Origin of the sequence: Nonomuraea sp. NPDC050202 (assembly GCF_040656115.1) — a bacterium.
Taxonomy (GTDB): Bacteria; Actinomycetota; Actinomycetes; order Streptosporangiales; family Streptosporangiaceae; genus Nonomuraea.
On record NZ_JBFALF010000011.1, the window covers coordinates 111533 to 167399 of the forward strand.

At 73.9% G+C, this 55867-nt stretch carries 53 protein-coding genes (2 of these 53 cut by a window edge); 21 read left to right on the top strand and 32 right to left on the bottom strand.

Features of this window, described 5'->3' with window-relative positions; all coding sequences use genetic code 11:
- Positions 1-534 carry the start of a nucleotide disphospho-sugar-binding domain-containing protein gene (locus tag AB0I79_RS28065; RefSeq protein ID WP_357878560.1) on the bottom strand. The gene continues 687 nt to the left of window position 1, outside the view, so 534 of the gene's 1221 nt are visible here — the first part of the coding sequence; the start codon lies at positions 532-534; the stop codon falls past the left edge of the window.
- 148 nt (positions 535-682) lie between these two features.
- Between AB0I79_RS28065 and AB0I79_RS28070 the strand changes: the two genes are divergently transcribed.
- The 5 genes from AB0I79_RS28070 to AB0I79_RS28090 all read left to right on the top strand — a co-directional run bounded on the left by AB0I79_RS28070 (position 683) and on the right by AB0I79_RS28090 (position 5953).
- Positions 683-1366 (top strand): SDR family NAD(P)-dependent oxidoreductase, encoded by a 684-nt coding sequence (locus AB0I79_RS28070; RefSeq protein ID WP_357878562.1) that lies wholly within the window; start codon positions 683-685, stop codon positions 1364-1366.
- A gap of 88 nt (positions 1367-1454) precedes the next feature.
- Positions 1455-1793, top strand: coding sequence for a TcmI family type II polyketide cyclase (locus tag AB0I79_RS28075; RefSeq protein WP_357878565.1), 339 nt, complete (start codon positions 1455-1457; stop codon positions 1791-1793).
- Positions 1790-2242 (top strand): cupin domain-containing protein, encoded by a 453-nt coding sequence (locus AB0I79_RS28080; protein WP_357878568.1) that lies wholly within the window; start codon positions 1790-1792, stop codon positions 2240-2242. The genes AB0I79_RS28075 and AB0I79_RS28080 overlap by 4 nt, the downstream gene beginning before the upstream one ends.
- A complete protein-coding gene (locus AB0I79_RS28085) occupies positions 2239-3495 on the top strand; it encodes a beta-ketoacyl-[acyl-carrier-protein] synthase family protein (RefSeq protein WP_357878571.1) in 1257 nt (418 codons plus the stop codon). The genes AB0I79_RS28080 and AB0I79_RS28085 overlap by 4 nt, the downstream gene beginning before the upstream one ends.
- A 541-nt stretch (positions 3496-4036) precedes the next feature.
- On the top strand, positions 4037-5953 hold the full coding sequence (locus AB0I79_RS28090; protein ID WP_357878574.1) for a BTAD domain-containing putative transcriptional regulator: 1917 nt from the start codon (positions 4037-4039) through the stop codon (positions 5951-5953).
- A 2-nt stretch (positions 5954-5955) separates the two neighbouring features.
- On the opposite strand, the gene AB0I79_RS28095 is transcribed toward AB0I79_RS28090, so the two are convergent.
- The 14 genes from AB0I79_RS28095 to AB0I79_RS28160 form a co-directional block, all read right to left on the bottom strand.
- Entirely contained in the window at positions 5956-7389 is a 1434-nt protein-coding gene (locus AB0I79_RS28095) for an acetyl-CoA carboxylase biotin carboxylase subunit (protein WP_357878577.1), read from the bottom strand.
- Complete coding sequence (locus tag AB0I79_RS28100) at positions 7386-7922, bottom strand: biotin/lipoyl-containing protein (protein WP_357878580.1); 537 nt, start codon at positions 7920-7922, stop codon at positions 7386-7388. The genes AB0I79_RS28095 and AB0I79_RS28100 overlap by 4 nt, the downstream gene beginning before the upstream one ends.
- Complete coding sequence (locus AB0I79_RS28105; RefSeq protein WP_357878584.1) at positions 7919-9610, bottom strand: acetyl-CoA carboxylase carboxyltransferase subunit alpha/beta; 1692 nt, start codon at positions 9608-9610, stop codon at positions 7919-7921. Before AB0I79_RS28105 ends, AB0I79_RS28100 begins: the two co-directional genes overlap by 4 nt.
- 14 nt (positions 9611-9624) lie before the next feature.
- Complete coding sequence (locus tag AB0I79_RS28110; RefSeq protein ID WP_357878587.1) at positions 9625-9930, bottom strand: antibiotic biosynthesis monooxygenase; 306 nt, start codon at positions 9928-9930, stop codon at positions 9625-9627.
- On the bottom strand, positions 9927-10289 hold the full coding sequence (locus AB0I79_RS28115) for an antibiotic biosynthesis monooxygenase family protein (RefSeq protein WP_357878590.1): 363 nt from the start codon (positions 10287-10289) through the stop codon (positions 9927-9929). Before AB0I79_RS28115 ends, AB0I79_RS28110 begins: the two co-directional genes overlap by 4 nt.
- The gene (locus AB0I79_RS28120) at positions 10286-11041 is read right to left on the bottom strand and encodes an SDR family oxidoreductase (protein ID WP_357878593.1); all 756 of its coding nucleotides are present in this window, start codon (positions 11039-11041) and stop codon (positions 10286-10288) included. Before AB0I79_RS28120 ends, AB0I79_RS28115 begins: the two co-directional genes overlap by 4 nt.
- A 29-nt stretch (positions 11042-11070) precedes the next feature.
- Entirely contained in the window at positions 11071-12288 is a 1218-nt protein-coding gene (locus AB0I79_RS28125) for a ketosynthase chain-length factor (protein ID WP_357878596.1), read from the bottom strand.
- Positions 12285-13793 (bottom strand): oligopeptide:H+ symporter, encoded by a 1509-nt coding sequence (locus AB0I79_RS28130; RefSeq protein WP_357878599.1) that lies wholly within the window; start codon positions 13791-13793, stop codon positions 12285-12287. The genes AB0I79_RS28125 and AB0I79_RS28130 overlap by 4 nt, the downstream gene beginning before the upstream one ends.
- Before the next feature lie 359 nt (positions 13794-14152).
- Positions 14153-14752 carry a VOC family protein gene (locus AB0I79_RS28135; RefSeq protein ID WP_357878602.1) on the bottom strand — a complete coding sequence of 200 codons (600 nt, stop codon included), beginning with the start codon at positions 14750-14752 and terminating at the stop codon, positions 14153-14155.
- Positions 14753-14912: 160 nt separating this feature from the next.
- On the bottom strand, positions 14913-15944 hold the full coding sequence (locus AB0I79_RS28140) for an ABC transporter ATP-binding protein (protein ID WP_357878605.1): 1032 nt from the start codon (positions 15942-15944) through the stop codon (positions 14913-14915).
- Positions 15941-16774 carry an ABC transporter permease gene (locus AB0I79_RS28145; RefSeq protein WP_357878608.1) on the bottom strand — a complete coding sequence of 278 codons (834 nt, stop codon included), beginning with the start codon at positions 16772-16774 and terminating at the stop codon, positions 15941-15943. The genes AB0I79_RS28140 and AB0I79_RS28145 overlap by 4 nt, the downstream gene beginning before the upstream one ends.
- A 4-nt stretch (positions 16775-16778) precedes the next feature.
- The gene (modA, locus tag AB0I79_RS28150) at positions 16779-17600 is read right to left on the bottom strand and encodes a molybdate ABC transporter substrate-binding protein (protein WP_357878611.1); all 822 of its coding nucleotides are present in this window, start codon (positions 17598-17600) and stop codon (positions 16779-16781) included.
- Positions 17601-17614: 14 nt separating this feature from the next.
- Complete coding sequence (locus AB0I79_RS28155; protein WP_357878614.1) at positions 17615-18028, bottom strand: helix-turn-helix transcriptional regulator; 414 nt, start codon at positions 18026-18028, stop codon at positions 17615-17617.
- Between the two features lie 423 nt (positions 18029-18451).
- On the bottom strand, positions 18452-22057 hold the full coding sequence (locus tag AB0I79_RS28160) for a hypothetical protein (protein WP_357878617.1): 3606 nt from the start codon (positions 22055-22057) through the stop codon (positions 18452-18454).
- A 135-nt stretch (positions 22058-22192) separates the two neighbouring features.
- Here AB0I79_RS28160 and AB0I79_RS28165 point away from each other — a divergent pair, with 135 nt between their 5' ends.
- Positions 22193-22846 carry a hypothetical protein gene (locus AB0I79_RS28165; protein WP_357878619.1) on the top strand — a complete coding sequence of 218 codons (654 nt, stop codon included), beginning with the start codon at positions 22193-22195 and terminating at the stop codon, positions 22844-22846.
- A gap of 4 nt (positions 22847-22850) precedes the next feature.
- Here AB0I79_RS28165 and AB0I79_RS28170 read toward each other — a convergent pair whose 3' ends face one another.
- Both AB0I79_RS28170 and AB0I79_RS28175 read right to left on the bottom strand, forming a co-directional pair.
- Complete coding sequence (locus tag AB0I79_RS28170; RefSeq protein WP_357878622.1) at positions 22851-23528, bottom strand: response regulator transcription factor; 678 nt, start codon at positions 23526-23528, stop codon at positions 22851-22853.
- The gene (locus tag AB0I79_RS28175; RefSeq protein WP_357878626.1) at positions 23525-24382 is read right to left on the bottom strand and encodes a histidine kinase; all 858 of its coding nucleotides are present in this window, start codon (positions 24380-24382) and stop codon (positions 23525-23527) included. The genes AB0I79_RS28170 and AB0I79_RS28175 overlap by 4 nt, the downstream gene beginning before the upstream one ends.
- A 128-nt stretch (positions 24383-24510) precedes the next feature.
- Here AB0I79_RS28175 and AB0I79_RS28180 point away from each other — a divergent pair, with 128 nt between their 5' ends.
- From AB0I79_RS28180 to AB0I79_RS28190, 3 genes are all read left to right on the top strand, one after another.
- The gene (locus tag AB0I79_RS28180) at positions 24511-25206 is read left to right on the top strand and encodes an ABC transporter ATP-binding protein (protein ID WP_357878629.1); all 696 of its coding nucleotides are present in this window, start codon (positions 24511-24513) and stop codon (positions 25204-25206) included.
- A complete protein-coding gene (locus AB0I79_RS28185; RefSeq protein ID WP_357878632.1) occupies positions 25203-27548 on the top strand; it encodes an FtsX-like permease family protein in 2346 nt (781 codons plus the stop codon). The genes AB0I79_RS28180 and AB0I79_RS28185 overlap by 4 nt, the downstream gene beginning before the upstream one ends.
- Positions 27549-27647: 99 nt before the next feature.
- On the top strand, positions 27648-28769 hold the full coding sequence (locus AB0I79_RS28190) for a cobalamin-independent methionine synthase II family protein (protein ID WP_357878635.1): 1122 nt from the start codon (positions 27648-27650) through the stop codon (positions 28767-28769).
- A 52-nt stretch (positions 28770-28821) separates the two neighbouring features.
- Here AB0I79_RS28190 and AB0I79_RS28195 read toward each other — a convergent pair whose 3' ends face one another.
- Positions 28822-31164 carry a WD40 repeat domain-containing protein gene (locus AB0I79_RS28195; protein WP_357878638.1) on the bottom strand — a complete coding sequence of 781 codons (2343 nt, stop codon included), beginning with the start codon at positions 31162-31164 and terminating at the stop codon, positions 28822-28824.
- 107 nt (positions 31165-31271) lie between these two features.
- On the opposite strand from AB0I79_RS28195, the gene AB0I79_RS28200 reads away from it, so the two are divergent.
- Positions 31272-32168, top strand: a complete 897-nt coding sequence (locus AB0I79_RS28200; RefSeq protein WP_357878641.1) for a hypothetical protein — start codon at positions 31272-31274, stop codon at positions 32166-32168.
- A gap of 9 nt (positions 32169-32177) precedes the next feature.
- Here AB0I79_RS28200 and AB0I79_RS28205 read toward each other — a convergent pair whose 3' ends face one another.
- The 5 genes from AB0I79_RS28205 to AB0I79_RS28225 are packed head-to-tail and all read right to left on the bottom strand — an operon-like array spanning position 32178 to position 37401.
- Complete coding sequence (locus tag AB0I79_RS28205; protein ID WP_357878643.1) at positions 32178-32390, bottom strand: hypothetical protein; 213 nt, start codon at positions 32388-32390, stop codon at positions 32178-32180.
- A 14-nt stretch (positions 32391-32404) separates the two neighbouring features.
- Positions 32405-34039, bottom strand: a complete 1635-nt coding sequence (locus AB0I79_RS28210; RefSeq protein ID WP_357878646.1) for an alpha-L-arabinofuranosidase C-terminal domain-containing protein — start codon at positions 34037-34039, stop codon at positions 32405-32407.
- Positions 34036-34878 carry a carbohydrate ABC transporter permease gene (locus AB0I79_RS28215; RefSeq protein ID WP_357878650.1) on the bottom strand — a complete coding sequence of 281 codons (843 nt, stop codon included), beginning with the start codon at positions 34876-34878 and terminating at the stop codon, positions 34036-34038. Before AB0I79_RS28215 ends, AB0I79_RS28210 begins: the two co-directional genes overlap by 4 nt.
- The gene (locus tag AB0I79_RS28220) at positions 34875-35837 is read right to left on the bottom strand and encodes a sugar ABC transporter permease (protein WP_357878653.1); all 963 of its coding nucleotides are present in this window, start codon (positions 35835-35837) and stop codon (positions 34875-34877) included. Before AB0I79_RS28220 ends, AB0I79_RS28215 begins: the two co-directional genes overlap by 4 nt.
- 1 nt (position 35838) lies before the next feature.
- Positions 35839-37401 (bottom strand): extracellular solute-binding protein, encoded by a 1563-nt coding sequence (locus AB0I79_RS28225; protein ID WP_357878655.1) that lies wholly within the window; start codon positions 37399-37401, stop codon positions 35839-35841.
- A 299-nt stretch (positions 37402-37700) separates the two neighbouring features.
- Here AB0I79_RS28225 and AB0I79_RS28230 point away from each other — a divergent pair, with 299 nt between their 5' ends.
- Together AB0I79_RS28230 and AB0I79_RS28235 are read left to right on the top strand one after the other, a co-directional pair.
- Positions 37701-38705: a LacI family DNA-binding transcriptional regulator gene (locus AB0I79_RS28230; protein WP_357878658.1), complete on the top strand. Its 1005-nt coding sequence runs from the start codon at positions 37701-37703 to the stop codon at positions 38703-38705.
- Positions 38706-38914: 209 nt separating this feature from the next.
- Positions 38915-39997 carry a hypothetical protein gene (locus AB0I79_RS28235; RefSeq protein ID WP_357878661.1) on the top strand — a complete coding sequence of 361 codons (1083 nt, stop codon included), beginning with the start codon at positions 38915-38917 and terminating at the stop codon, positions 39995-39997.
- Here the strand turns inward: AB0I79_RS28235 and AB0I79_RS28240 are convergent.
- Positions 39992-41335, bottom strand: a complete 1344-nt coding sequence (locus tag AB0I79_RS28240; protein ID WP_357878664.1) for a VCBS repeat-containing protein — start codon at positions 41333-41335, stop codon at positions 39992-39994. The genes AB0I79_RS28235 and AB0I79_RS28240 overlap by 6 nt on opposite strands.
- A gap of 97 nt (positions 41336-41432) precedes the next feature.
- On the opposite strand from AB0I79_RS28240, the gene AB0I79_RS28245 reads away from it, so the two are divergent.
- From AB0I79_RS28245 to AB0I79_RS28255, 3 genes are all read left to right on the top strand, one after another.
- The gene (locus AB0I79_RS28245) at positions 41433-42422 is read left to right on the top strand and encodes an endonuclease/exonuclease/phosphatase family protein (protein WP_357878667.1); all 990 of its coding nucleotides are present in this window, start codon (positions 41433-41435) and stop codon (positions 42420-42422) included.
- Positions 42423-42655: 233 nt separating this feature from the next.
- A complete protein-coding gene (locus AB0I79_RS28250; protein ID WP_357878670.1) occupies positions 42656-44635 on the top strand; it encodes an MMPL family transporter in 1980 nt (659 codons plus the stop codon).
- A gap of 139 nt (positions 44636-44774) precedes the next feature.
- Entirely contained in the window at positions 44775-45620 is an 846-nt protein-coding gene (locus tag AB0I79_RS28255; RefSeq protein ID WP_357878673.1) for a phosphatase PAP2 family protein, read from the top strand.
- On the opposite strand, the gene AB0I79_RS28260 is transcribed toward AB0I79_RS28255, so the two are convergent.
- The 3 genes from AB0I79_RS28260 to AB0I79_RS28270 are packed head-to-tail and all read right to left on the bottom strand — an operon-like array spanning position 45571 to position 48111.
- Positions 45571-46692: an NAD-dependent epimerase/dehydratase family protein gene (locus AB0I79_RS28260; RefSeq protein ID WP_357878676.1), complete on the bottom strand. Its 1122-nt coding sequence runs from the start codon at positions 46690-46692 to the stop codon at positions 45571-45573. The genes AB0I79_RS28255 and AB0I79_RS28260 overlap by 50 nt on opposite strands.
- Complete coding sequence (locus AB0I79_RS28265) at positions 46689-47834, bottom strand: hypothetical protein (protein WP_357878679.1); 1146 nt, start codon at positions 47832-47834, stop codon at positions 46689-46691. Before AB0I79_RS28265 ends, AB0I79_RS28260 begins: the two co-directional genes overlap by 4 nt.
- 28 nt (positions 47835-47862) lie before the next feature.
- Positions 47863-48111 (bottom strand): phosphopantetheine-binding protein, encoded by a 249-nt coding sequence (locus AB0I79_RS28270; protein WP_357878682.1) that lies wholly within the window; start codon positions 48109-48111, stop codon positions 47863-47865.
- A 168-nt stretch (positions 48112-48279) separates the two neighbouring features.
- Here AB0I79_RS28270 and AB0I79_RS28275 point away from each other — a divergent pair, with 168 nt between their 5' ends.
- From AB0I79_RS28275 to AB0I79_RS28285, 3 genes are all read left to right on the top strand, one after another.
- Positions 48280-49470 (top strand): aminotransferase class I/II-fold pyridoxal phosphate-dependent enzyme, encoded by a 1191-nt coding sequence (locus tag AB0I79_RS28275; protein WP_357878685.1) that lies wholly within the window; start codon positions 48280-48282, stop codon positions 49468-49470.
- 193 nt (positions 49471-49663) lie between these two features.
- On the top strand, positions 49664-50824 hold the full coding sequence (locus AB0I79_RS28280) for an ROK family transcriptional regulator (protein ID WP_357878687.1): 1161 nt from the start codon (positions 49664-49666) through the stop codon (positions 50822-50824).
- Between the two features lie 14 nt (positions 50825-50838).
- On the top strand, positions 50839-51798 hold the full coding sequence (locus AB0I79_RS28285; RefSeq protein WP_357878690.1) for a hypothetical protein: 960 nt from the start codon (positions 50839-50841) through the stop codon (positions 51796-51798).
- 21 nt (positions 51799-51819) lie between these two features.
- On the opposite strand, the gene AB0I79_RS28290 is transcribed toward AB0I79_RS28285, so the two are convergent.
- Positions 51820-52407, bottom strand: a complete 588-nt coding sequence (locus AB0I79_RS28290; RefSeq protein ID WP_357878693.1) for a CGNR zinc finger domain-containing protein — start codon at positions 52405-52407, stop codon at positions 51820-51822.
- 34 nt (positions 52408-52441) lie between these two features.
- Here AB0I79_RS28290 and AB0I79_RS28295 point away from each other — a divergent pair, with 34 nt between their 5' ends.
- Positions 52442-53326: a hypothetical protein gene (locus AB0I79_RS28295; RefSeq protein ID WP_357878696.1), complete on the top strand. Its 885-nt coding sequence runs from the start codon at positions 52442-52444 to the stop codon at positions 53324-53326.
- Positions 53327-53438: 112 nt separating this feature from the next.
- On the opposite strand, the gene AB0I79_RS28300 is transcribed toward AB0I79_RS28295, so the two are convergent.
- Entirely contained in the window at positions 53439-53786 is a 348-nt protein-coding gene (locus AB0I79_RS28300) for a VOC family protein (protein WP_357878700.1), read from the bottom strand.
- Between the two features lie 88 nt (positions 53787-53874).
- On the opposite strand from AB0I79_RS28300, the gene AB0I79_RS28305 reads away from it, so the two are divergent.
- Together AB0I79_RS28305 and AB0I79_RS28310 are read left to right on the top strand one after the other, a co-directional pair.
- The gene (locus tag AB0I79_RS28305) at positions 53875-54177 is read left to right on the top strand and encodes a metalloregulator ArsR/SmtB family transcription factor (protein ID WP_276084069.1); all 303 of its coding nucleotides are present in this window, start codon (positions 53875-53877) and stop codon (positions 54175-54177) included.
- Positions 54174-54593 carry an SRPBCC domain-containing protein gene (locus AB0I79_RS28310; protein WP_357878703.1) on the top strand — a complete coding sequence of 140 codons (420 nt, stop codon included), beginning with the start codon at positions 54174-54176 and terminating at the stop codon, positions 54591-54593. The genes AB0I79_RS28305 and AB0I79_RS28310 overlap by 4 nt, the downstream gene beginning before the upstream one ends.
- On the opposite strand, the gene AB0I79_RS28315 is transcribed toward AB0I79_RS28310, so the two are convergent.
- From AB0I79_RS28315 to AB0I79_RS28325, 3 genes are all read right to left on the bottom strand, one after another.
- Positions 54590-54802 (bottom strand): hypothetical protein, encoded by a 213-nt coding sequence (locus AB0I79_RS28315; RefSeq protein ID WP_080040151.1) that lies wholly within the window; start codon positions 54800-54802, stop codon positions 54590-54592. The two genes, AB0I79_RS28310 and AB0I79_RS28315, sit on opposite strands and share 4 nt — an antisense overlap.
- 87 nt (positions 54803-54889) lie before the next feature.
- On the bottom strand, positions 54890-55504 hold the full coding sequence (locus AB0I79_RS28320) for a LysE family translocator (RefSeq protein WP_357878706.1): 615 nt from the start codon (positions 55502-55504) through the stop codon (positions 54890-54892).
- 65 nt (positions 55505-55569) lie between these two features.
- Positions 55570-55867 carry the 3' end of a YafY family protein gene (locus AB0I79_RS28325; RefSeq protein WP_357878709.1) on the bottom strand. The gene runs 671 nt beyond the window's last position, so only the last 298 of its 969 coding nucleotides appear in the window; the start codon falls outside the window, past its right edge; it ends in the stop codon at positions 55570-55572.

The following is a 55867-nucleotide window of genomic DNA, read 5'->3' on the forward strand; positions in this document are numbered from 1 at the left end:
CGCCGGCACCGGGTCCACGGTCGCCGCGCCGAACGGGTCCACCGGCCCGGCGCCGAACCGCTCGGCCAGCGGCGCCAGCGCGTCCGGCAGCACCCCCCGGGCGCGTTGCAGCAGGTCGAAGCCGTACAGCTGGCGTACGGCCGGGACCCCCGTGGCCGCGGCGGCGATCGGGCCCGCCAGCGTCACCTGGTCGTACACCACGAGATCGGCCCGCCAGTCCCTGATCAGCCGGATGAGGTCGCCGGTCATCGACTCGGCGTGCGCCGTCAGCATCCGCAGCACCCGCGGCCCCTTCCCCTCGCGCCGGGGCGCGGGCCCGCCGGGCAGGGGCAGCAGGTACTCGTGCACCATGCCGGCCGTGTCGACGTCCGTCCCGAGGACGGCCGCCGGCAGGTCGGCCCGCAGGACGTCGCGGGTGAGGCCGGGCTCGCTGGCGAAGACCACCTCGTGACCGGCGGCACGGCAGGCCCGCGCCAGCGGGACCAGCGCGTACAGATGCGAGGGCCAGGCCCAGGTCGTGAACACCACCCGCATGGGGCATCTCCTCCTCGGCTGTTCGCGGGCGCGGCCGGAGCCGTTCGCCGGCGGCGCGCCTTCCTGCGCCGACGATGGCACCGGACCCTGGAGGCTGGCTGGAGCGCGGCACCGTCGAGCGTCGAGCGGGCCCGGTCATGGTGACGGGGTGAGCGAACCACGTACCGCCCTGATCACCGGGGCCAACCGAGGGCTGGGCCACGCGACCGCCGCCGAGCTGCACCGGCGGGGTCTGCGGGTCGTCGTGACCGCACGGGACGCGGGCGAGGCCGCCGAGGCGGCCGCGCGCATCGGCCCGGACGTCCGCTCCCATCCGCTCGACGTCACCGATCCCGCCGGCGTCGAGCGGGCGGCGGCCCTGCTCGGGCCCGTGGACGTGCTCGTGTGCAACGCGGGCGTGCTGCTCGACGCGGGCGACGACCCGCTGTCGGTGCCGCTGGAACGGGTGGAGCGGACGCTGGCGGTCAACCTCCTGGGCGGGTGGCGGGTGGCCCAGGCGTTCGTGCCGGGGATGGTGTCCAGGGGCTGGGGGCGGGTGGTGTTCGTCTCCAGCGGCACCGGGTCGTTCAGCGTCGGGCTGTGGACGGGGGCGCCGGCGTACTCGGTGTCCAAGACCGCCGTCAACGGGCTCACCACCATGCTCGCCACCTGCACCAAGGGGACGGGCGTGCTGGTGAACGCGGTCAACCCCGGGCAGACGAGGACCCGGATGGTGCCCACGGCCGAGCGCACGCCGCAGGAGGCCGCCGCCGACATCGCCGACGCGGCCACCCTTCCCGACGACGGGCCGACGGGCGTGTTCCTCCGCGGCGACCGGCAGGTCGGCTGGTAGCCGCGCTGGAGCTGACTTCGAGCACCCTTCCACTGCCCGGGACAACCATCGAGGCAGCCTTTCGATCACCTTCTCAGGAGGCGAGAACGTGCACCGGACCCTGATCGTGGCCAAGCTGAGGAGCGCCGACAACACCCGGCCGATCGCCGACACCTTCGGCGAGTCCGACGCGACCGACCTGCCCCACATGGTGGGCGTGAACCGCCGGACCCTCTTCCACTTCCACGACCTCTACTTCCACCTCGTCGAGGCGGACCAGGACATCTCTCCCAACCTGTACAAGGCGCGCAGCCACCCGCTGTACGAGGACATCAACGCACGGCTGGCCAAGCTGGTCGCGCCGTACGACCCGAACTGGAAGGAGCCCAAGGACGCGATGGCAACTCCGTTCTACGTGTGGACGTCCGAGCAGGGGAGGATCCAGTGACCGCAGCAGAGACGAGCGCCGCCAAGACCGTGAGGCCGGCCGTGGTGAAGGCGGCGGACGTGGCGCCGAACCGCCGCCGCGGCGGTGACATCCGGGTCACGCTCAGCCCGAAGACGACCGGCTGCACCTCCGGGTTCGGGGGTGTGCTGTATCTCGGGCCTGGCGAGCACGTGGCCGAGCACTACCACCCGTACTCGGAGGAGTTCCTGCACGTGATCGCCGGCGAGCTGGAGATGTCCCTGGACGGTGAGCCGGTCCGGCTCGCGCCGGGTGCCTCGCTGCTGGTGCCGATCAACATGCGCCACCGCCTGGTGAACGTCGGGGAGGGCGAGGCGCACGTGGTCTTCCACCTGTCGCCGCTGGCTCCCCGCCCGGACCTCGGGCACGTGGACACCGAGGAGCTGCCGGCGCCGCAGGAGCCCGGCCCGCAGGTCGGGGGGCCGCGTTGAGCAGACAGGCGGTGATCACCGGGATCGGCGTCATCGCGCCCAGCGGCATCGGGCGGGAGGCGTTCTGGCGCCTGCTGACCGACGGGCGCACCGCCACCCGGCGGATCACGCTGTTCGACCCGAGCGCGTTCCGGTCGCAGATCGCGGCCGAGGTGGACTTCGACCCGAAGGCGGCTGGGCTGTCGGCGCAGCAGATCCGGCGCATGGACAGGGCCGCGCAGTTCGCCACGGTGTGCACGAGGGAGGCGGTCGCCGACAGCGGTCTCGATCTGGCGGGCGTGGAGCCCGACCGGGTCGGCGTCTCGCTCGGCAGCGCCGTGGGCTGCACGATGGGGCTGGAGGAGGAGTACACCGTCCTGGCCGACGAGGGCCGCCGCTGGCTGGTCGACCACACCTACGGGGTACCGCACCTGTACGGCTACATGGTGCCCAGCACGCTGGCCGTGGAGGTGGCCTGGGAGGCGGGTGCGGAGGGTCCGGCGGCGCTGATCTCCACCGGCTGCACGTCGGGCCTCGACGCGGTCGGACACGGGGCGATGCTCATCGAGGAGAACTCGGCGGACGTCGTGATCGCGGGCGCGACGGACGCGCCGCTGTCGCCCATCACGTCGGCGTGTTTCGACGCGATCCGGGCGACCTCGCCGAACAACGACGACCCCGAGCACGCCTCGCGGCCCTTCGACGCCAAGCGGGACGGGTTCGTGCTCGGCGAGGGCGCCGCCGTGATGGTGCTGGAGGAGGCCGAGGCCGCGCGGCGGCGCGGCGCGCGGGTGTACGCCCGCGTCGCCGGGTTCGCCAGCCGCAGCAACGCCTTCCACATGACCGGGCTCAAGCCCGACGGACGGGAGATGGCCGAGGCCATCCGGGTGGCGCTGGACCAGGCCAGGCTGGACCCGGCGGACATCGACTACATCAACGCGCACGGCTCGGGCACGCGGCAGAACGACCGGCACGAGACGGCGGCGTTCAAGCGCAGTCTCGGCCATCGGGCCTACGAGATCCCGGCCAGCTCAATCAAGTCGATGGTCGGCCACTCGCTCGGCGCGATCGGGTCCCTGGAGGTGGCGGCGTGCGCGCTGGCGCTGGATCGGCAGGTCGTGCCGCCGACGGCCAATCTGCGAAATCGCGATCCGGAATGCGATCTGGACTATGTGCCCATCACCGCCAGGGAGCACGAGATGGACGCCGTACTGAGCGTCGGAAGCGGTTTCGGCGGTTTCCAGAGCGCAATGGTGCTCGCCCGTCCCGCTTAGTGGCCCCGTTCCTGAGTCACGACTCAGGAATGGGTCATTCCTCAATATAAGAGTTGCAGAACATTGTCAAGATCACTGAAGGGGAGATCCTTGAAACCAGGGTCTCCCCTCTCCGTTCCCGGCTCGACCGGAGCCCGCCCGGAGCGGCATTCCCCCAGGCCAGCACAGAGATCGATTAGGAAGCCTTTCTTTCTGATGTATGATTTGACCATTAGTCAGGCCGGTGTCAATTAAGGGATTGATTCAGGGTTTTCCCTGAGGCGCTTTACCCGGCGTGAGCGATACTGTCAGTCAAGCATCCGTCATACTCCGTGGGCTCAGCGATCTTCGAGTCATTTTCAAGATCGAATTACCCGCGTCTGCTAAGTTCTCTTACGAAGAGATCGTCCAACGTGGCCGCAGGCGACGGCGGGGGCAACTCTCGTCGCAGCGGATGTCCACGTTCTCGGGCAAGCAGACGCGTGGCTGACGTCGTCCATGACGCGTGAGCCTATGGATGCAGGGGACGGTGCGTGTGGTGGAAATCAATCTGCTCGGTCCGATGGAAGTGCTCCGGCACGGCGTCGCCCTGACGCCGTCGGCCCCCAAACTGCGCACTGTGCTCAGTTTGCTGGCCGTGCAGGCGAGCATCGTCGTCCGAACCGACAAAATCATCGAAGAGCTCTGGGAGGACAACCCGCCGGCGAGCGTCACCACCACCTTGCAGACCTACATCTACCAATTAAGGAAACTGCTGCGTCTCGGCACCCCGCCGAACATGGCGGGCGCCGGGGACACGCCCGCCGATGCCGCCCTGCGTACCTCTCCTTATGGATACGCGCTGATCCTCGACCCGGACATGCTCGACACCATGCGGTTCGAGCGGCTGTCCGACCAGGGCAGGAGAGAGCTGGAGGCGGGCGACATGAACGCCGCCGCCGAGACCCTCTCCCACGCCCTGCGGCTGTGGCGGGGGCCCGCGCTGGTCGACGTCGGTCACGGGCCGGTGCTGCGCGCCGAGGGCCTGCGGCTGGAGGAGATGTACAAGAACGCGCTGGAACGCCGGATCGAGGCGGATCTGCATCTGGGCCGACATCATGAGCTGCTCGGCGAGCTCACCCGGCTGGCCGCCGAGCAGTCGACGCACGAAGGGTTCCAGGCCAAGCTGATGCTGGCGCTGCACCGCGCGGGCCGCCGCTCCGAGGCCCTGAAGATCTACCAGCGCACGCGCAGCGCCCTGGCCACGGAGCTGGGCCTCGACCCGTCCAGCGAGCTGGAGCAGTTGCACCGCGCCGTGCTGGCCGCCGACGAGAGCCTCGCCCTGCCGCGGCCCCGTACACCGGTGCGGATCAGCCGCACCCGCCCGCCGCGTCAGCTCCCTCCCGAGGGAACCGCGCTCGTGGGCCGGCAACCGCAGGTCAGCGCCCTGCTCGCGGCCCTGTCCGCGCGGCAGCACCACGCGCCGCCGGTCGTCGTCATCACCGGCCCGCCCGGCTCCGGCAAGTCGGCGCTGTGCAAGAAGGTCGGGCACCGCGCCAACGGCCCCTACACCGACGCCCAGCTCTACGCGCGCCTGGTGGACGCCCACGGCCGCCCGGCCGACCCCCGCGACGTGCTCGCCGCCTTCCTGCGCGCCCTCGACGTGCCAGAAGATCGCATCCCGGCCACGCTGAGCGAGCGCACCCACCTCTTTCGCACCTGGACGGCCGACCGGCACGTGCTGGTGACGCTCGACGACGTGGTCAGGACCGACCAGCTGCTGCCGCTGGTGCCGGCGAGCCCCGACTGCGGGGTGCTGGTCACGGCCCGCCGGCAGCTCTCCGCGCCCGAGGTCACGGCGACCGTCGAGGTGGGCCCGCTGAACGCCGAGGAGGGACTGCGGCTGCTGACCAACGTGCTCGGCGACCATCGCATCGCCCAGGACGAGGCGACCGCCCGCGAGCTCGTCCGCCTGTGCGACGGCCTGCCCGCCGCGCTCCAGGCGGCCGCCGCGCGGCTCCAGCTCAGGCCGCACTGGCCGATCAGCAAGCTGATCAAGGTGCTGCGCGGGGAGACGATGGGCCCGCGCCCGACCGGCAACCACGACCTTGTCCTCTATCCCAGCGTGGAGCTGAGCTACCGGCTCATGCCGCCGGCCGTCCAGTCCGCCTTCCGCGTGCTCACCCGGCTCGACGTGAGCGCGTTCACCCCGCGACGGGCCGCCCGGCTGCTGCGCATCTCCGAGCCGCAGACCGAGGCGCTGCTGGACGAGCTCGTGGAGTTCCAGCTCATGACGGCCGAGCCGGGCGACGGGGAGCCCGACCCGCTGCAGTACCGGTTCCTGCCCAGCGTGCGGGCGGCCGGACGCCGGCTGCCCGCCGACGAGCGCGACGCCCTGCTGAGCCCGGTCTACCAGACCGTGCCGGCCACGCGCTCCGCGCTGGACGACGGATGTGTCGGCGGGCCGGCCGTGGCGAAGCGCGCGCCGGTGTCCTCCTGAGCTCACGGACGGGGTGCCGCAGAGCGCGGCACCCCGTCCCCGGCCCCGTTTCCGGCCCCGTTTCCGGCCAGGTCTTCGGCTAGCAGTGACGTGGTGTGCGTGCCCTCGCGGAAGGCAGGCTCGGCCAGCACGGCCCGCAGCAGCTCCTTGGTCGTACGGATGCCACGCCCCTCGATGCGGAACTCCGACAGCGCCCGCTCCATCCTGGCGATGGCCTGCTCGCGATCCGGCCCCCAGGCGATGACCTTGGCCAGCAGCGAGTCGTAGTCGGGCGGCACCCGGTAGCCCGTGTAGGCGTGGGTGTCCACACGCACGAACGGCCCGCCGGGCGGCACGAACTCCGCCAGCTCCCCCGCGCACGGCACGAAGTCGCGCTCCGGGTCCTCGGCGTTGATCCGGCACTCCACGGCCACCCCGCGCGGGTGCACGTCCTCCTGGCGGAAGGACAGCGGCCGGCCGGCGGCGACCCAGAGCTGCTCGCGCACGAGGTCGATCCCGGTCACCGCCTCCGTCACCGGATGCTCCACCTGGATGCGCGAGTTCACCTCGATGAAGGCGAACTCCTCGCCGCTCACCAGGAACTCGAATGTCCCCGCGCCGGTGAAGCCGGCCGCCTTGGCCCCGGCGACCGCCGCCTCGGCGAGCCGGTCGGCCAGCCCCGGCGACACGCCGGGGGCGGGCGTCTCCTCGATCAGCTTCTGGTGCCGCCGCTGCACCGAGCAGTCCCGGTTGCCCAGGGCCACGACCGTGCCGTGCTCGTCGGCGAGCACCTGCACCTCGACGTGCTTGGCCCGCTCCATGAACCGCTCCAGGTAGACGCGGCCGTCGCCGAACACCGCCCGCGCGGCCGCGCTGGTGGCGCGGAACGTGGCCGCCAGGTCCTCCATCCGGCGCACCACCGCCATGCCGCGCCCGCCGCCGCCCGCCGACGCCTTGATGATCAGCGGAAAGCCGATCCGCTCCCCCGCCGCGAGCACGTCGGCGGCGTTGCTCACCGGCTCGGGCGTGCCCGGCAGCACCGGCAGGCCGGCGTCCGCCATCATGCTCCTGGCCAGCGCCTTGTCACCGAGCCTGGCCATGACCTCGGGCCGGGCGCCGACGAAGACCAGTCCGTTGGCCGCGCAGATCTCCGCGAAGTCGGGATCCTCCGACAGGAACCCGTACCCGGGGTGCACGGCCTGCGCGCCCGTACGCAACGCGGCCTCGATGATCGCCGGCGGGTAGAGGTAGCTGCGCTTGGCCGGGCCGGGGCCGATCCGTATCGCGACGTCCGCGGCCCGCACGGCGGCCGAGTCGCCGTCCACCGAGGAGTGGACGACGACGGTCCTGATGCCCATCTCGCGGCAGGTTCGCACGATCCGCAGCGCGATCTCGCCGCGGTTGGCGACCAGCACGGTGTCGAACGGCCGTGACGGCCGGTGCGTGCCGCCGCTCATGCGTCCACGTCCGGCTCGATCACGATCAGCGGCTGGTCGTACTCGACGCCCTCGGCGTCGCCGGCCAGGATCTGCGTCACCCGGCCGCCGACGTCCGCGACGACCGGGTTCATCAGCTTCATCGCCTCCACGATGGCCACCTGCTGGTCCGGCTCGACGAGGTCGCCGACCTCCACGAACGGCTTCGCGCCCGGCTCGGGCTGCCGGTAGAACGTGCCCACCAGCTCCGCCCGCACCACGTGACCCGACGGCTCGGCGGCGGGCTCCTCCACGGGCGGCTCGTGAACCGCCTCGGCCGCCACGGGCGTCCATTCGACCTCGATGCTCGCGCCGCCCAGCCGTACGCATGCCCTGCTCGGCGACCGCGGCGAGGCCTGGACCGCGTCGGCCAGCCCCTTGCAGAGGATCGCCACCGCGTCCCGCACGCCGATCTCGGCCAGTGCCCCGTCCCATGCGCTGGAGCCCGGCGCCCCGTCCCAGGTGCCCGGGTCCAGCGCACCGTTCCCCGCGCTCGATTGCCGCGCGTCCGTCATACCGACACCCTCTCCCTGTACGTGCCGAACCAGCGAAGCCGCCGCCGCCGGGCCTCCCGCAGCGCGGCACCGTCCTGCTCGCGCAGCTCACGCAGCGCGCACACCACCGCGTCGCGCACCAGCTCGCTCGCCACCGCCGGGTCGCGGTGCGCGCCGCCAGCAGGCTCCGGAACCACCCCGTCCACGATGCCGTTCGACAGCAGCGTGGCCGCGTCGACGCCGAGCGCGGCGGCCGCCGCGGGCGCGGCCTCCCCGCTGCGCCACAGGATCGCCGCGCAGCCCTCCGGGCTGATCACGGAGAAGATCGCGTTCTCGCACAGCAGGAGGCGGTCGGCCACCGCCAGGGCCAGCGCCCCGCCGCTGCCGCCCTCGCCCGTGATCACGCTGACCACGGGGACGTCGAGGGAGCCCATCACCCGCAGGCACTCGGCGATCGCGTGCGCCTGGCCGTGCCGCTCGGCCTCCAGCCCCGGGTGCGCGCCGGGGGTGTCGATGAGCGTGACGACCGGCACCCGCAGCTTCGCGGCCAGCCGCATCAGGCGCACCGCCTTGCGGTAGCCCGCCGGCGACGGCATGCCGAAGTCGCGCCGTACCAGCTCCTGGGTGGTGTGACCCTTCTGGTGGCCGATGACCATCACCGGCAGGCCCTCCAGGTCGGCCAGCCCGCCCACCACGGCGGGGCAGTCGGCACCGGCCCGGTCGCCGCGCAGCTCGACGAACTCCGAGCCCCACGCGGCGACGTGGTCCAGGGTGGTGGGCCGGCCCAGGTCGCGGGCCAGGCCGACCACCTGCCCGACCGGCCGGCCCGGCAGCAGCTCCGGGTGGCGGATCACCGGGTCCGTCACCTCCGGCCCCCACTCCGGGTCCGGCGGCGCGCCCAGCGCGAGCAGCGACTCCAGCACCTGCGGCAGCTCACCGCGCGGCACGACCTCGTCGAGCAGGCCGTGATCGAGCAGGAACTCCGCGGTCTGGAAGCCCTCGGGCAGCCGCTGCCGGATGGTCTGCTCGATCACCCGCGGCCCCGCGAACCCCATTCTGGCGCCGGGCTCGGCGAGGATCACGTCCGAGAGCGTCGAGAACGACGCCGCCACCCCGCCGTAGGTGGGGTCGGTCACCAGGGTGATCGTCAGCAGGCCCGCCTCGTCGAGTGCCGCCATCGCGTTGCTCGTCCTGGCCATCTGCAGCAGGGAGAAGGCGCCCTCCTGCATGCGGGCGCCGCCCGACGCGGTGATGAGCAGCAGCGGCAGCCGGTGCTTCAGCGCCTCCTCGGCCGCGGTCACGATCGCCTCGCCCTCGGCGGCGCCCATGCTGCCGCCGAGGAAGCGGAAGTCCATGACCGCCACCACCACCCCGCGGCCCCGTACGGTGCCGCGCACCACGCGCACCGCGCAGTCCATCCCGGTGCGGGAGCGCGCCGAGTCCAGCCGGCCGGCGTACGGGACGAGGTCCTCGAACGCGAGCGGATCGTGCACCGACGGGCCGGGCTCGACCGGCGTGCCCGAGCCCGCGTCGAGCACCCGCTCCAGCCGCTGCTCGGCGGTGAGCTGCCCGTGCCGGCCGCAGTCGGGGCACACCATGGACATGCGGTCGAACCGCTTGCGGTAGACCAGCATCCCGCACCCCGTGCAGGACAGCCAGTCCGTCAGATCCATCGTGGTCTTCATGGTCCCGTTGGGAACGGATTTCACGGCCGATCTCCTGGCTAGTAGGAGGCTGTTACCTGATAGACGGCGAACGGCCTGCTCATCCGGCCGTCACGGAACGGGCGCAACGGCGCCGTCTGCCACTTGTGGTCCGGCCCCCGCTCCCATTCCTGGAAGTCCGCCAGGCTCCGCCACATGCTCACCACCACGAAGCCGCCGTCATCGGTGACCGACCGCAGCAGCTCGTTGGAGAGCAGGCCGGGCACCCCGGCCAGCCTGTTGCTGGCCTCGTGGTAGGCCTTCTCGATGGCGGCGACGTCGGTCGCGGTGTGATAGAGCAGCACCCGGACTCCGGCGTCCGTCATCGAGCCGCCTCCCACGCCTGGTGCGTGGCCGCCTCTCCGGGCTCGGCGCCGGCCCCCGGCAGGTGGGCGACGATGTGCATCGTGCTCATGGACCCGCCGGAGCGGTACGGGTGCAGCTTCTGGCGGTGGTCCAGGTGACGGTCACTGGTCTCGAACTCGCGGAAGCGCGGCTCGTCCACCCAGTCGCTCATGATGTAGTAGATCCCCTTCTCCTCGCCGTCGCGGGCGAGCCACTGGCCGAGGTTGGCCGGGTGCGTGGTGACGGAGTCACCGACCTCCAGCCACACACGCTCGAACTCGCTCTCCATGCCCGGCTTGATCTGCAGGCGGAGCATGACCCGGAAGACGGTCCCGCTCATGAGATCCCCCCGTCCACGGAGACCACGGAGCCGGTGACGTACCGCGACAGGTCGCCGGCCAGCCACAGCACGGCGCCCGCGACCTCGTCGGGGGTGCCCAGGCGGCCCAGGCAGGTCTTGCCCGAGTACCGCTCGACCATCTGCGTGCGCTGCTCCTCCGGCATCTGGTCGAACGCCTCGGTGTGGATCATCCCGAGTGACAGCACGTTGAACCGGATGCCCTTCGGGCCGAACTCCCTGGCCAGGGTGCGGGTCAGCCCGTGCAGCGCGGCCTTGGTGGCGGTGTAGTGGGCGCGCAGCGGGATGCCGACCTCGATCGACTTCGAGCTGATGCCGATGACCGAGGAGCCCTCGCCCAGCAGGGGCAGCGCGTGCTGGATCACCAGGTGCACGGCGGTGAGGTTGGTGTCGACGATGCGCTGCCACTCCGCGAGGTCGAGCTGCGCGTAGGGGACGTGGCTGATCGCGGCGGCGTTGTTCACCACCAGGTCCAGCCGGCCGTCGAACCGGTCGCGGCACTGCTCCAGCAGGCCGGCGATCTGCTGCGGGTCGGTGAGGTCGGCACGCAGGACGGCGTGCCTGCCGCCGAGCTGCTTCAGTTCGTGCTCCAGCGAGACGACGTGCTCGCCCTCCTGCCGGTAGCAGGTGATGACGTCCACGCCCGCACGCGCGAGCGCGAGGACGATGCCGCGGCCCACGCCGCGGGTTCCGCCGGTGACGAGCGCTCGCTTGCCGCTCAAGCCGAGATCCATCGCGTTCCTTCCTTCCACTGCCTGGGGAATCACTTCTTGAGTACGAGCGCGGCGGTGAACCCTCCGTGCCCGCGGGCCAGTACGAGCGCGGTCCGCAGCCCGCGGTCGCGGGGCTGGCCGAGGACCAGGTCGATGTCGCATCCCGGGGCGAGCCTGGCCGGGCCCGCGGTGGCCGGGATGACGCCGTCGCGCAGCGCCAGCAGCGCCGTCGCCACGTCGAGTGCGGCGCCGCCGCCGTAGAGGCGGCCCGTCAGCGTCTTGGGCGCGGTGACGGGGACGCCCCGCGGGCCGAACACCGCGGTGATGGCCCGCGCCTCGGCCAGGTCGTCGTCCGGCGTGCCCGAGGCGTCCGCGAACACCACGTCCACCTCCGACGGCTCCACCGCGGCGTCGGCCAGGGCGCGCTCGATCGTGCGGCGCAGGGCGGGCGGCCGGCCCGAGCCCGGCGCCGGGTCGAAGCCCGCCGCGTACCCGGCGACCGAGCCGTAGACGGTGGCGTCGCGGGCCAGGGCGCTCTCGGCGTCCTCCACGATGAGCATGGCGCCGCCCTCCCCCGGCACGTAGCCGGTGGCCTCCGCGTCGAACGGCACGTACGCCCGCTCGGGGTCGTCCACGCCGGACAGCCTGCCGCTGGAGAGCTGCGCGACGAGGCCGTAGGGGCACAGCGAGGCGTCGGTGCCGCCGGTCACCACGATGCGGGACCCGCGTCTGATCAGCCTGCGTGACTGCCCGACCGCGTCCAGGCCGCCGGCCTGCTCGCAGCAGATCACCCCGCACGGGCCGCGCATGCCGTGCCTGATCGACACCTGACCGGTGGTGGCGGCGTAGAACCAGGCGATCGACTGGTACGCGCCCACCCACGAGGGCCCGTTGAGGTAGAGCCGCTCCATCTCGTGCTGGCCGAACTCGGTGCCGCCGGACGAGCTGGCGGTCACCACCGCCATCTCGTACTCGGGCAGCTCGGCGGGGACCACGCCGGCGTCCGCGAGCGCGGCCTCGGCCGCTGCCAGGCCCATGTGCGTCCAGTGGTCGGTCTCCCGGATCAGCCTGCTGGGGAGCTGCTCCCCCGCAACGAATCCGGGCACCTGTCCGGCCAGCCTGACCGGGTATCCGCTCGCGTCGAACCGGGTGATCGGCCCGATGCCCGACTTGCCGGCCAGCGTCGCCTGCCAGTGCGTCTCGGTTCCGATCCCGGTCGGCGCGACGACCCCGATGCCCGTCACCACCGGCATGCCGGATCCGCTCATCGGCTGCCCTCCTTCACCGTGTCCGTCGTGGGTTCCGGCGCGGGGGTGCGCGGGCCGGCCGTGAGCCCGCCGGCCAGCGCGCGCCGGCCGAGCGCGAACGCGAGCCCGCAGGCCGTCGCCACGCCGCCGAGCCCGAGGTAGTACAGCGGCTCGGGGATCACCTCGGCGAGCCTGACCACGCCGCTGCCCAGCCCGCCGCCGAGCCCGGCGAACAGCCACATCAGGCCGAGCGTGCGCCCCATGAAGCCCGGCGGGAGCACCTCGGCGGCGGCCGAGATGATCACCGCGGCGACGATGACCTCGCCGCAGGCGTGGGTGAGGTAGACCACGACCAGCCACAGCGGCGACACCTTCTCACCCGACGAGGCGAGCACCGTGGTCAGCGACATGACCAGGAAGCCGCCGCCGACGAGGACGAGACCGATGGCCAGCTTCACCGGGACGTGGTTCCGCCCGGCCAGCGCCGGCAGCCCCACGGCGATCAGCGGCGCCAGCATCAGGATGAACAGCGGCGTCGCGGCCTGCAGCCAGCTCGCCGGGATCTCCATGCCGAACACCTGCCGGTCCACGTGGTCCCTGGCGAACAGGTTCAGCAGCGACGCGGCGTGCGCGATGATCATCCAGAAGAGCGTGGAGCCCAGGAAGACGAAGAGGAACGCGCGCAGCCTGCGCCGGTCGTACGCGTCGAGGCCCGGGTTGCGGTAGACCGCGATGTAGCAGACGACCGGCACGATCACGCTGAAGACGCCGACCAGCCCGATCGCCAGGGTCACGCTGAGCATCCCGGCCAGCCCCAGCGCGACCAGCGCCGCGACGACCAGGCCGCCGGCCAGCCCGGTGCGCCGGCCGATCGCCGTGCGCTCGCCGGCCGTCAGCGGGCGCACCGGCCGCCGGCCCACGTCGCCGAACTGCGCGGCGCTCAGCCCGAGCTGGATCGCGGTGGTCAGCATGACCAGCGCGGCCACCCCGAAGGCCAGGCTCCAGCTCACCCGCTCGCCCAGGTAGCCGACCAGCAGCGGGGCGGCCAGCGCGGAGACCTGGGTCGCGACGTACATGAGGGAGATACCGGCCTCGCGGCCCCGGCTGCCGCCGAACATCAGGTTGATCATGGCCTGGTGGTTCGGCTTGTACACGGCGCCGCCGACGGCCACGAGCGGCAGTCCGACCGCGGCGCCCCAGCCGGTGGGCACGGCCAGGCACAGGTAGCCGGCCATGCCCGCCACACAGCCGGCGAGCAGCGCCCGCCGGTTGCCCAGCACCCGGTCCCCCAGCCAGCCGCCCGCGATCGACAACATGAACATGAAGCCGATCCACGCGCCGAACAGCGTCGCGGCGTCGGTCGGCGGCAGGCCCAGGCCGCCGCTGGAGGCGGGGGCCGAGGCGTACAGCACGAGGATGGCCTGCAGGCCGTAGAACCCGAACCGCTCGAGCGCGTCGCTGGTGAACAGGGTCAGGTACCAGCGAGGCATCGCGCGCAGGGTGATGGCTCTGTCGGCGGTGCTCATCGCGCCCCGCCCTCCGGGGGTGCGCCGGCGAGCGCCGGTACTCTCGCGTCGTTCATGCAGGCCCTTTCTTCGGCTCGACCAAACAACACCTCTTGCGTACGGGACCCGACTCGAATCTGCCTTGCGTTGCGGGCAGCGAGCCGTTCGACGGCCGGTACGGGAGGGGTTGCGGAGGAGCCGGAAGGGCTGCTCACGGCGGCGCCCGGACGGGCGCAGGATCAGGTTCGCGGGCGGGCGCCGGGCCAGGCCGGGCGGGCGCGGGGCCAGACCGGCCGGGCGCGGGGCCAGACCGGCCGGGCGCGGGGCCAGACCGGCCGGGCGCGGGGCCAGGCTGGGCGGGTCGGCTCAGGGCGGCCGGGTCAGCTCAGGACGACGTCCCCGGCCAGGCGCGCCACGAGGGCCGGCGCGTCGCCGCGTTCGACCTCCAGCTCCGCCCCGAGCGCGCGCAGGAGGGCCCGCGCCCGCCCGGGCTCGGGGTGCCGCCCGCGCAGGGAGCGCAGCGGCACCTCGGGCAGGCCCCGGTCGGCGGGATGCACGGTGGTGCCCCAGTCGATGAGGAACGGCGTCAGCGGGTCGCGCGACGGCATGGTCAGCCGCCACTCCAGCAGGTCGCCGTCCGTGGTGCGGCGGGACATGGCCCGCGGCTCGCCCGGGTCGTGTCCTTGCCGCCGCGCCTCGGCGACGGTGGCGTCCAGGTCTGCGGGCCGCACGCACCAGCTGACCAGCCGCGGCCCAGCCAGCTCGTCGATCAGGAACCAGCGCGGCCCGTCGGGGCCGGGCTGCTCGGGGTCCGGCCCGACGATCTCCAGGTAGCGGCGCCCGCCGAGGCCGAGCAGGTAGTTGCGGGTGCCGAGGCCCAGGTGCCTGCCGCCCTCGGCGGGCCGCACGCCGAGCCTCCTCTCCAGGGCTGCGACGGTGCCGCCGAGGTCGGGGGTGGCGTACACGAGATGGTCGAGCATGACTCAGACCCTAGTCAGATCGCGGTCCCTGGTTCCCGGCAGGGCCGGCACGTACAGCAGCGGCAGCAGGGCCGTGCCGCTCATGAACCAGCCCGCCCCCGCCTGTCCGGTCACCGGCCGTCCAGGCTGGGAGATCAACGACCCGCACGGTCAGCGGTGCTCATGCGGGGTAGGCGTGGGTCTCGGTGGCTTTGACCGACGCCCAGATCCGCTGGCCGGGGGTCAGGTCGAGGTCGGCCAGGGCGGCGGGGGTGATGTCGGCGAAGACGGTGATGGGGCCGTCGAGGTGGACGCGTACGTTGTCACCGTGCCGTTCGATGCCGTCGATGCGGGCCTCCCACAGGTTGCGGGGGCTGCCGTCGGGGCGGGTGCGGTAGAGGGCGACGGCGGCGGGCGGGAAGGCCACGAACGCGGTCCCTTCGAGGTGTTCCGAGGTGTGCAGCCGCAGCTCGCCGACCTGGACCCGGGCGCCGTCGGCCACGCCCCGGTACAGGTTGAGCCCGACGAGGCGGGCGACGTAGTCGGTGCGGGGCCGGCGGGCCACCTCGGCCGGCGGGCCCTGCTGGACGACGGCGCCCCGCTCGATGACGACCAGCCGGTCGGCCAGCACCATGGCGTCGAGCGGGTCGTGGGTGACCAGGACGGTGGCGCCGTCGAAGTCGGCCAGGTGGCGGCGGAGCCGGGAGCGGATCTCCAGCCGGGTGTGCGCGTCGAGGGCCGCCAGCGGCTCGTCCAGCAGGAGCAGCTCGGGCCGTACGGCCAGCGCCCGCGCGAGCGCGACCCGCTGCGCCTGGCCGCCGGACAGCTGCCGCGGCTTGGCGGCGGCGCGGTCGGCCAGGCCGACGCGCTCCAGCAGCTCGGCGGCGGCCCGGCGGGACTCGGCCTTGGACACGCCCTGGCAGCGCGGCCCGAACGCGACGTTGTCCAGCACGGTCAGGTGCGGGAAGAGCAGGTAGTCCTGGAAGACCATGCCGATCGGGCGGCTCTCGGCGGGCAGCGTGTGCAGCGGCCTGCCGCGCAGCGTGATCTGCCCGCCGGACATGGCGGTCAGCCCGGCCAGGGCGCGCAGCGCGGTGGTCTTGCCCGCGCCGTTCGGGCCGAGCAGCGCCACCACCTCTCCGGGGGCCACCCGCAGGGCGAGGTCGAGGGTGAAGGCGGGCCTGGTGACCACGAGTCTGGCATCGAGCGTCATGGCGCGCTCACCCACCGGTCGCGCAGGCTGGCCAGGATGATCACCGACACGGCGAGCAGCACCAGGCTGAGCACGATCGCCGCCTCCGGGTCGGTCTCCAGGGCCAGGTAGACGGCCAGCGGCATGGTACGCGTGGTGCCGGGGAAGTTGCCGGCGAACGTGATCGTCGCCCCGAACTCGCCGAGCGCCCGCGCCCAGCACAACACCGCCCCGGCCACCACGCCCGGCATCACCATCGGCAGCGTCACGCGCCGGAACACCGTCCACCGCGAGGCTCCGAGCGTGGCGGCCGCCTCCTCGAAGCGCTGGTCCGCGCCGCGCAGCGCGCCCTCCACGCTGATCACCAGAAACGGCATCGCGACGAACGCCTCGGCGATGATCACGCCCGCGGTCGTGAACGGCAGCGTGATCCCGAAACTCGCCTCCAGCCACTGCCCGGCCAGCCCGCGCCGGCCCAGCACGAGCAGCAGCGCCACGCCGCCGACCACGGGCGGCAGCACCAGCGGCACCGTGACCAGGGCCCGCACCACCCGCCGCCCGGGGAACTCGACCCGGGCCAGCAGCCAGGCCAGCGGCACGCCGAGCAGCAGGCACGCGGCGGTGGCGACGGTGGCGGTCACCAGCGACAGCCGCAGCGCCTCCAGCACGTGCGGCTCGGCCAGCCGCTGCGGCAGCGTGGACCACGGCGCCCGGACCAGCAGCCCCGCCAGCGGCAGCACGAGGAAGGCCAGCCCCGCCAGCGCGGGCACGACCAGCATCCACGGCAACCGCGCCGACACCTCGCGGCGCGGCCGGGCCGGGCCGGGCCGTTCCTGCACAGGAGCGCTCATCTGATCAGGGCGCCTCGAAGCCGGCCCTGGTCAGCACGTCCTTGCCCTGCTGCGACAGCACCAGGTCCACGAACCGCCTGGCCAGGTCACCGGCCGGGGCCTCGGGCAGGGCGGCGATCGGGTAGTCGTTGATCGCCTGGTCGGCCTCCGGGAACGCGATGCCCCGCACCTTCCCGCCCGCGGCGATCACGTCTGTCCTGTAGACCAGCGCCGCGTCCACCTCACCCAGCACCACCTTCGTCAGCGTGGCCTTCACGTCCTGCTCCAGGGTGACCGGCGTGACCTTCAGCCCGGCCGCGTCCAGCGCCTTGATCGCCGCCGCCCCGCACGGCACCTGCTCGGCGCAGAGCGCCACCTTCACCCCCGGGCCGGCCAGGTCCTTCAGCTCGTCCACCTCGGCCGGGTTGCCGGCGGGCACGGCGATCTGCAGCTTGTTGCGGGCGAACGTGACCGGCGACGCCGCCGGCGACGTGTCGGTGACGGTCTTCATCGTGGCCGGGCTCGCCGCCGCGAACACGTCCGCCGGCGCCCCTTGCGTGATCTGCTGGGCCAGCGTGGCGCTGGAGCCGAAGTTGAACCGCACCGTCGTGCCCGGGTGCGCGCTCTCGAAGACCTTGCCGAGTTCGGTGAACGTGCCGGTCAGCGAGGCCGCCGCGAACACCGTCACCTGCTTCGCACCGGCGGCCGGCTCTCCCGAGCCCGAGCCCGAGCCCGAGCCCGAGCCCGAACCCGAGCCCGAACCCGATCCGGAGCCGCAGCCGGCCAGCCCTGCCAGCGCGAGCGCGACGGGCAGGGCCATCGCCCATCGGGAAAGACGCCTGAACACCAAGGGAGGGCTCCTCACACCTGACTGGCCACGCGCTCGTGACCGGGGATCTCCACGACGACGTTGGTGGACTTGATCACGGCGACCGCCACCACCCCCGCCTCCAGGCCCAGCTCGTCGGCGGCCTGGCGGCTCATCAGCGACACCACCCTGAACGGCCCCGCGGCGATCTCCACCTGGGCCATCACCGCGTCGCGGATCACCTCGGTCACGATCCCCCTGAAGCGGTTGCGGGCCGAGGAGCGGCCTCCGTCGTCGTTCTCCTCGATCTGCGCGCGGGCGAAGGCGGCCAGGTCGGCGCCGTTCACCCGCCGGTGGCCGTGCTCGTCGCGCTCGGCGGCCAGCCTGCCCGCGTCCACCCACCGGCGGACGGTGTCGGAGCTGACCCCGAGCAGCGCCGCGGCCTCACTGATCCTGAACGTCGTCACAAACCCTTACTCTATCTCCCGCACTTTCCAACCAGAAGGCCGGTACACCGCCGCAGCAGCGGCCTGTTTTGCGGCTGTGCCCTGGCATCCACGAGAGCAATGGGCATCGCGGGAAAGGGCTCGCTCGTGTTCTCGGCCCGGGTGATCAGCTCGTTCTCGGCCCGGGTGATCAGCTCGCGATCCGGCCCATCCGCTGACCGCCGCCCCGGCTCCGGCCAGCTCCTCCAGAGGAGCCGCAAAGCTCTCCTCCCGGGCCGCACCGGGCGCCCGGCCGCTCGGCCAGGACGCCGCCGGTCTGGCGGGGCGATGTCGTGCAGTGGCCCCAGCGCACGCGGAGTGACGAGCCTGTCGCAGCCGCCCCCACAGCTCCACGATCCCGATCGTGGGCCCGCCGGCCGCTCGGGGGCCGGGTGCTGCGCGGGATCACCGGCTGCGGTGGTAGGTGAAGGCGAACAGTCCCGCGTCACCGGCCGCGTACAGCGCCGAGCCGTCGGGGTGCCAGGCACAGCCGTGCAGCTCGCCGTCCAGGACGATCCCGCACTCGGTCGCGTACGCGGTGACGTCCCAGACGCGCAGGCAGCCGTGCCTGGCGGCGGTGGCCAGGCGGGTGCCGTCCGGGGAGAAGGCGAGGCCGACCAGCCATTCGTCCTGGCCGAACCGGGCCGCGGGTGCTCCAGTCACGTCGAACAGCTCGACCGCGCCGTCGATGGTGCCCGCCGCCACGTGACGGCCGCCGGGGTCGACGGCCAGCGCCTCGATCAGGCTCTCCGCCTCCGCCAGGAGGCCCAGCGGGCGGCCGTCGCGGGTCCAGCGCCGTACCTCGTGGCCCGTGGCGACCGCGAGCCAGGACGAGTCCGGGGCGATGGCCACCGCGGTCACCTCCTCGTCCTGCCGCTCCAGGGTCGTGGCGGTGTCGAGGTCCGGCGTCAGGATGCGTACGGTGTGGTCCGTGGCGACGGCCATCCACGTGCCGTCCGGGGCGATCGCCGAGGCCAGCTCCATGACGGCGCCGGGCGGCTCCGCGATCCCGCGTGCGGCGCCGGCGCCGGGCGGCTCCGCGGTCCTGCGGACGGCGCCGTCCGGGCCGTGCAGCCGGATGCCGCCCTCGGGGTCGGCGCAGAGGACGTACGTGCCGTCGGGGGACACGGCCACGCTCCTCAGCCATTCCCTCGGGCCCTGGGCGCGGACGGTCCCGTCCGGGTTCCAGAGGGTCAGGCCGGACAGGCCGACGGTGGCCAGGCAGGAGCCGTCGCTCGCCATCGCGAGGCCGCGCAGGTCGTGGCGGGCGGGCGGCTCGGTGGGGCCGGTTCGTACGGCGAGGTCCACGTCCCAGACGCGGACCGTGCGGTCGGCGCTCGACGAGGCCAGCAGGCGGCCGTCCGGGGTGATCGCCAGGCCCGAGATCGTGTCGGTGTGACCGTGCAGGCGGGCCCGCACGGTTCCGTCCAGGTCCAGGATGGCGAGGTTGTCGTCGAAGTCGGGGACGGCGAGCCACCGGCCGCCTGGGGCGACGGCCACGCCGGTGCCGTGGGAGAAGACGGTGCGCAGCTCGGCGCGCGGGGTGCCGTCGGCGTTCAGCAGGCGGAGGGAGCCGTGCTGGCTCAGCAGGGCCAGCCACTCCCCGGAGGGCGCGATCGCCACCGCCTCCGCGCCGTTGTCCACGCCCGCTTCTTCCTCGCGCTCCCCATCCTCGGCGCCGCCCTCGCCCTCGCCCTCGGCATTGGCACCGGCATCGGTATCGGCGCCGCCCTCGGCATCGGCGCCGTCCCCGTCCCCGGCACCGGCGTCGGCGTCGCCGCTGTCCTCGACCTCGGCATCGGCGTCGGCATCGGCGTCGGCATCGGCGTCGGCGTCGTCCTCGACCTCGGTATGGGCGTCGGCGTCGTCCCCGGCCTCGGCGTCGTCCCCGTCCTCGTCCCAGATCGCGTCGACAGTCGCCAGGCGGCTCCCGTTCGCGGTCCACAGCTCTGTGGCGTCCGGGCCGGTCGCGACCGCCCAGGTGCCGTCGGGTGCGATGGCGACGGCGCCGTACTCCTCGCACGCGTCCTCCGGCGCGGCGCGCGTCCTGCCATCGGCGTCGAAGAACCGCAGGAACCCGTCCCCGCCCGCGACCCCCCACGCCCCGTCCGGCGCGATCGCGATCGTCTCGGCCGTTCCCGGCAGGTCGTCGAGGACGGCGCGCGGCCTGCCGTCCGGCTCCCACAGCCGCACCGTCCCGTCCCAGCTCCCGGTGGCCAGCCACGCCCCGCCGGGCGCGACGGCCACGCACGTGACCTGGCTCTCGTGCCCGAGCAGGGCCCGCATCGAGGTGCCGTCCATGCGCCAGCGCGACACCCGTCCCCGGTCCCCTGCGGCGGCCAGCCAGGCGCCGTCCGGCGACATGGCCAGGCCGGTCAGCCGTTCCGATCGGCTGCGGTGCGTACGCAGCAGCGCCTGGTGCGGCAGGTCCGGCGGTGTGCCGCGGTGCTCCAGCCAGGGCGATCCCCGCTCCGCCAGCCACCGGCGCAGGTCCTCGCCCACGCCGGGCGTCGCGTGCAGGCGGGCGGCGAGCGTGAGCAGCACGCCGACGCCCAGCTCTCGCGCCCTTTCGAGCAGGTGGGACGAGCCCGCCAGGACGCGCGCGATCGACGCGGGGGTGCCGTCGCCCGCCCTGGCGAGGTCCTCCAGGGCCGGGTCCACGCCGGACTGGTGGATGCGGGAGGCCAGCCAGGTCACGTCGCAGACCAGCTCCCGTACCGCTTCGGCCTCCCCTGCGTCCGCGTACAGCCGGGCGAGGTTGCGCAGCATCCACTCTCCCGTGCCGGGGAGGTCGGCCCAGCCCTCGGGGGTCTCGTCGGGGTCGGCGTCGATCAGCGCGCGGCGGGCCCGGTCGAGGCCGTCCGCGCCGAGGAGCTCCCGCACGCGCTCCCCCACCGCGTCCGCCAGGCCCAGCACGGGATGATCGGTACGCCGCCGCACCAGCCGCAGCCCCTCCAGCCGGGCGATGAGCGCGCCGATCTGCCCGCCCGTCATGGCCCCGCCGACGCCGACCCGCCCGCCAACCACGGCCCCGCCGATCTGCCCACCGACCACGGCCCCACCCGCGCCGACCCGCCCGCCGGTCACGCCCCCGCCCCCGCTCCACAGCAGGGCGGCCACGCCGATGGGGATGGCCTCGTCCGGGTCGAACAGGCCGAGCTGGAGGAAGCGTTCGGCGGCGGCCGGGTCCACCGTGCGCAGCCAGCCGAGCGAGTGGTCCACGAGCGCCCCGATCAGGCGGGCCCGGGAGGCGGGAGCCGCCAGGTCCACGCGGCCGGGCAGCCGGGCGGCCAGGCGGGCGGCCGCCTCGGTGGCCGGCTCGCCCGTGACGACCTGGCTGACGATGAGCCCGTGCGCCATGGTGAGGGCGAGCGGCCAGCCTCCGGTCAGCTCCGCCAGGCGGGCGGCCGTGTCCTCGTCCAGGGCGGGCAGGTCGCGGCGCAGCAGCGCCACGCTCTGTGAGGAGGACATCGGCCCGATGCGCACCGTGGTCGCGAACGGCGGCCGTTCGCCGGCGGCGCGCGCCGTGACGAGCCAGGTGCAGCCCGGCACCGCGAACGCCAGCGGCACCACCAGCCCGGCATGCCGCAGCCCGTCCACCACCATCAGCCGCGGCCCCGGCTGGAAGACCTGCTCCCGCAGGAACTCCTCCGCCGCCTCCTCGCCGTGGGCGGCGCCCACCAGGTCGCGCGGCTCCAGGTGGGAGAACAGCTCCACGTCCTCCCCGTGCAGGCCCTGCAGCACCTCGGTGAACTCGGCGGCCCGATCCTCCGGGTGCGAGCCGCCGGCGTTCAGCCAGCCGATGCCCTCGGGGAAACGCGCGGCCACCTCGGGACGGCGCAGCGCGGCCGCCACGACGGCCGTGACGCCCAGCCCCTCCACGCCGTCCACCTCGGGCGCCACCACGATCAGCCCGGCGTCGCCCGAGGTCAGCGCGGCCACGACCCGGTCCACGTCCGCCTCCCGCCCGATCCACCCGTCGATGCTCGCGATCGCCCCGGCCTGAGCCACGTACGCTCCTCCCTGCCGCACCTGTCCACGTGGATCAACGAAGGGACGGGCGGGCAAAGTTCGCGAGGGCCGGACTCTTCGCAAAAGCCTGAAGCGCGACGGAACGGCCGCCGGACGCCGCTAACCTGGCCTGCCATGACGTACGGCCCTCAGCGTCCCTCCTCCGACGCCCCCTATCCGCCGCGGCAGCAGCCGTTCACCCCGCCTCCCGTGGTGCTCGACGTCGGCGCGGACGCCAAGGTCAAGGCGCTGGCCGGCGGCTCGGTGGCGGGCGTGATCGGGCTGATCGCGATCTTCTCGGCGCTGACGGGGCAGACCACGGGCGGCGGGGGCACCGCGGTCGCGGTCGGGGTGGTGGGGCTGGTGTTCCTGGGCATCGGCCTGCTCCCCGTCATCGCGTGGAAGAAGGTCGCGCGTCCGCGCCGGCTCGTCTTCGACGCCTTCGGCGTGCGCTGGGACGATCCGCAGGGCAGGCCGTGGGCCGTGGCCTGGGCGGAGCTGTCGGGCGTGGGCATCTCGCGCACGCGGCAGCGCCGGGTCAAGCCGGCCGACTACCTCGTGCGCAGGACGATGGTCAGGCTCGACCTGTTCCCCGCCGACCAGGGGTTCCGGTCGCGGCACCAGGAGATGGAGCACCTGTGGGAGTTCCACACTGTCAAGAACGGCTACCGGTTGCCGCTCGGCTCCACCCCCAGGTACATCCCGGTCATCGAGCGGGCGATGCGGCAGTACCGTCCGGGGGCGTACCTGGGGATCAAGGACGAGGGTTTCACGGTCGGCCTGGTCTGAGCCGTCAGTCGCCGCCGGGCGTGACGAGGCCCGTCTCGTAGGCGACGACGACCGCCTGGGCGCGGTCGCGCAGCGCGAGCTTGGTGAAGATGCGGGCGACGTGCGTCTTCACCGTCGCCTCGCTGAGCGTCAGCGCGTACGCCAGCTCGGCGTTCGACAGGCCCTTGCCCATGAGCGTCAGCACCTCCAGCTCGCGCGGCGTCAGCGTCGCGAGGTCCGCGTGCGCGCCCGCGGGCGGCGGGCCGGGGACGCGGTCGGCGGCGGCGAAGCGCTCGACGAGGCGGCGGGTGATCGAGGGGGCCAGGAGCGCGTCGCCGGTGCCGACCAGGCGGACGGCTGCGGCCAGGTGCCCGGGGGTGACGTCCTTGAGCAGGAAGCCGCTGGCGCCGAGCGTCAGGGCGGCGTAGACGTACCGGTCGAGGTCGAACGTGGTCAGCATGATCACCCGGCAGTGCGGGTCGTGGGCGAGCACCCGGCGGGTCGCCTCCAGGCCGTCCATGCCGGGCATGCGGATGTCCATCAGCACCACGTCGGGGGCGAGCCTGAGCGCCTCCGCCACCGCCTGACCCCCGTCGGCGGCCTCGCCGACCACGTCGATGCCGCGGGCGGTCAGTATGAGCCGGAAGCCCACGCGGACCAGCTCCTGGTCGTCGGCGATCAGCACCCGGGGGGTCGCGTTCACGGGCGCTCCAGCGGGATCCTGGCGCGTACCCGGTAGCCGCCGCCGAGCCGGCGCCGCGCGTCGAGGTCGCCGCCGTACACGGCGACCCGCTCACGCAGGCCCACCAGCCCGCGCCCGGCCCCATCAGCCGTCCGCTCGCCATCCCGCGCGTGCCCGGCGCCGCCCGCGGGCCGCTCGCCGTCGGGCCTGGTGGCGCCGGTGAGCACGCTGGGCCCGCTGTTCAGCACCTCCACCCGCAGGTACTGGTCGGTGTAGCGGACGCTCACCTCGGCCTTGGCCGCCTCCCCGTGCTTGAGCGCGTTCGTCAGGGCCTCCTGGACGATCCGGTACGCGGTCACGTCGATCCCGGCCGGGACCGGGCGCGGCTCGCCGGAGATGCGCACCTCCACCGGCAGCCCGGCGAACGCGATCCGGTCGGCCAGCGCGCCGAGCTGCCCCAGCCCCGGCTGCGGCGCCAGCTCGGCCCCGTGACCGTCGTCGTCGCCGTCGGGCGACGGCGCCAGCAGCCCCAGCAGGTGACGCAGCTCGGTCATCGCGTCCCGGCCGGCCGCCTCGACGGCCCGCAGCGCGGTCTCGGCCTCGCCCGGCATCGTGGGCAGCACCTCCCTGGCGGCCCCCGCCTGCACCACCATGAGGCTCACGTTGTGGCTGACGATGTCGTGCAGCTCCGCCGCGATCCTGGCCCGCTCGGCGTCCACGGCCGCGCGGGCGGCCCTCTCGCGTTCGCGTTCCAGCAGCCGCCCCTGCTCGGCCAGCACGGCCCGGTAGCGCCGCCGCGTACGCACCAGGGCCGCCGCCAGCCACACCACCGAGCCGCAGGCGAGCATCAGCGCGGCGGCCAGCCATTCCCACATCCGATCATCTTCGCGCGGCCCGCCGCGATCGGCATCCTTCCCCGGCCCTACATCCACAGGATGACGGCCGCCGCGCCTACATCCCCGGCGGGATGCGCCCCCGCCGTTGCGCGATCTAGCTTCATGCCATGAACACTCAGCGGCTCGTCGTTCGCCTCGGCGACGTCCACAAGGAGTACGGCGCGACCCGGGCGCTGGACGGCGTCTCGCTGCGCGTCCACGCGGGGGACGCGGTCGCCGTGATGGGGCCCTCGGGCTGCGGCAAGTCCACGCTGCTCAACCTGATCGCGGGCCTGGACCGTCCGACGCGGGGCACGGTCGAGGTCGACGGCCAGGACCTGGGGGCGATGAACGAGACGGAGCTGGCGCTGTTCCGCCGCCGGCACATCGGGATGGTCTTCCAGTTCTTCAACCTCATCGAGGACCTGCCCGCCCTGGACAACGCGGCGCTGGCCGCCCAGCTCACCGGCACCCCTGCCCGGCAGGCCAGGGACCGGGCGCTGGAGCTGTTCGAGGAGCTGGGCATCGCCGGGCGCAGGGACGCCTACCCGGCGGCGCTGAGCGGCGGTGAACGCCAGCGCGTCGCCGTGGCCAGGGCCCTGATGAACCGGCCGGCCCTGCTGCTGGCCGACGAGCCGACGGGGGCGCTCGACAGCCGCTCGGGCGAGCAGGTGATGGACCTGCTCATCGACCTCAACCAGATCGGGCAGACGCTGCTGATCGTCACGCATGACCCCGGCCTGGCCGCCCGCTGCGCCGGCCGCACGGTGGAGCTCGGCGACGGGCGCGTGGTGGCCGATCACAGCCTGGAACGCACGCCGTGAGGCCGGACCTCGCCGTCGGGCAGGGCAGAGGCGCCGTGGGCCAGGGTGCGGGTGCCGTGTGGCGGGCCTCGCGGGCGGCGGTGCGGCGCCGCCGGGCGCAGACGTTCGTGCTCGGGGTCGTGGTGTTCTGCTCGACGGTGGCGATCGTGGTGGCGCTCGGCCTGCTGGAGAGCGTGTCGGCGCCGTTCGAGCGGGCCTTCGAGGGTCAGCGGGGCGCGCACGTCGTGGCCTCGTACGACCCCGGCAGGGTCACGCCGGCGGCGCTCGCGGCCCGGCCACGCGGGGTGGAGGCGGTGGCGGGCCCGTTCGCGCAGGCCGTGGTCACGATCCCGGAGACGTTCGAGCACCTGCCGCCGGGCCCGCTCACGGTCGTCGGCCGCCACTCCCCCGGCGGCCCGGTGGACCGGCTGGACCTCTGGGCGGGACGCTGGCCCGCCCGCCCCGGCGAGATCGTGCTGGACCGGCCCGCGAACGGGTTCTTCTCCTTCCTGGTGGGGGTGCGGTTCACCGTGCGCGAGGGGCAGGCGTTCACCGTCGTCGGTCTGGCCTCCAGCGTGAGCAGGAGCTCCGAGGCGTGGGTCACCCCCGGCCAGGCCGCCGCGCTGCGCCCGGCCGCGACGCAGATGCTCTACCGCCTGCACGCCGCCGGCACCGACGAGCAGGTCCGCGCGGGCACGGCCGCGATCGCGGCGGGCCTGCCGGCCGGGGCGCTGCTGGGCTCGCAGTCGTACCTGGTCGTCCAGCGCGACGCGGGCCGCGCGGCGGCGGCCTTCGTCCCCTTCCTGACCGTCTTCGGGGTGCTCGGCCTGGTGGTGGCGGTCCTCATCGTGGTGAACGTGGTCAGCGGCGCGGTCGTGGCGGGCTACCGGCACATCGGGCTGCTCAAGGCGCTCGGCTTCACCCCGAACCAGGTCGTCGCCGTCTACCTCACGATGGTCCTGGTCCCGGCGGTCGCGGGCGGCGCGCTCGGCACCGTGGCGGGCGCCGTGGCCGCGCGCCCGCTGCTGGACGACGTGGGGGCGGGCGTCTTCACCGTCACGACGAGCCCCTGGGTGTACGCGGCCACGCTCGCCGGCATGCCGGCCGTGGCCGTGCTCGCCGCGCTGGCGCCCGCGCTGCGCGCGCACCGTCTGACCGCAGCCCGGGCGATCAGCGCGGGCGCGCCTCCCGGGCGCGGGCGGGGGCTGCGGGTCCAGCGGCTGCTCGCGGGCGCGCCGCTGCCCCGTGCGGTGAGCCTCGGGCTGGGTCTGCCGTTCGGGCGGCCGGGGCGCGCCGCGCTCACGCTGGCGGCCGTGGTGCTCGGCGCGGCCACGGTGACGCTGGCCGCGGGCCTGTCCACGACGATGACCGCGTACGGCGCGGCCGCCCAGCGCGTCGGGCACGTGCACACGGTGGTCCACGCCGGCCAGGCCCGCAACCACCAGACCCAGCCCCGGCACGGCGACGCCGGGATCGAGGCGCTCCTGCGCGGCCTGCCCGGCACCCTGTACGTGACCGCCGACGCGTGGGTCACCCTGCACCTCGCGGGGCATCCGCAGCCGATCCAGGGCAGGTTCCTGCGCGGGGATTCCGGCACGCTGGGCGAGACGCTCGTCGAGGGCCGCTGGCTGCGCGGCCGGGGAGAGGTGGTGGCGCCCTCGGCGTTCCTGGTCAAGCGCGGTCTGGCGGTCGGCGACCGGCTCACGCTGTCGCTGGGCCGCGGGCGGGCGGAGGCGACGGTCGTCGGCGCGACGATGGACGGCGCGGCCGACCTCATCCAGGCCGACTGGCGCACGCTGACCGCGCTCGCGCCGGACCAGCGGGCCACCCAGTACGAGGTCCGCCTCGCCCCCGGCACCGACGTCGAGTCCTACAACGCCGCGGTCAGGGCGGCGGACCCCGGCCTGCACCCGGTCGCCAAGTCCACCAGCGACCCGACGACCGTGGCCGTCATCGGCTTCGCGTCCCTGCTCACCGTGCTGCTGGGCACGGTCTCCGCGCTGGGCGTCTTCAACACGGTCGTGCTCGACGCCAGGGAGCGGCGGCGCGACATCGGCGTGCTGAAGTCCATCGGGATGACGCCGCGCCAGGTCACGGCGATGATGGTGACGTCGATGGCGGCGCTCGGCGCGGCAGGCGGGCTGCTCGGCATCCCGATCGGCGTGGCCGCGCACCGCCTGGTCGTCCCGGCCATGGCCGAGGCGGCCGGTCTCGCGCTGCCGGCGTTCATGGTGGACGTGTGGCGGGCCCCGCTGCTGGCGCTGCTCACGCTGGCGGGGGTGGTGATCGCGGTGCTGGGCGCGCTCGTCCCGGCCCGGTCGGCGGCGCGGCTGACCATCGCGGCCGTGCTGCACAACGAGTGAACGGGGCTGGACGGCCGTCGCGGGGCGGTGGACGCTGAGCCTACGGCCGGCGCGAGAAGCCTTACGATCCGCGCCCCCATCGCACATCGAGGAGGAAGCATGCCCGCGACACCCCATGCCGAGCACGTTGGCAGCCTCCTGCGCCCGCCCGAGCTGCTGCGTGCCCGGGAGGCGCGCAAGCGCGGCGAGCTGAGCGCCGAGGAACTGGCCAGGCTGGAGGACGACGCCGTACTGGCCGCGATCGAGCTGCAGCGCCAGGCGGGGATCGAGGTGTTCACCGATGGGGAGATGCGGCGGCAGACCTGGCTCGCGGGGCTGCTGGAGTCGCTGGGCGGCGTGTCTCCCGCTCCGCTGCCCTCCACCGAATGGTGGCGCGGCGACGGCGAGCCGGTGCCGCCGGAGGAGACGTCCTGGGACCTGGTGGTGGCGACCGGCAAGCTCACCCAGAAGAAGAACATGACCGCCGTGGAGGCCGGTTTCCTGGCCCGGCACGCCCCCGGACCCTACAAGATCACCATGGTGAGCTCGTCGATGGGGAACCTCCTGTGGCGGCCCGACCTCAGCGCCACCGCCTACCCGACCCCCGCCGACCTGCTCCGCGACCTGGTCGCGCTGCGGATCGAGGAGATCAGGGGCCTGCTGGCGCAGGGCGTGCGGTGGATCCAGCTCGACTCGCTGGCCTACGACTTCGTGATCGACCCCGGCTTCCGCACCCGCCTGCTGGGGCCCGGGGCGCCGGGCGGGGAGGCGTTGCTCGACGCGGCGGTCGCCGTCGACGTCCAGCAGGTGCGCGCGATCAAGGAGCTGGACCCGGAGGTCACGGTCGCCCTGCACCTGTGCAGGGGCAACAACCGCAGCGCCTGGTCGGCCAAGGGCGGCTACGACCCGGTCGCGGAGCGGCTGTTCGGTGAGGTGCCGGTGGACCGGTTCCTGCTGGAGTACGACACGGAGCGGGCGGGCGGGTTCGAGCCGCTGCGCTTCGTCCCCGAGGGCACGGCCGTCGTGCTCGGGCTCGTCTCCTCCAAGGTGCCGGCGCTGGAGTCGCAGGACGAGCTGCGCCGCCGCATCGACGAGGCGGCCAAGTACGTGCCGATGGAGAACCTCGCGATCAGCCCGCAGTGCGGCTTCGCCTCCACCGTCAGGGGCAACCTGCTCACCGTGGACGAGGAGCGGCGCAAGCTGGAGCTGGTGGTGGAGACGGCGCGGATGGTCTGGGGCTGAGCCCGGCCCCCGTCAGACGAGCGGACGAGCCGCGCGGGCGGCCAGGTACCTGTCATCGGCGGCAGACGTCGCGGAACGGCAGGTCCGGCACGTGCGCCGCCCACTCCTCGCGGGTGAGCGGGCGGGCCGCCTGGGCGCAGGCGGTGGCTGCCGGGTCGGCGGCGAGGGCGGAGGTGTCCCACTTCCAGACGGCGTAGGCGTCGCCGGCGACCTGCACGAGGTCGGCCGCCGCGGCGACCAGCGTCCTGCCGTCCGCCGTGAACGCCAGGGCGCGGACCTCGCCGCCGTGCCCGGCCAGCGGGGGTCCGAGCGGCTGGCCGGTGGCGGTGTCCCACAGTCTCACGGTGCGGTCCTGGTCCGCGGTGGCGAGGTAGGCGCCGCCCGGGGCGAAGGCCACGGCGTGGACGTGGCCGGTATGCCCGGAAAGGGGAGCACCGTGCGGGCGGGCCGGGGCCACGTCCCAGAGCCGGGCCGTCTGGTCCTCGCTCCCCGTCACGAGCAGCGCGCCTCCCGGCGCGAAGGCCAGCGACGTGACCGGGAGGGTGTGGGCGCGCAGCAGGCCGCGCCGCCTGCCGGTCGCCGTCTCCCACAGCAGCACCGTGCCGTCCGAGGCGCCGACGGCGAGCACGGTCCCGGAGTCGTCGAAGGCCGCCGCCGTGATCCGCCCCGACTGCCCGGACGCGGGTTCGCCCCTGGCTCTGCCCTCGGGCAGCGTCCAGACCTGGACCTCGGCGCCCGGCACGGCCGTGGCCTCCTGGACGGCCGTGGCGAGCAGGCGGCCGTCCTGGCTGTAGGCGAGGGGCCGGCCGCGTACGGAGGAGGGGCCGTCGAGGATGGCGGTGTTCAGGCCGTGGCCGGCGTCGTCGCTGCCGGAGGCGGCCAGCGAGCGGCCGTCGTGGCTGACCGCCAGCCCGTCCACGAGGTCGTCGGGCCGGATGCGCAGCCGCTCGCCGCGCCAGCGGGCCGCGCGCACGTCCCACGACCAGACGCTGCCGTAGCCGGGCCGGGTGCCGTCGTACGGCTGGACCACGAGCCGGCCGCCGTCTGCGCTCAGCACCACCTGCGTGGTGTCCCGGCGCTCGTACCAGCGTGCGGGGACCGGCCGGTCGGCCGGGACCTGGCCGTCGCCGCCGGGGAGCGCGAGCGGGTGGCGGGTGGCGCGCGGGATCCGCCACAGGCGTACGGTGGCGTCGGCGCCCGCGCTGGCCAGCAGGTTCCCGCCGGGGCTGAAGGCGACGGCGTTGACCGCGTGCGTGTGCCCGGTCAGCGGCTCCCCGAGCGGGCGGCGGCCCCGCACGTCCCAGAGCCTGATCGTGTGGTCCTGGCTCGCGGTGGCCAGGACGCGGCCGTCCGGGCTGAAGGCCGCCGAGGTGATCAGGCCGGTGTGGCCGGTGAGCGGGCGGCCGGCGGGCCGCCGGGTGGCGGCGTCCCAGAGCTGGATGTGCTCGCTGCCCGTGGTGCCGGCCAGCAGCCCGCCCCCGGGGCTGAACGCGAGCGCGGCCACCTCCTCGCGGGGCTCGGGCGTCACGCTGCCGGCGGCCGGTTCGAGCGGGTCGCCCGTCAGCAGGCCCGATCCGGCGTCGAACGTCCTGATCGGGCCGCCCGGGTAGGCGGCCGCGATGAGCGCGCCGTCGGGGCTGAACGCGACGGGCCCCGGGGCGCCTTCGAGCGAGCGCAGCGCGGCGACCGGGGTACCGGTGCCGACGTCCCACAGCCTGGACGTGCCGGCGGAGCCGGCGGTCGTGGCCAGCAGGGTCCCGTCGGGGCTGAACGCGGCCCACTGCCTGGCCCAGGGGGTCTCGCCGCCGCCGGTCCACGCCTGGCGGGTGGCGGTGTCCCAGACGCGCACGCCGCCGTCGGCGCTCGCCACGGCCAGGTGGCCGCCGTCGGCGCTGTACGCCACGGACATGCCGTCGGCCTGCTCCTCCCCCACCGGCCACGGCACGGGGGTGAGCCCGGCCACGTCCCACAGGCGCAGCGGCGCGGCCCTGCCGGTCGCGGCGAGGGTGGCACCATCGGGGCTGAACGCGACCGAGTGCACCTCGCCGGGGAGGCCGCGCAGCACGGCGAGCTGCGGCCTGGCCACCGCTGCCCGGAGCGCGGCGCGTGTCCCGGGGGTGGGCGGGGCGACCCTGGCGGCGGCCACCGCGAGCAGCCGGGCGATCCGGGGCTCGGTGGTGGCGAGGACCTGGCTCCGGGCGGCGAGCAGGCGGCCGAGCGCGAGGTCTCGCTGGGCGAGGGCTCGATCGCGCTCGGCGCCGGCCCGCACGTTCATGACCGCCAGGATCGCGGTGGCTGCCACGAGCACGGCCACCACGATGATCGCGGCCGGCCTCCTGCGGTCGCGGCGGGGCCTGGCTGATGAGCGCAGCCGCTCGAACACCGCGACCTCCACGGACGACAGGGTCACCCGTCACGCTAGACCCCGGGACGGCCCGCCTGCCCTCACCGCGGGCGTCTCGGTTCCGTACTTGTCGGCAAGGCCCGCTAGGTTCGGCGTCCATGATGGAAACAGACGTCATCGGCCAGGCCCTGCTGCGCGCCTTCGCGGACCGGGGGTATGAGGCGACGCTGCCCGACCCCTCCACCATCAGCGTCACGCTGGCCGGCGGCTCCAGCGCGAACGCCGACATCGGTTCGTGGCGCGAGCACGCCCGGGGCCTTGCCCCCGGCGCCCTGGCGGAGGCCGCGGACGCCTACGCCGGCCAGGCGGCCAGGGCGTTCGAGCGCGCCGCCACCGAGATCCCCGAGCCGGACCTGCGGGTGCGGCTGTATCCGGAGGAGGCGCTCGGCGACATGCTCGACGGGCTGGTGGCCAGGCGGCTCGCCCCCGGGCTGGTCGAGGCCGTGGTGATCGACTATCCCGACTCGATCGTGCCGCTCGACCGGGCCCGGCTCGGCGACCTGCGGGAGCAGTCCGCCTTCGGCGCCGCGCTGCAGCACTCGATCGACAAGGAGCCGCACTACGCCGAGTCCGCCGCCGTCCACGGCGTGCCGATCACGCACGTCGGCGGCACCCACCGGTACGTCGGCGCGCACGCGCACGTCCTGCGCCGGCACACCGGGCAGGCCCCGCACGGGGCGCTGGTGTCGTTCCCGCTGCCCGAGTACCTGCTGGTCCACGAGATCGGCGACGTGCACCTGTTCGCCGCGATGGAGGCGATGCAGGACCTGTCCCGGCGGCTCTTCGACTCCGGGGACAAGCCGGTCAGCCCGCAGGTCTACTGGTGGCGGCCCGGCGCGTACGAGGAGCAGCCCCAGCCGCAGGCCCTGTACGGCCCGCTCGTGCCCGACCTGCGCCCGGTCGGCATCCAGGTCGACCACCAGGAGAAGAGCGTCGCCTTCCTGACCGCCGACACCAACGAGCTGGTCGAGCTCTGGATGCGCGACCACGAATGACCGGGAGGGTCAGTGCGCCTGCCTGGCCGCGCGGCGGGCCGCGTCGATGGCCTCGGCGGGAGCCGGGCGGGGCTGGCCAGGACCATCCGCGGCGCGTACCGCGACGACCTGCTCCGCGCCGGGCACGAGCGCGTCGGTGACGTCGTCGGTGGCGAATCCCCAGGGTCCTGACAGGTCCTGCCAGTGCGGGCGCACCAGCAGGGGGCGGGGGTGGTCGGTCACGTTGCTCCAGATCGTCAGAGGGACAGCACGGTCACCGAGTGCGGCGCGACGGTCCACGCGCCGCCGCTCGACTCGACGTCGCCCAGGTCGCGCACGGCGATCGTGTCGGGCGCGCCGAGCGTGTTGACCGCGTCCAGGGCCGCGGCGTCGGCGCCCAGGGCGCGGATCCTGGCCGTGGCGGGCGTGTTGGCCTGCGCGCCGTCGAGCACGATCCGCAGGCGCACGGCCGCGTCGCGGTGCCGGTTGACGACGGCGATCCGCAGCGAGCCGTCGTCGGCGCGGGTGGCCGAGACGTCCACGTCGGGGACGGTCATGGGCGCGGTGAGCAGCCGGCCGTCGGGGCCGCGGTTGTCGCCGAGGGTGACCGAGGTGGTCCGCGCGGGCCCCGACACCTCGCACGGCAGGACGGTGCGGCCGGTGTGGTGCCGGTACAGGTGCCAGACGTGGTAGATGGCCGAGCGCAGCGCGCCGCCGGGGCGGGCGACGACCAGGCCGTTGGCGTTGACCAGGTTGACGGGGTTGGCCATGGAGACGGGCGCGGGCAGGCCGGCGGTGCGGTGGATGGCGTGGAAGACGCCGGCGCAGAAGATCGCGTCGGCGACCGTCCTGGGGCTCCACCGGTTGACGCGCACCTTGGGCGGGTCGTCCGCGGGCGCGGGCTCGCGCGGGGCGATGCCGCCGTCGTCGCCGGGCAGCGGCTGCGGCCAGCTCTCGGGCTCCAGGTGGCGCATGGTCCACTCGTCCAGGGCGAGCGCGGGCGGGCGGTCGAGGCCCGCCTCGGCGGCCAGGGCGGTGACGAGCTGGGAGTAGGTGTGCATCTCCCGCTCGAAGTACAGGGCCTGGGCCACGACGGCGTCGTAGTCGTCGCCGGTCCACAGGTGGGTGCTGGCTCCGTACAGGTGCAGGGACAGGTGGTCGAGCAGCGAGCCGGCCCGCTTGAGCAGCGGCCGGGTCCACTCCTCCTGCCGCCACGGGATGCCGACGCCGATCAGCTTGACGCCGGGATCGACCAGGCGCATGAACAGGGCGTGCTCGCGGGCCGAGGCGGCGTACTCCTCGGCCGTGCGGTGCCCCATCTGCCAGGGGCCGTAGACCTCGTTGCCGATGCCCCAGTAGCGCACGTTCCACGGCTCGGCCCTGCCGTTCTCGGCGCGGCGGGCGGTGAGGGTGGTGTCGCGGGCGGAGTTGGTGTACTCGATCCAGCGCACCGCCTCGTCCACGTCGCGCGCGGAGTGCACGAGGTACGGCTGCGCGCCGGCCGCCTCGCACCAGGCGAGGAACTCGTCGGTGCCGAACCGGTTGCTCTCGCGCCCGCCCCAGGCCAGCTCCAGCCTGCTGGGCCGGTCGTCGCGCGGGCCGATGCCGTCCTCCCAGTGGTAGGCGGAGGTGAAGTTGCCGCCCGGCCAGCGGATCGGTCCAGGGCCGAGCTCGCGCACGAGCTCCAGGACGTCGGCGCGCACGCCGCGCAGCGGGCCGGGCTCGTCGACGGACAGGGGCGAGCCCTCGTCGAACACCCCGCCGTCGATGTTGCCGAAGAACGCCGACTCCAGGAAGTGCCCGTAGACGTCGTCGTCGATGCGGCCGGCCGGCCGGCGGGTGTCGATGGTGACGAGCGCTTCCCGCATCCCGGTGGACTCCGTTTCCCTCATTGCTTCACCGCTCCCGCGATGCTGTCGACGAACTTGCGCTGGAGCGCCACGAACACGGCGATCACCGGGATCAGCGAGATCACGGCGGCGGCCGCCATGCCCGACCAGTCGGTGCCCCGCTCGCCCACGAAGACGGTCATGCCCACGGCCAGCGTGCGCAGATCGGGCTCGCTGAGCGTGAACACCAGGGGCAGCAGGTAGACGTTCCAGGCGAACAGGTAGGTGAGGATCACCACAGTGGCGGTGATCGGCCAGGCGAGCGGCAGCATCACCCGGAAGAAGACGGTGAAGGGCCCGGCGCCGTCGAGGCGGGCGGTCTCCTCCAGCTCCTTCGGCAGCCGCCGGAAGTAGCCCGCGTAGAGCAGGGTCGAGGCGATCTGCCCGCCCGCGCCCAGCCCGAGTATCACGCCGGTGTGCGTGTTGAGCAGCCTGAGCTGGTCGGTGAGCTGCGTGATCGGGATGATCGTGTAGCCCTCGGGGAGGAAGAACGTGACGAGGAACAGGCCGATGAGGAACTTCTTGCCGATGAAGTCGTAGCGGCCGAGCACGTACCCTGCCAGCGCGCTGCGCACGACCACCAGCAGCACGGTGCCGACCGTGATGATCAGCGTGTTGCCGAAGTAGGTGGCGAAGCCCACCTCGCTCCAGGCGCGGGCGTAGTTCTCCCACACCGGCTCCTCCGGCAGCAGGCCGAGGCCGCTGCCGAAGATCTCCGAGGAGGTCTTCAGCGACGCCGACACCAGCCAGACGAACGGGTACACCCACAGCCCGCCCAGCACCAGCAGCAGGACGGCCGTCACCACCTGCCGCGCGCTCGGGCGGCGCAGCCGGAGCGTCACGAGTCCGCCCTCCTGCCGCGCGCCCACCGCATGCCCAGCGCCTGCGCGATCGCGAGCACCATGGTCAGCAGCCCGAACAGCACGGCGGCGGCGGAGGCGTAGCCGAGCTGCGGGATGTTGGCCTGGAACGCCGTGCGGAAGATGAAGATCTCGATCACCTCGGATGAGAAGGACGGGCCCCCGCCGGTCAGGGTCTGCATCAGGTCGAAGACGTTGAACGCGGCCACGGTGTCGATCAGCGTGATGATCACCAGGAACGGCACCAGCAGCGGCATCGTCACGTGCCGGAACTCCGCCCAGGCGCCCGCGCCGTCGATCATCGCGGCCTCGTGCACGCCCCGCGGGATCGTCTGCAGCGCGGCGAGCCAGTAGATCAGGGTGATGCCCAGCCACTTCCACACCCACACCGCGATCCCGGCGTACAGGGAGGTGCCGGCGTTGGCGGCGAAGTTCTGCGGCGAGTCGATCAGCCCGGACCAGACCAGCGACAGGCTGACCGGGCCGCCGGCGTCGAGCAGGAGGGTGAACACGACGCCCACGATCGCGCCCGTGGTGACGACGGGCAGGAAGAACAGGGTGCGGAAGAAGCCCTTGAACGGCGTCTTCCTCGCGTTCAGCACCAGGGCCAGCGCGAGGGCCAGGCCGACCCGCAGCGGCACCGCGATCACGAGGAACACCAGCGAGTTCCAGAACGCGTTCCAGAACAGCTCGTCCCCGATCAGCCGCTCGAAGTTCTCGAACCCGATGAACGTGCCCGCGGCGGCGAAGCCCGGCCAGTCGAGGAAGGCGTACCACCAGGAGGCCAGCAGCGGGTAGACGGTGTACGCCCCGTACCCGAGTACGGTCGGGAGCAGGAACAGGTAGATCCACCAGTCCTGCCGCAGGCGTCGCGCCCATCCCCTCGGCGGGGGCGCGGGGACCGCGGCGGCGACGCTCTCGCGCCGGGAAGTCGTCGTCATCTCAGCGCCCGGCGTAGTCCTGCTGGCCATAGTCCTTCTTGCGGTCCCAGTTGGCGAACACCCAGGCCTTGAGGTCCACCTCGACGCCCTTCTCCTCGCGCACGACCTTCAGCGCGCGCTCGCGCTCGGCGCTGATCTGGTCGTTGAAGCGGCGGAGCTGGCCGCCGATGTCGGTGGAGGCGCCGGTCAGCACGGACTGGACGATGTCGCCGAGGTTGGGGTGGATGTCGCGCATCTCGGCCAGCACCTGCCAGACGCCGGGGTTGCCGACCTCGGGCACGGGGCCGATGCGCACGTCCTCCTGGAAGTTGGCCACGCACCTGCGGTACGCGTCGTGCACCTCGGCCTGGTCGATGACCTCGGCGGCCAGGGCGGGCGGCTGGTCCATGGCCTCGGCCAGGCGGGTCTGGAACTCCTTGGTGGTCATCCGCAGCATGAGCTCGGCGGCGGTCCTGGCCTGCTTGGACTGGCCGGACACCCAGAACGTGCCGGACGAGGGCGGGCTGTAGACGAAGTTCCTGGTGGTCTCGGGGCAGGGGATGTGCCAGGTGCCGACGCCGCGCTCGACCGCCTCCGGCTCGTCCACCCGCAGGCCGCCGATGAACCAGGCGCCCCACAGGTAGATGCCTGCCTGTCCGGCCGCCCAGCGGGCGCGGGCGTCGCGGGCGCCCATCGAGGCCGAGGCCGGATGGACGACCTTGTCCTTCTGGAGGCCGGCCAGGAACTCGATGGCGTCGATGTACGGCCGGCTGTCGTAGACGTAGGCGCCGGTCGTCCAGTCGACGTTGCCGGGCCCCGGCGCGCCGGCGGTCATCGCCAGCCGCTCCACCAGCGCGCGCAGGTACTCCGGCTCCTTGCTCGGCACCACGATGCCGTAGGCGCCGCTGTCGTTGCCGCGGGTGATCTTGCGGGCGATCTCGCGGAGCTTGTCCCAGGTGCCCGGCTCCTCCTCGTGGTCCACGCCGGCCTGCCGCAGCATCGCGGTGTTGAACCACGGCACCGCCTCGTGCCAGCGGCCGGAGAACGGCGGGAAGGAGTAGACCTCGCCGTTGAAGCGGTGCATGCCGTCGTGCAGGAGCTCGCCGACCGGGCTGCCGGCGAAGTCGGCGAGCTTGCCGATCGGCTGGAACCAGCCCTCGCTCACCAGGGCGGCCGGGGAGACGCCGCCCAGGCCCGCCAGGGAGTGCACGTCGGGCATCTGGTTGCTGCGCCGGCCGACCTGCAGCGCCTGGCCGAGGTCGGGCGCGTCCATCTGGCGCCGTTCGACGGTGACGCCCGGGTGCGCCTTCATGAAGGGGGCGAACAGGTCGTCCTGCAGCATCTTGGTCAGCGGGCGGAACTGGTCCCACCATTGCAGGGCGCCGCCGCCGCTGCCCGCGCTCGCGCTCCGCTCGGCCAGCTGGCCGCCGCCGGTGCAGCCGGCCAGCGCCGCGGCCAGGACGGCGGCGCCCGCGCCGCCGAAGAGGCGGCGCCGGGTGAGGTCGCTCGGATTCGTTCGGCTCTGCCCGGCGCCGGCGGCGCTCGGGGTGGTGGTTCCAGAGATCCGGTGGTGATGCCGCCCCATGGCGACTCCTCTATGTCTGTGTCTTCGACTCGGTCACCGACCTGGTCCGCTCGCCCTGGCGAGCCAGGGATCCCCCCGGAGCGGATCTATGTTTGCGCTAACTTAGGCGTGGCGCCTATCAGCGTCAAGGACGTCTTGGTGAGATCCGCCCGCCGACGTGCCGATTCCACGCCGGAATCGCAGCGATGTAGCCTGTCGGCGTTCCACCTCGCGGCAGCCCCGTAACGCGCTGCCCTGACGAAGGGAGGCAGCCGGGCGTGGTGCGACCACCGGGGACGAGGGCGTCCGGAGGGCCGTCCATGGCGGACGTCGCCAAGCTCGCCGGAGTCTCGGGCCAGACCGTGTCACGGGTCGTCAACGGCAACGACCGCGTGACCGCCGCGACGCGGCTCAAGGTCGAGGCGGCCATGCAGCAGCTCGGCTACCGCGCCAACATCGCCGCCAGGGCGCTGGCCACGGGCCGGTTCGGCACGATCGGCGTGGTCATGTTCAACCTCAGCGCCGTGCTCAACGTCCGCATCGTGGAGGCGGTCGTGACGGGCGCGCAGGCGCGCGGCTACTCCGTCAGCGTGGCCGTGGTCGACGGGCCCACCGAGAAGGACGTGCGCGCCGCCGTGCGCGGGCTCACCGACCGGGCGGTGGACGGCGTGATCGTGATCGAGGCGCGCGTGCTCGACACCCCGCACCTCCGGCTTCCCGAGGAGGTGCCGCTCGTCATCGCCGACAGCAGGGCGGCGCACAAGCACCCGACGTTCGGCATGGACGAGGCGGCGGGGGCCCGCGCGGCCGTCGACCACCTGCTCGGGCTCGGCCACGCCACCGTGCACCACGTCGCCGGCCCGGCCGGCTCCAACCCGGCGCAGCGGCGGCGGGCCGCCTGGCAGCGGCAGCTCAAGCGTTCGGGGCGGGCGGTCCCCCCGCCCGTCGCCGGCGACTGGTCCCCGCGCTCCGGCTACGACGCCGCGCTGCGGCTGCTGGCCGACGACGGGGTGACCGCCGTGTTCGCGGCCAACGACCAGATGGCCGTGGGGGTGCTGCGGGCGGCGGCGGAGCTGGGGCGGCGGGTGCCCGGCGACCTGAGCGTCGTGGGCTTCGACGACCTGGACTTCGCGCCGTTCCTGACGCCGCCGCTGACCACGGTCCGGCAGGACCTGGAGACGGTGGGGCGGCGCTGCGTGGAGCACCTGATCGCGCGGATCGAGGAGCCGCGCGGGGCCGGCGTGCCCCAGCCGGCCAGCCGGTTCGTCCGCCCCGAGCTGATCGTCCGCGCCTCCACCGCCCCGCCGCCCGCCGGTCGCCGCTGACGAGCGCAGGCCCTCACGGCCGACGATCGGCCGTTGACAGGCCGGCGAGGTTAGCGCAAACATGAAACAGCGTCGATGACGATCCTCTCCCCCGACCCCGTCAGAGAGCAGGCACCTTGCTTCGTCGACTGTCGATCGTCGCGCTGACCGCGGCCCTGGCCACGGTCTCGCCCCTCACTCCCGCCGCCTTTGCAAGGGGAGGCAAACCCGTGACCGAACCGCTCCCCGCCGCGCACGGCGCCCTCGGCGCGAACTTCAACCAGAACCTCGACGCCCTCGACTACCGCGAGCTGCGCGAGTCCGGCACCCGCTGGGTGCGCGGCTTCTACCCGATGCCGGCCACCGACCAGGGCGACCCGGCCGGGCACTTCGCGATCAGTACGATCACCGACGCGGGCCGCCGCGGCTACGACACCATCCTGAGCCTCAAGTGGCCGTACAACTCCGCCTCCTTCCCGCAGCCCGGCAGCGCCGCGATGGCGGCGGAGCTGGCGCGGCTGGACCGGGTGCTGCCCACGGTGCTGAACAAGGTGGACATCCTGGCCATCGGCAACGAGCCGTTCATCGAGAGCCTGCCCGCCGAGCGCGACGAGCGGCTCAACGTGTTCTACGAGACCGTCGCCCGGCACGTCATCGACCACCGCCGCGAGCACTGCGGCGCGAACTGCCGCACCACCCTCTACATGGGCGCGCTGAACCGCCTCGACCTGGCCGACCGGCGCACCCCGGCGGCGGAGCGCTGGATGACCTTCGTCCGCGAGACGCCCGAGATCCAGGGCGTCGACATCCACCCGCACATCCCGGCGCCGGAGAACGCGCAGGCCTTCCTCGACTACGTCCTGCCGAGGATGCGCCCCGACCAGACGTACCTCGTGACCGAGTTCTCGCTCGTGTGGTACTGGAAGCGGCACCTGCGGGACACGGTGGCCGAGGAGTTCGCCGAGCGGTACGGGTTCCCCGCCGGCACCGAGGTGTGGCAGGTGATCAAGGCGGCCGTCGACGAGCCGTTCAGCCGCAAGCAGTGGGACGACTTCCTGACCAGCAGCCCGTGGTTCATGGAGCAGGCCGGCTTCCTGCGCCAGCAGATGGCGCTGTACCGGGGGACGGGACGGCTGGCGGTGGCCACGTACGGGTTCAAGCAGGACGATCTGATGGTCGGGAACTTCGGGCCGGACAAGGATCCGTGGCTGCTCAACAGCGTGTTCGTGCCGTACACCGTCAAGACCCGCGGCAACGGGCTGTCGGCGCCGAACCACTGGCTGAAGGACTTCAGGGCCCTGCAGCGCTCATGACGGCACGTCGGCGGTCCGGAAGCCCGACACCGCCGTCTTCCCGTCCGTCACCACGATGGCGGAGTCGTCGTCCCCCGTGACGAACGCGAGCTCGTCGTCCCCGTCGCCGTCGTAGTCCCCCGCCGCCAGCGGCGCGGCCTCGCCCAGGCCGGCGACGTCCCTGCCCGGCGCGAGGCCGCCCGCGCCGCCCCAGAAGACCTTCGGGGCGGTGGCGGTCACGTGCCGCGAGGGTGCCGCGCCACCGAAGGCGAGGTCGTCGTGGCCGTCGCCGTCGAAGTCGCCGGAGACGGCGGCGCCCGCGGAGCCCTTGAAGACCGCCTGCCGGCCGTTCCCGTAGGAGACGGTCAGCGTGCGGTGCACGGAGGGCGGCTCGGTCTCGTAGCCGGGCTCGTTGTTGCGGCTGCCGTCGTCGCCGACCGCGACGTCCCTGGCGCCGTCGCCGTCGAAGTCGCCGAACGCGGCCGCCATGCCCCGGTTGAGCTTCCTGCCCGCCCTCTGCAGGCCGCCGGGGCCGGCGGCGAGCAGCCAGCCGCTGACCTGCTCGCCGTCGTCGCCCTCGTGGACGAGCAGCGCGGTGGCGCGGCGGCCGTGGATCTCGTCGGCGGTCATCCTCCAGAAGTCCCCGCCGGTCGGCGACGGCCGGGTCTCGCTCCGGGCCGGGGCGCCCTTCCGGGTGAAGGGCCCGTACAGGATGGTCAGGTCCGCGGCGAGCCCGCCGGACGCGGGCGGGGTGGCCGTCGCCACGTCCGCGGCGCCGTCCCCGTCGAAGTCGCCCGCGACGCCCCGGGAGCCCGCCGGCCCGCTCGCCGCGGGCAGCCGCAGTGGCGTGGGGCGGGCCGTCGCCGCGATGCCCCTCCTGCCGCCCCAGAAGATGTACGAGCCCTGCGGCTCGCCGTCAGGACCTCCGTAGGCGAGGATGTCGCCGAAGCCGTCGCCGTCGAGATCGGCCCTGGTGCCGCCGCCGATCAGCCACGAGGTGAACGTGGCGGGCGGCACCACCACCCCCTTCGCGGGGACGAGCCCTGCCGCCGAGCCGTGGACGACGCCCAGCCGCCTGCCGTCCGGGGGGCCGAACTCCGCCACCAGGTCCGCGTACCCGTCGCCGTTGACGTCGTCGGCCCGCCTGCTCGCGGGCGGGGCCGAGGCGGACCCGGATCGGGGGGACGCCGTCACGGTGGCAGGCGGTGCGGTGGCAGGCGGTGCGGTGGAGCCGGGGCCGGGCGAGGCCGAGGTGTGCCCGGGGCGGGGCGAGGCCGCCGGCGCTCCCTCGCGGGATCCGCCCGTGCAGCCTGCGAGCGTCATGGCCGCCACCAGCAAGATCATCGACTTTCGCCGCACAGCCCGACAGCCTAGGGCAGCGCGGGCCGCGCCTTCTCGTGCTCCGCGGTCCCGGTCCTCATGTGGCGTTAAGAAAGCCCGCTTAACGTGGGCGGCTGTGCTGGTGAGAGAGGCTGTGGAGACGGAGCGGCGGGCACGGCCCCGCCGGGTGTGGCGCAGGAGGGTGGCCGCCGGGGTGGCCGTGCTGTTCGCGGCGGGGACGGCCGTGCGGCTCGGCGGGCTGGAAGCGGGCGTCTTCCTGGTGCCGATGGTCTCCTTCACGCCCTACTTCGCCCTCGCCGCACTGCTCGTGCTGGGGGTCGCGGCGCTCCTGCGCAGCCGGGCCGCGATCGCGATCATGCTGGCGGTGTGCGCCTGCCTGGCCTGGTGCGTGCTGCCGCGGGCGATCGGCGGCGGCGAGGCCGCCGGCGGCCGGGCGCTGCGGGTGCTGACGGCCAACCTCAACGGCGGGCGCGGCGACGCGGCGGTGATCGTCGATCTGGCCCGCAGGCTGAACGTGGACGTGCTGAGCATCCAGGAGCTGACGTACGCCGCCCGTGACCGGCTGGCGGCGGCCGGGCTGGCGGAGCTGCTGCCGTACCACCTCGGCAGGGCCGACCACCGCGGCCCGGAGGGCAGCGGCCTCTACTCCCGCTACCCGATGACCGAGCGCATGGGGCTGTTCCGGCCGGTCGGGCACCACATGCCGGTGGCCGAGGTGTCGCTGCCCGGCGGATCGGCCGTGGAGGTGGTGGTCGTGCACCCGGTCGCACCCGTGCCCTCGACGGTGCCGGAGTGGGAGGCGGGGGTCTCCTCCCTGCCGCCCGCGCCCGCCTCAGGGCCGCCCCGGATCCTGGCGGGCGACTTCAACGCCACCCTCGACCACGCGGTCTTCCGCCGGCTGCTCGGCACCGGCTACACGGACGCGGCGGCCTCCACCGGGCAGGGACTGACCCCGACCTGGCCGTATGGGCGCTCGCTGCCGCCGCTGGTGGCCATCGATCACGTGCTGACGGACGGGCGGGGGTCGGCGGCGGGAGTGCAGGTGTTCGACGTGCCGGGGTCCGATCACCGCGCGCTCTTCGCGGACCTGCGGATCAGGGGCTGAACCGGCGGCGCTGAATGACCGGACGAGTATGACCGTCGAGAGAAATTCAATCCGGCGATGTCCCGCTCGATCCACTCATGACGCGAATATGAGACACCTGCAAAAAGTTGTTTAAGCAGGACCGGGAATTTATGGTCTACGTGCCGGCCGGCACTTTCATATCGAGGGCCGGGGGTGGGCGGGAATTGTCGGTTTTGTTTCGTATGAGGGCTGCGCGGAAAATCGCGGCCGGCGTGGTCGTCGCGTGGGTGGCCATCGCCGTCGCGGCCGTGCTCGCGAGCGGCCCGCTCGACGACGTCCGGGTCACCAGCGGCAGCTCCATGCTGGCCCGGGGCGCCGAGTCGGCCCGCGTCCTCGACCTGCTGGCCAAGCAGTCCGGCCGGGTGGTCCCCGCGCTCGTGATCTACGAACGCCCCGGGCCGCTCCAGCGGGACGACCTCAGGGCGGCCCGGCAGGACCTGCGGCAGTTCGCGAGCGTCCCCGGCGTGGTCGGCATGGCGTCCGCGCCCGTGCCCAGCGCCGACGGGCGCGCGCTCCAGGTCACCGTGCTGCTGTCCGGCAAGCCCGGCGTGCTCGTCAGCCCGCTGGTCGAGCAGCTGCGCCAGATCACCGCCGAGGGCAGCCCGCCGGGGCTGATCAGCTACGTGAGCGGCGCGGGCGGCGCCGCGGCCGACTACGTCGACTCCTTCCGCCGGGTCGACGGCACGCTGCTGGCGCTGAGCCTGGCCGTGGTGCTCCTGGTGCTGCTCGCCGTCTACCGCAGCCCCGTCCTCTGGGTGATCCCCATGCTGGCCGTGGTGGTGGCCTACCTGTGCTCCGCCGCGGCGATCTACGCGCTGGCCCGCTCGGGGCTGATGACGCTGCGGGCCGCCACCCCCGAGGTGTTCACCGTGCTGGTGTTCGGTGTCGCCACCGACTACGCGCTGCTGCTCGTCGCCCGCTACCGCGAGCGGCTGCGCACGACCGCGGACCAGGCGGCGGCGCTGAAGGACGCGCTGTCCGGCGGCATCCGCACGGTCGTCGCCTCGGCCCTCACGGTGGCGGGCGGCGTCGGCTGCCTCGTGGTGGCCGACACGCACGCGCTGCGCTCCATCGGCGCGGCGGCCGCCGTCGGCATCCTGATCACGACGGTCGTGATGGTCACGCTGCTGCCCGCGCTGATGCTCCTGGGCGGGCGGCGCGCGTTCTGGCCGAGCACGCCGCGCCCCGGGCAGACGGAGCGCGACGGGCTCTGGCAGGGCGTGGCGGGCTTCGTCGGCCACCGTCCCCGCCTTGCCTGGGCGGGCTCCGCCCTGCTGCTGACCATGCTCTGCATGGGCCTGACCACGCTCGACGCCTCGGGCATCCCGCCGTCGTCGCTGTTCACGATGCGTACCGACTCCGTGGCCGGCTACGACGCCCTGCGGCGGCACTACCCGGCCAGCGCCCCCGTCGTGGTCATGGCCAGGCAGGACAGGAGCGCCGCCGTGGAGCAGGCGGTGCACACGGCGGAGGGCGTGGTGGCGATGCGGCCGGGGCCGCCCGCCCCGTGGCGCACGTTCGACGTCGTGCTCGCCGCGGAGCCGAACACACCGCAGGCGCAGCGCCTGGTGGAGGACCTGCGCGGCGCCGTGCGCGCCGCGGCGGGGGGCGCGGCCCTGGTGGGCGGGTTCACCACCGAGCTGCTCGACGTGCAGGCCGCGGTCGTCGACGACGCGCTCCTCATCGTGCCGCTGATCCTGCTGGTCGTGGGGCTGATCCTGGTCGTCCTGCTGCGCTCGCTGGTGGCGCCGCTGCTGCTGATGGGCACGGTGGTGCTGTCGTTCGCGGCCACGCTGGGGTTGTGTTCGGCGCTGTTCACCCAGTTCCTGGGGTATCCGGTCGTCGACGCGTCGTTCGCCCTGTACGCGTTCGTCTTCCTCATGGCCTTCGGCATCGACTACAACATCTTCCTGATGGCCCGCGTACGCGAGGAGGCCGTCCGGCTCGACACCCGCGAGGCGACCCTGCACGCCCTGCGCGCGACCGGCGGGGTCATCACCGCGGCCGGGGTGGTGCTGGCGGCGGCGTTCTTCGTGCTGACCGTGCTGCCGCTGGTGCCGGTCGTGCAGCTCGGGCTGCTGGTGGCGGTCGGCGTCGTCATCGACACGGTGGTCGTGCGGTCCTTCCTCGTGCCGGCGCTGGCCCATCACCTGGGGCGGCGGATCTGGTGGCCGGCGCGTGCCGCCTCCTGACCTCTCACCCGGCGCGACCCGCGTCCGCCCGGGAGAAGCGGGAATCGCGGGCCCGGCAGCCATTCATGCGCAGGTGCGGCCCGACATTTTCGGGCGGAAATTCGGCCGAAGGGTGAAATTCCGCCCGGCTGAATGGCTCATGCTGGGCTATTTCGCGGTCATGACGCTCATCGTGGCCGCGTTCCGGGATCGCCTGGCGGATTGGGCAGAGCTGCTCGCCGGATATGCGCTCGCAGCCCTGCTTCTGCTCGTGCTGGCGGAAGCCGAGCGGCGCTTTCCCGATGGCAAGGCGGTGCGGTTCGCCCGGTTCTCCGGGCCGTTCCTCGTGCTCCCGTTCGTGTACGGCGCCGCCGCCCGCACCTCCCGCGTCCTGCACGGGCGCTACCTCGACGCCGACCTGCACGCCTGGGAGACGGCGCTGCTCGGCTTCGCGCCCAACACCGCCGTCACGGCGGCCATCGGCTCCCCGCTGGTGACCGAGGTGCTGACCTTCTGCTACTTCACGTTCTACGGCTGCTTCCTGATCCCGGCGATCCTGTACGCCCGGGGCCGCGCGCCGCTGGCCGAGCGTTACGTGTTCGCCGCGCTGGCCGTGTTCCTGCCCTCCTACCTGGGGTTCATCGCGATCCCGCTGGCGGGCCCCGCGCTGGCGCTGCCCGAGCTGTTCGCCGCCCACGGCCCGTCCGGGTACGCGGTCGCCGCCGTGCAGGGCGAGATCATGGCCGCCTTCGACCCGCCCGGCGCGTGCTTCCCCTCGACGCACGTGGGCGGCGCCTGGATCACCCTGCTCTGCCTGCGCCGGCACGTCTCCAGGAACGTCCGTCTCGTGTTGGGGGCGCTGACCGCGGGGCTGACGGTCGCCGTCGTGTACGACTGGTACCACTACCTCTCCGACGCCGTGGCCGGGCTGGCGGTGGCGCTGGTGGTGCACGCCGTCACGGAGCGGCTGGCAGCGCGGCGAGCGCGGCCTCGAATCCCCGGATGAGCGTGGTGGCGGGCGCGAACCCCAGCTCGCGTACGGCGTCGTCCGGCACGCACGTCCAGTCGGCGCGGCGCATCTCCCGGGCCTTGTCCCGGTTCAGCGCCGGAACGGCACCCCGCGCGGCGAGCTCGGCCAGCGCGGCCACCGCGTGCACGGCCGGCATCGGCACCGGCAGCACGAGGGGGGCCCGGCAGCCGGCCGCCCGGGCGAGGGCACGGCAGATGTCGGACCAGCCGTAGGCATTGCCGTCGCTGATCGGGTAGAGGCCGGGGCAGGCGCCGGCGGCTTGCAGGACCGGATCCCGTCCGTCCGGTCGCTGGGCGGGGCCGCATTCACCAGGTCGTCGTTGGGCGGGGCCGTATCCGGCGGGTCGCTGGGCGGGGCCGCGTTCACCAGGTCGTCGCTGGGCGGGGCCGTATCCGGCGGGTCGCTGGACGGGGCCGCGTCCGGCGGGTTGGAGGACGGGGCCGCGTTCGGCGGCGGCGAGCAGGGCCGTGCACAGGTCGTCCACGTAGACCATGCCGTAGCGGCGAGGGCCGTAGCCCGCCTTGACGACGACGCCGAGCCGGATCATGGGCAGGAGCGCGGGCAGCAGCGCCTCCTCGCCGGGCCCGTACACGATGCCGGGGCGCAGGATGACCGCGGGCACCCGGCCCGCGTGCTGTCTGACGACCTGCTCGCCCGCCCGCTTGCTGGCCCCGTACAGGGAGATGGCCGGGCCCGCCGCGAGCGAGGAGCACATGACGAGGCGCGCCGGGCGGTGCTGCGCGGCCAGCGCGTGCACCAGCCGGGAGACACCGTCGCGGTTGACCGCCCAGAACCCGGCGGGGGTGCGGGCCCGCAGGGCGGCGGCCAGGTGGATCACCCGGTCTGCGCCCCGCAGCGCCTCGGTGATGCCCCGGCCGGTGGTCAGGTCGCCGGGCACCACCTGGACGCCCAGCTCACGCAGCGCCCTGGCGCGCGGAGAGGGCCGGGCCAGGGCCGTGACAGTGCCGCCGCGCGCCAGGATCATGCGGGTCAGCCGCGCGCCGATGAACCCGGTGGCGCCGGTGACCAGGTAGTGCGGAGCCGTCACAGCTCCCGCCCGTAGATGCGGTACGCCTTGGTACGGGTGCCGCCGATCAGGGACAGGTAACTGTTGATGGCCTGGTTGTCCTCCAGCGTCCAGCCGACCTCCATGCCGCCGCGGTAGCCGCCGGCCGTGACGGCCTCCTGGCTGCGGGCGAGGAGCGCGGCCTCGACACCGTGCCTGCGCAGATCCGGGACGACGCCGAACAGCACGCCGCGGACACGGTCGATGCGCCGCGCCGCCAGGGACAGCCGTACCCGCCCGATCGGCAGCCCGAAGCGGCTGAGGCGGCCCCGCGCCGCGACCAGGGCCTGGTTGAAGTCGGGCAGGGCCAGCGCCACCGCCACCGGCTCGCCCGCCACCTCGGCGAGCTGCACGAGCCGCGGGTCCATGATCTTGCGCAGCCGCTGCTTGGCCACGGCGAACTCCGCGTCCGTCATCGGCGTGAAACCCCAGTTGCCCTGCCAGGCGCGGTCGAAGACGAGCTTGACCCGGTCGAGGTCGCCGTCGAGGCGCGCCGGGTCGAGCGGCCGTACGGTGAGCCGGTGGCGCAGCTCGGCCCGCCGGGCGATGCTCAGCAGCCGCTCGGGCGGCACCCACCCCGTGCCGTCCCACGCCCACAGGTCCTTCGCCTTGGCCATCCCGCACGACTCCAGCAGCGCCGGATAGTAGGCCGGGTTGTACGGCATCAGCACGCTCGGCGGCGCGTCGAACCCCTCGACCAGCACCCCGCACTCGTCGTTCATGGTGAAGTTGACCGGCCCCAGCATGGTCTCCAGCCCACGCCCGCGCAGCCACCGCGCCGCGGCGTCCAGCAGCTCGCGCGCGACCGCCGGGTCGTCGGCGCACGCGAACTGCCCGAAGAAGCCGTCGCGCGCCTGGTGGACCCTGTTGTGCCGGGGATTGTGCACGGCGGCGACCCGGCCGGCGACACGCCCGTCACGGCGTACGGTGAACAGCTCGACCTCGCCGTAGCGGAAGAACGGGTTGCGCCGCCGGTCGAGCAGGCGCCGGCAGTCGCCGCGCAGCGGCGGCACGAAGTGCGGATCGCCGCCGTGCAGCCGGTACGGCAGCTCGATGAACTCCGCGAGCCCGCGCCGCCCCCTGACGGGCTCGGCGGGACGCGGTGACGAGGACGAGACCGGCATGACGACCCCCTGCGCTGAACGGCCCGCGTCAGCCGGCCCGGCCCCCGGCGCGGACGAGGGTGGTCACGTCGGCGAGGGTGCGCACGTGCTTGGCGAGATCGAAGTCGACCAGGAGGTTGAACCGGTCGCCGCTGGCCACGGCCAGCTCCGTCATGTCGAGGCTGTCGGCCTCCAGCTCCTCGCGCAGGTCGGTGTCGGGGGTGATGAGCGCCGGATCCACCGCGAGGATCTCGGCGCACAGGCCGCGCAGCTGGTGAAAGATCTCGTCCTCTGTCATGCACATGTCCTTGTCGGCTGTCGCTTGTCGGGCCTTCGGGCCGCCGGCTCGCTCCGCACCAGCAGCGATTACTCTACTATCACGATCAACCACTGTCAGCTACGATCGCCAGATGCGGAGTGAGTCGCCGGAATGCCTCGGACGGAGCCGGAAAGTGAGTGCCGCGCCGTGACGGACCCCTTCAGCAAGTGCCGGCTGCCGGAGGCGGAGGCGCTGGCCGCGACCGGCCTCTACCCCTACTACCTGCCGGTGGAGGAGCGCCCGGGCGGCGGTGAGGTGGTGGTGGGCGGCCGGCGGGTGCTGATGGCCGGCTCCAACGACTACCTGGCGCTGGCGGACGATCCCCGGCTGAAGGAGGCCGGGGCCGAGGCGCTGCGCCGGCTGGGCTCGGGCAACTCGGGGTCACGGGTGCTCAACGGCACGCTGGCCCTTCACCAGACGCTGGAGCGGGAGCTGGCCGCGTTCCTCGGGCACGAGGCGGCGATGGTGGTCTCCACCGGCTACCAGGCCAATCTCGCGCTGAGCGCGCTGTTCGGGCCGCGCGACGTGCTGTTCGCCGACCGGCACATCCACGCCTCGCTCATCGACGCCGCCCGGCTCGGACAGGCCGCGCTGCGGCGTTACCGGCACAACGACATGACGCAGCTCGCCGGCATGCTGGAGGCCGCGGATCCCGACGCGGGCGCGATCGTGCTGACGGAGGGCATGTTCTCGGTGGGCGGTGATCTGTGCGACCTGCCCGGCATCGCCAAGCTGGCGGCGCGGCGCGGGGCGCGGGTCGTGCTCGACAGCGCGCACGACGCCGGGCTGCTGGGCGCCGGTGGGCGCGGGGCCGCCGAGCACCATGGCCTGCAGTCGGCCGTGGACGTGCAGACGGTGACGTTCTCCAAGTGCTTCGGCACGCTCGGCGGGGCCGTGGCGGGGCCGTACCACGTCGTCCACTACCTGCGGCACAGCGCGCGCTCCGCGCTGTTCTCGGCCTCGCTGCCGCCTGCCTGCACGGCGGCGGCGCTGGCCGCCCTCGACATCATCCGCACGGAGCCGGAGCGCCGCCGGGCCGTCATGTCCACGGCGGAGCGGCTGCGCTCCGGGCTGGTGGCGCTCGGGTTCGGGATCGCGCCGGGCGGCACGCCCACGGTCTCGCTGCGGGTGGGTGATCGGCTGACGTGCTGCCGGTTCTGGGCCGGGCTGCTGGAGGAGGGGGTCCTGGCGAACGTCATGCTGCCGCCGGCCGTTCCCGAGGGCGAGGCGCTGATCCGGCTGAGCGTCACGGCGGCGCACACGGGCGGGCAGGTCGATCGGATCCTCGGCGCGGTGGCCACCGTGGCCGGACGCCTGGGCCTGCTCACCGGCCCCTGACCACCGGCCGTCCGGCCGTCTGCGAACCCGCGCCCGGCGCCCCTGCCGGGCTGCGCGCCCGCAATCCCGTACCCGCGCCCGGCCCCGCCGGGTTGCGCGCCCGCAATCCCGTACCCGACACCGGCTCCGACCCATTGACGACAGTGTCGTCCTGCAATTATTTTCTACCCGTTAGTTATTAAGGAGCGCCGACATGCCCACACCGGTGCAGGACGTCCGCAGGCTGCACAGACGCCTCGTGCTGCGCACCCTGCGCGACCACGGCCCACAGCCCCGCGCCGACCTCGCCCGGCGGCTGGCCCTGTCCCCCACGACCATGACCAAGGTGGTGGCCCAGCTCCTGGAGGAGGGCCTGGTTCGCGAGGGCGCCACGGACGGCGCCGGCACCCGCGTCGGGCGCCCTTCGACGGAGGTCCGGCTCCGCGCCGACGCCCGGCAGGTCATCGGCGTCCAGGTCGGCGCGGGACTGGTGCGCCTCGGGCTGTGCGACCTCAAGGCCCGCGCCAGGAACGTCCGCTCGTTCGGCTTCGACCTGGCGGGCGACCCGCCCGGGCGGGTCGTGGCGAGGATCGCCGAGGCCGCCGCCGCCCTGGCGGAGGAGGCGGGCGACCGGCTGCTGGGGATCGGGGTCGCCGCCCCCGGCCCGGTGGATCCCGGCCAGCGCCGCAACGTGCTGTCCGTCAACCTGGGCTGGCGCGACGTCGAGTTCGGCGATCCGCTGGAGCGGGCGCTGGGCGTCCCGGCGGTGGTCGATCACAACGTACGGGCGATGGCGCTGGCCGAGGCCCGTTACGGCGACACGGGCGGGGCGGACCCCCTCCTGTACGTGTACGTCCGCACCGGCGTCGGCGCGGGCCTGGTGATCGGCGGGCAGCCGTTCAGGTCGGGCGCCCACGGGGTCACGGAGCTGGGACACCTGAGGGTGGTGGAGCGGGGCAGGCCGTGCGCGTGCGGCGCGACCGGCTGCCTGGAAACCGTGACGGCCGAGCCGTACCTGGCCGAGCGGGCCCGCTCCCTGCTGGGGCGCGACAGCGCGGACCCGCTCGCCGACCTGGCGTCCGCCGCCGGCGCGGGCGACGAGGGGGCGGGCGCGGCGCTGGACGAGGTGGTGGATCGTCTCGCCACCGGCCTGGCCAGCGCGGTGAACCTGCTCAATCCCGCGCTGATCCTGCTCGGCGGCGCGTTCCGCACGGCTCCCGAGCCGGTGTTCGACCGGGTCAGGCAGGCGCTGCGGGCCAGGGCGTTCCCCGTGCTGCGCGACGCGGTGCAGGTGCGGCGGGCCACGCTCGGCCCGGACGCCGGCGTGGTGGGCAGTGCCGCCGTCGCCCTGGACCGGCTCTTCTACGACGTCTGAGAGGTAAGGACAACATGATCGAACACGCCCCGCTTCCCGCGTTCGACCCGCTGGCGGGCACGGTGGTGCTCGCGCCGGAGAAGGACGAGGAGGGCTACTGGGTGGGCTGCCCCGGCGTGCTGCACGACGGGGAGCGGTTCTGGCTGACCTACCGGCGGCGGCGTCCCCGGGGCGCCGGGGCCGAGCGCGGGTGGCGCTGCGCGGTGGCCGTCAGCGACGACGGCGTGGACTTCACCGACGTGTGGTCGGTGCACAAGGACGAGCTGGGCACGCCGTCCATGGAACGGTTCTGCCTGGCGCCCGCGGACGGGGGCGGGTTCGTGCTCTACCTGTCGTACGTGGACCCGGCCGACAACCGCTGGCGGATCGACGCGCTGAGTCCGGCGGCGCACCCGTCGGAGTTCGACGTGGCCTCGGCGCGGCCGGTGCTGACGGCGGCCTCGACCGGGACCGAGGGGGTCAAGGACCCGTACGTGCTGCGGGCCGGGCCGGTGACGTACCTGTTCGCCAGCTACGCCGAGGCGCTGGACGGTCTCGGCAGCGAGGCGCACGCCAGTGCCGACATCTACAACGTCGGCGCGACCACGCATCCCACGGGGCTGGCGACCAGCCTGGACGGCGGGGCGTCGTTCACCTGGCACGGGCAGGCCCTGGGGGTGGGCCAGGGGTGGGACCGCTACCAGGCGCGGCTCAACAGCGTGGTGGCCGTGCCCGGCGGGTACGTGGGCTTCTACGACGGGTCGGCCTCGCACGCGGAGAACTACGAGGAGCGCTGCGGCGTCGCGGTCTCCGGCGACCTGTTCGGCTGGCGGCGGCTGTCGGGCGAGCGTCCCTGGGTCACCTCGCCGCATCGCGGCGGCTCGGTCCGGTACCTGGACGCGCTGCTGCTGGAGGGGCGGTGGTGGCTGTACTACGAGCTGACCCGCGCCGACGGCGCACACGAGCTGCGCGTGATCAGGATCCCGGCCGGGTGACGCAGTTCAGACGGGCCAGGGTCACGCGCGGCGGCGGGCGCGGTAGGCGCTGGCCTTGGCGCGGTTCTGGCACGGCAGGCCGCAGAACCGCCGCGAGGCGTTCCGGGTGACGTCGAAGAACACCAGCTCGCACCCCTCCGCCTCGCAGGACCGCAGCCGCCGCCCCTGCCCCACCCCGATCACCATGGCCAGCGCCGTGGCGGCGTCGGCGGCCCAGGCGTCCGCCGGCTCCGCGCCGGGGGTGTGGAAGGCGAGGACCGGCGGATCGCCGTGCAGGTTGGGGACGGCGGCGTGGCGTACCAGGGCCTGGTTGAGCGCGGTGACGTCGCCGGCGAAGGCGGGGTGCAGCTCGGCGGCCACCTCCGCCAGGCGGTCGGCGTCCGCGTCCGTCAGGGCGCGGCCGGGCGTCCAGCCCTGGCCCGGGGTCCAGCCCTCGCGGGCGATCGCCTCCTCCAGGGCGGCGCGGCGGTCGACCGGCGGCGTGACGGGCCGGCCGCGGGCCTGGGTGACGTGCAGCTCGTTCACCAGCAGGACGGCGAGCTCCGCCCACCTCCCGACATAACTGTCTATCTGTGATTGACCAGTGATGCGCCAGGCCTCTATCGTCACTGGCACAGCTTATCTAGACAGTGAGAGGTTCGTCATGAGCGCACCGTCCAGGCTTGCCCGCCGCATGTGGCACCAACTGGAGCCGATCCACGCCGTGCTGTACTTCTCGCCGCAGGGGTTCGGGCGGGCGGCGGCACTCGGCTATGACGTGGAGTCCCGCTGGCCCAGCTATTTCGCCTACCGCACGGCCCCGCTGGGGCGGGCCGGGACGCGGCTGGCCACGGCCCTTTACTACAGCTTCAGCCCGCGGATGATCGCCGAGCACGTTCCGGCCGTGTGGGAGGTGGCCTCGCCCGAGCAGGTGCTGCGGGCACGGCTGGAGGCGGTGGACGAGACCTATCGCCACCTGCTCGGCGACGGCGAGCGCCTGACCGGGCAGGGCGTGGCCGAAGCGGCGGAGCTGGCCAGGCGGGCGGCCGAGAGCGTGCGGGTGGAGGGGCGGCCGTTCGCGGCGGCCAACCTGGACCTGCCGTGGCCGGAGGAGCCGCACCTGGTGCTGTGGCAGGCGGCCACCGTGCTGCGCGAGCACCGCGGCGACGGCCATCTCGCGGCGCTGGCCACGGCCGGGCTGGACGGGTGCGAGGCGCTGGTGTCGTTCGCCGCGGTCGGGGCCGCGCCGGCCGGGAACTTCGCCGGGCGGGGCTGGAGCGAGCAGGAGTGGGCGCAGGCGCGGGAGCGGCTGGCCGCCCGGGGCCTGGTGGAGGCCGGCGGGCAGGCCACCGAACGCGGCAGGGCGCTGCGCGACCAGGTCGAGCGGATGACCGACGACCTGGCCTTCGAGCCCTGGCGGCGGCTCGGGGAGGAGCGGGCGGGGCGGCTGGCCCAGCTCGCCGCGCCGTTCCTCGGGGCGGTCTTCGAGGCCGGGCTGCTGCCGATGACCAGCACACTCGGCATCGCGACCGTCCAGGTGCCCGACTGAGCAGGAGCGGCATCGCGGCCGGTCCCGGCTCCCGGGCGAGCGGGGAATGGCATCGCGACCAACCGAGCGCCCGGCCAAGCAGGGAGCGCGCCGGGGCAGGCGGCCGGCCATGTCAGGCGAAGCCGGGGGCGGGCTGCCAGAGGCTGATCTCGGTGCCCTGGTCGTCGGTGCACGAGCAGCCGCGCCCCGACTTGCTCTCGTGGATCTCGCCGGTGGCGCCGCCGAGCTCGCGCACCCGCTCGACGGCATGGTCGATGTCGTCCACGTGGTAGTACAGGTTCGGCTGGGACGACGCGCCGCCCGCGACGAAGCCCATCGGCACGGTGGTGCTGGTGACGTGCAGGTACGTCTCGTGCTCGCGCTTGAACTCCCAGCCGAACAACCCCCCATAGAAGGCGGCCGCCCGCTCCAGGTCCCGGACGGACAGGGTGTAGTAGCCGAGCTCGACAGCCATGCGCATGCCTCCGCGATAATAGTTTCCTACAGCGTTAATAGCCTAACGGAAGTAGGCAACAATTAACACTAACGTTAACGAAATCGACGCCACGCTGGCAGCCCTGGCCGACCCGACCAGGCGCAAGGTGATCGATCTGCTGCGTGAGGGCCCGCGCCCGGCCGGGGAGCTGGCGCAGGCCGTCCAGATGAGCGCGCCGGCGCTCAGCAGGCACCTGCGCGTGCTGCGCGCGAGCGGGATCGTGCAGGCCGAGGCCGGCGGGGCCGACGCCCGGCTGCGCCTCTACACGCTGCGGCAGCAGCCGTTCACGGCGCTGCAGGCATGGCTGGACCAGGTGCAGGCGTTCTGGGCCGAGCAGCTCGGCTCGTTCAAGGACCACGTGGAGCGCACCCGGTGAACTCCGTGCGAGCCAGCGTCACGGTGCCGATCGACCCGGCCACCGCGTTCCGCGTCTTCACCGACGAGATCGACGCCTGGTACGTGCGGGGCCGCCACAGCTGGGTCGACCCGGCCCGCGCGGTCGGCATCCGGTTCGAGGACGGCTACCTGCGCGAGCTGTGGTCCGACGGCGGCCACGTCGACACCGGCAGGATCCTCGCCTGGGAGCCGCCGCGCCGCCTGGTCTGGGCCGACCTGCTCAACGACGGGGCGATGGAGATCGAGGTCGCCTTCAGCCCCGTCGAGGGCGGCACCGAGGTGCTGCTGGAGCACCGCGGCCTGGACACGCTGCCGCCGGACGTGGCGGGGCGCATCCGGCGCGGCTACTCGTGGAACATCGTGCTGGGCTGGTTCGCCGACAGGTGGAAGAGCTAGCGGCGGCCGTACTTCTTGTGCACCGCCTGCTTGCTCACCCCGATGGCGTCGGCGATCTGGGCCCAGGCCAGCCCGGCCACCCGGGCCCGCCGCACCTGGACGGCCTCCAGGCGCTCGATCTCACGGCGCAGCGCGGTGGTGGCGTGCAGTGCGAGCAGCGGATCGTCGTCCTGCGCCTGTCTCATGAGGGTCGCCAGGTCGTTCGTCATGCCTCAAAGGTAATCCAGCAGCGACGCGCCGATCGCCGTCGAGTGCGGCAGCACCACCGGCTCACCGGCGCCCCGCTCACCGTGCCATCAGCGCGACTCCACCACCATCCGCACGCCCAGCCCGACGAGCACCACGCCGGAGATCTGTTCCAGCCGCCGCTTGACGGCCGGTCGGCCCAGCCATGCCCTGGCCCGGTCGACGGCCCAGATCAGCAGCCCGTACCAGATCAGATCGACGAGGACCCACACGACGGCCAGCGTCACGAGCGTCAGCGGCACGTTCTGCCCGGCGGGGACGAACTGCGGCAGGAACGACATCGCGAACACCGCCGCCTTGGGGTTGGCCAGGCAGGTGCCCACGCCGGCCAGGTACGGCCCGCGCCGGCCGGGCCCGACCTCGCCCTCGGGCGCGGGCGGCGCGCCCTTGCGGGCCTGCCACAGTGCCTGGGCGCCCATCACGACCAGCAGCACCGCGCCGGTCACGCGCATGATGTCGTAGGCCACCTGCGAGGCGACCAGCAGGGCCGACAGTCCGAACGCGGCGGCCAGCCCCCACAGCAGGATGCCGGTCTCGTTGCCGAGCGTGGCGGCCAGCCCCGAGCCCCGGCCGGCGCGCAGGGTCTGGCGCAGGATGATCGCGGTGCTGACCCCGGGCACCATGGCGACCAGGACGCACGCCCCGATGAAAGCGAGAAGATACATGCGGGGATGCTGACAGACCCACGGCGACATCTCCCCTGGTTTTCAGCCACGGGGCGTCCCTGGTCTCAGGAGTAGAGCTTGGCCAGCTCGGCGACCGCCTCGGCCATCATGGTGCGCAGCTCGGGCGGCTCCAGCACCTCGACGTCGGCGCCCATGCGCAGCAGCAGCCAGCGCGCGTGCGAGATCGACTCGACCGGCACGGTCAGCGTGAGCCAGCCCTCGGGGTCGGGCTCGGCGGCGGCCAGCGCGGCCTCGACGACGTCGCGGCCCATCGTGTACGCCAGCAGGTCGCCGCGCCCGGGTGCGAGCTTGATGACGGCTTCGGCGGTGTACATGCGCTCGCGGAATTCCTTGGCGTACCGG

Bases quoted from the DNA above. Each gene is read 5' to 3' on its own strand.
- AB0I79_RS28180 (WP_357878629.1), top strand. From the start codon at position 24,511: ATGAACACTCAGCGGCTCGTCGTTCGCCTCGGCGACGTCCACAAGGAG.
- AB0I79_RS28315 (WP_080040151.1), bottom strand. From the start codon at position 54,802: ATGACGAACGACCTGGCGACCCTCATGAGACAGGCGCAGGACGACGAT.
- AB0I79_RS28280 (WP_357878687.1), top strand. From the start codon at position 49,664: ATGCCCACACCGGTGCAGGACGTCCGCAGGCTGCACAGACGCCTCGTG.
- AB0I79_RS28295 (WP_357878696.1), top strand. From the start codon at position 52,442: ATGAGCGCACCGTCCAGGCTTGCCCGCCGCATGTGGCACCAACTGGAG.
- AB0I79_RS28090 (WP_357878574.1), top strand. From the start codon at position 4,037: ATGGAAGTGCTCCGGCACGGCGTCGCCCTGACGCCGTCGGCCCCCAAA.
- AB0I79_RS28135 (WP_357878602.1), bottom strand. From the start codon at position 14,752: ATGCTCGACCATCTCGTGTACGCCACCCCCGACCTCGGCGGCACCGTC.
- AB0I79_RS28165 (WP_357878619.1), top strand. From the start codon at position 22,193: ATGACGTACGGCCCTCAGCGTCCCTCCTCCGACGCCCCCTATCCGCCG.
- AB0I79_RS28175 (WP_357878626.1), bottom strand. From the start codon at position 24,382: ATGTGGGAATGGCTGGCCGCCGCGCTGATGCTCGCCTGCGGCTCGGTG.
- AB0I79_RS28140 (WP_357878605.1), bottom strand. From the start codon at position 15,944: ATGACGCTCGATGCCAGACTCGTGGTCACCAGGCCCGCCTTCACCCTC.
- AB0I79_RS28285 (WP_357878690.1), top strand. From the start codon at position 50,839: ATGATCGAACACGCCCCGCTTCCCGCGTTCGACCCGCTGGCGGGCACG.
- AB0I79_RS28265 (WP_357878679.1), bottom strand. From the start codon at position 47,834: ATGCCGGTCTCGTCCTCGTCACCGCGTCCCGCCGAGCCCGTCAGGGGG.
- AB0I79_RS28130 (WP_357878599.1), bottom strand. From the start codon at position 13,793: ATGAGCACCGCCGACAGAGCCATCACCCTGCGCGCGATGCCTCGCTGG.
- AB0I79_RS28095 (WP_357878577.1), bottom strand. From the start codon at position 7,389: ATGAGCGGCGGCACGCACCGGCCGTCACGGCCGTTCGACACCGTGCTG.
- AB0I79_RS28190 (WP_357878635.1), top strand. From the start codon at position 27,648: ATGCCCGCGACACCCCATGCCGAGCACGTTGGCAGCCTCCTGCGCCCG.
- AB0I79_RS28120 (WP_357878593.1), bottom strand. From the start codon at position 11,041: ATGGATCTCGGCTTGAGCGGCAAGCGAGCGCTCGTCACCGGCGGAACC.
- AB0I79_RS28300 (WP_357878700.1), bottom strand. From the start codon at position 53,786: ATGCGCATGGCTGTCGAGCTCGGCTACTACACCCTGTCCGTCCGGGAC.
- AB0I79_RS28320 (WP_357878706.1), bottom strand. From the start codon at position 55,504: ATGTATCTTCTCGCTTTCATCGGGGCGTGCGTCCTGGTCGCCATGGTG.
- AB0I79_RS28270 (WP_357878682.1), bottom strand. From the start codon at position 48,111: ATGACAGAGGACGAGATCTTTCACCAGCTGCGCGGCCTGTGCGCCGAG.
- AB0I79_RS28145 (WP_357878608.1), bottom strand. From the start codon at position 16,774: ATGAGCGCTCCTGTGCAGGAACGGCCCGGCCCGGCCCGGCCGCGCCGC.
- AB0I79_RS28100 (WP_357878580.1), bottom strand. From the start codon at position 7,922: ATGACGGACGCGCGGCAATCGAGCGCGGGGAACGGTGCGCTGGACCCG.
- AB0I79_RS28220 (WP_357878653.1), bottom strand. From the start codon at position 35,837: ATGACGACGACTTCCCGGCGCGAGAGCGTCGCCGCCGCGGTCCCCGCG.
- AB0I79_RS28115 (WP_357878590.1), bottom strand. From the start codon at position 10,289: ATGAGCGGGACCGTCTTCCGGGTCATGCTCCGCCTGCAGATCAAGCCG.
- AB0I79_RS28225 (WP_357878655.1), bottom strand. From the start codon at position 37,401: ATGGGGCGGCATCACCACCGGATCTCTGGAACCACCACCCCGAGCGCC.
- AB0I79_RS28230 (WP_357878658.1), top strand. From the start codon at position 37,701: ATGGCGGACGTCGCCAAGCTCGCCGGAGTCTCGGGCCAGACCGTGTCA.
- AB0I79_RS28210 (WP_357878646.1), bottom strand. From the start codon at position 34,039: ATGAGGGAAACGGAGTCCACCGGGATGCGGGAAGCGCTCGTCACCATC.
- AB0I79_RS28125 (WP_357878596.1), bottom strand. From the start codon at position 12,288: ATGAGCGGATCCGGCATGCCGGTGGTGACGGGCATCGGGGTCGTCGCG.
- AB0I79_RS28255 (WP_357878673.1), top strand. From the start codon at position 44,775: ATGCTGGGCTATTTCGCGGTCATGACGCTCATCGTGGCCGCGTTCCGG.
- AB0I79_RS28110 (WP_357878587.1), bottom strand. From the start codon at position 9,930: ATGACGGACGCCGGAGTCCGGGTGCTGCTCTATCACACCGCGACCGAC.
- AB0I79_RS28200 (WP_357878641.1), top strand. From the start codon at position 31,272: ATGATGGAAACAGACGTCATCGGCCAGGCCCTGCTGCGCGCCTTCGCG.